Genomic DNA, 57,671 nt, shown 5'->3' on the forward strand with positions numbered 1-57,671 from the left:
AATTGCTACGCAGTCCATTGGATTTTCTGCTACAAAAACAGGCACCTTAAGCTCTGCTGCAAGCAGCTGGTCAATGCCGTGAAGAAGGGCTCCGCCACCTGTCAGGATAACGCCGCGGTCGATAATATCTGCTGATAATTCAGGCGGTGTTTTCTCCAGCACGTTTCTTGCTGCCTGAACAATTACAGAAATGGATTCACGAAGGGCTCCTTCGACTTCACCTGATGTGATTGAAATCGTGCGAGGGAGGCCGCTTACCATATCACGCCCGCGAATATCCATTTGCTCATGGCGTGAATCCGGGAATACCGTCGCAATATTTATTTTAATCGCTTCAGCTGTCCGTTCGCCGATGAGCAATTTATATTCTTTTTTTACATAGTTTAATATTTCTGCATCAAACTGATCGCCGGCCATTTTAATTGAAGAAGAAGTTACGATGTCGCCCATGGATAAAACCGCTACATCGGTTGTGCCTCCGCCAATATCAACAACCATATTGCCGCTTGGCTGGAAAATGTCCATTCCTGCCCCTATTGCTGCCACCTTCGGCTCTTCTTCGAGGAAGATTCTTTTACCGCCGCTTTTTTCTGCTGCCTCGCGAATCGCTTTTTGCTCAACGCTTGTAATATTTGTCGGACAGCAAATCAAAATGCGAGGCTTTGATAAGAACCCTTTTACATTCAACTTGTTAATAAAATGCTTCAGCATGGCTTCTGTCACATCAAAATCCGCGATAACCCCGTCTTTCAGCGGCCGGATCGCGACGATGTTGCCGGGTGTTCTCCCCACCATGTTACGCGCTTCTTCCCCCACTGCAAGAACACGGTTGGTATTTTTATCAATCGCCACTACTGATGGCTCGTTTAACACAATTCCTTTTCCTTTTACATGGATCAATAGGTTGGCAGTACCAAGGTCAATTCCAATATCTTTTGCAAACATTTCTTCTATTTGCTCCCTTCTTCTTTTCCCAGACGGCAAAACTCGATCTTATTTCCTAACTTTAATGGCTTCCGATCAGCTTCTATATGTATGTAATGCGTGACCAGATAGGGCTCACCGCATATTTTACGCACGCAAGCATAGTCCAATAAGTATATATTACCACAACAAAGACAAGAGGTCATGAACCAAACAGATGTTTGATTCATAACCTCTTATCCTTTGTATTTCTCCTTGGTTGCTTGCCCGCCCCGTAGATGTCTAATCGATTTATGATAGTCTAGAATATGTTTAACTTCGTTGGCTAATGCCGGATTAAGTTCAGGCAGTCGCTCGGTCAGATCCTTGTGCACGGTGCTCTTCGACACACCAAAGGTTTTGGCAGTGACGCGTACGGTTTGTCTCGTCTCCACAATATGCTTACCAACCAAGAGCGTTCTCTCCCTGATGTAGTCGTGCAATGCTCCGGCCTCCCACAGGGGATCACAATCCAGGGGAGTGACCCCCTCCATTTGTCCCATTATATGCAGGCAAGTACGGGGGCTATGCGAACTTTTTGAAAGAATTGTGAATTCGTTTTCTTTCCCATTTAATCCGCTGCCAAAGGCTTGAAATCCCTTCAGCAAAAAGGCTTACTTCTTTACCAGCAGCCAGACAAAATAAGGTGCCCCGATAACTGCCACTACCACACCTGCCGGAATGCCGTTTGGTTCGATACTGTTCCGTCCGATCGTGTCAGCGGTCAGCAGCAGCCAGCCGCCAATCAGCATCGCTAATGGAATAAACAGCTGATTACGCGGGCCGACAAGAGATTTCGCAATATGCGGGGCCATTAACCCAACGAATGCGATGCCGCCTGTTACGGACACAGCTGAAGCGGCAAGCGCTACAGCTGCGATCATCAGCACAATCCGTTCCCGGTTAACGCCAATTCCCACCCCGATCGCAACCGGTTCACTCAGGTTTAATATATTCAGCCTCTGCCCCTTGTATAATACAAACGGCACCAGGATCAAGAGCCATGGCAGAAGAGCATAGACAAACGGCCAGCTTGTTCCCCAGACGTTGCCTGCCAGCCACTGGGCAATGAAATCAACTTTTTCACGCTCAGCAGATGAAATCAAGACAATCATCAAGCCTGATAAAGCCATCGAGAACCCCACCCCGATCAAAATGAGGCGAATTGGCTGAAGGCCATTTCTCCGGTCATAGGCAAATAGATAAATGAGAACAGCTGTTACAAAAGCACCCGCAAAGGCAACGGCTGGAATCATATACGTAAATGCCCCCGCTTCGATTGGCAAAAATAAAAAGAAGATGGCTACTGCGGCACCGGCACCAGAGTTAATGCCAATAATCCCCGGATCCGCTAAATCATTTCTTGTAATGCTTTGCAGCACAGAACCGGATACAGCAAGCGCCATCCCGGCAAGCACGGTCACAATCATTCGAGGAAGCCTGAGTTCAAATAAAACAAACTCATCAATAAACTGGCCATTCCCCATTATAGTAGGGATAATGCGGCTATAGGACACCGAAGAAGAACCAAAGCCCAGGCTGATCACCATGGTTGCTACTGTCAGCAGAAGAAAAGCAATCAAAAGCAGCCGCTGTTTTTTAAGTAATGATGGATGAATCATGCCGACATATTCACCCCTTTCCGTACAACATATAAGAAGAATGGCAGCCCGAGAAGTGCCACAATTGCCGCAACGGGCGTTTCATACGGGGCATTAATCAGGCGTCCAGCGGTATCAGCAAACAGCATAAATGCTCCGCCGATCAGCACGCACATCGGCAGGATAAAGCGGTAGTCTGTTCCAACGATCGCACGGACGATATGAGGCACCAAAAGACCTACAAAGGCAAAATTCCCTGCGAGCGCCACAGCAGAGCCGGCTAAAATAATGACCAGCACAAAAAATACCGCTTTAACCTGTCCTGTTCGTGAGCCCAGTCCGATTGCCACCTCTTCACTTAAGCTTAAAATCGTGAGCTGTTTAGAAAATAAAATGGCCGCCACAATGCCGCCTGCAGTAATTGGAATAAGCAAATCAAGCTGACTCCACGTCGTGCCGATCAGCCCTCCCGCCGTCCACTGTGCTACATTTTGAGATAGCTTGAATGTCAGCGCAATGCCTTCAGCGATCGCAAATAAGAACGCTGACACAGCAGCACCCGCCAGCACGACCTTGATGGGTGAAAAGCCGCCGCGGCGCATGGAAGCTATGCCAAACACCATTCCTGCACCAACTGCTGCCCCGATAAAGCTCGCCAGCACAATGCCCATATAATTAATGCCGGGAATCAATGCAAAAGCAGCTGCCAGTGCTGCGTTGGCTCCTGCTGTTAATCCTAAAAGCCCCGGATCAGCAAGGGGGTTTCTTGTCATTCCCTGCATAATTGCACCTGCAACAGCGAGAGCTGCACCCACCACAACCGCTGCAACCTCCCGTGGAAAACGGATTTCAATCAGCACTAGCGAAATGGAGCTGCGATCGCCGGTAAACATGGCCCGGTACACATCTGAGAGGGTGGTATCGGCTGCCCCTAATGTCACGGCAACAGCAAACATAATGAGTAACACCAGAGCGCCTGCTGCGAATTTGATTGCTATAGCACGTTCTCGATTCATTCTTTTCACTCATTTCATACAAAAAAGGCTGCAGGGAATCTACAGCCTTTTTTGTTAGTTTCCTAAGAAATTTTCTTTAAAGAACTCCAGCTGATAATCCAGTGTTATCGGATCATTAAAATAGAATCTTTCTGCATCGGCTACGTATACATTACCATTTTTAACAGCCGGAATATTCTTGTAGGTCTCCGTTTCCATAAATGAATTATCCTGCTCTGCCGGGCGACTGATCACTAAATAGTCGCCTGCATATTCAGGAAGCACTTCTGCAGATAAAGCATAGAAGCCATCTGCCAGAGCCATTTCTTTCACCTTCTCAGGCATTGCAAGGCCCATCTCCTGATAAAGGATTTCTGTTCCCCGGGCCCAGTTGTCGCCGAACACATACAACTGCTTATCAAAGTTTTCAATGACGGTAACCGTTGCATCTTCTCCGATTTCAGCTTTAATGTCTTCTCCTGCTTCCTGTGCACGCATCTGGAAGTCTTCCACCCACTGCTTTGCTTCCTCTTCTTTATTTAAGAGCTTCCCGATTTCAACATGCTGCTCAAGATAATCAAGCGCTCCGTATGTGTAGGTTACAGTAGGAGCAATTTCCTGCAGCTGCTCAAGGTTTTCCGTATTTGATAAACCGATGATTAAGTCGGGATCAAGCTCAATTATCTTTTCAAGATTGTCCGCCGTTACTTCCTCGACTCCTTCAAGCTCGTAGTTCGGGCTTGTTTTTGACCAGGAATCAACACCCACAAGTTCTTCATCCAGGGCAAGAACATTTCCTGCAAATGAAGATAGAACGACGATGCGCTCCGGATCTGCCGGAACCTCAACGGGGCCGTTTTCAGATTCATATGTAATGGTATCTGATTCTGCAGCCGGTTCATCTGAAGAAGTGTCTGTATCTGAATTGCAGCCTGCAAGTACAAGCGCAGCAAATATGGAGAATGGGATGATAAGATTTTTTTTCATGGGGAAAATTAAGCTCCTTTGATTAAATTGTATGATAAACACATCGGTTTGTTGGTTAGAGGATCTCGTCCTATGGTTGCCTCAATCTGAAACACTTTTTTCAGAATATCAGGCAGCAAAAGCTCCTCGCAGGATCCTGCTTTTACAACTTCCCCGTCCTTTAAGGCAATGAGGTAATCAGCAAATCGTGCAGCCTGATTAAGATCATGCAGCACCATTACGATGGTCCGCCCCTCTTCCCGGTTCAGCCGCTGCAAAAGCTCAAGCACTTCCAATTGATGTGCCATATCCAGGTAGGTGGTCGGCTCATCTAAAAAGATGATGTCCGTTTCCTGCGCCAGCGCCATGGCAATCCACACTCTCTGCCGCTGACCGCCCGACAATGAATCAACAGGGCGATGTTTAAACGCAATGGTGTCTGTGACTTCTAGCGCCCAGTCAATCACTTCAATATCGCGTTTTGTCAACCTTCCCAGACCTCTTTGGTGAGGAAAGCGGCCGTAGGAAACGAGTTCCCCAGCTGTCAGCCCTGCTGCACTTTCTGGGGTTTGGGGCAAAATCGCCATCTTTTTTGCTAACTGTTTAGTGCTTTCCTCTATAATAGGTTTTCCATCCAGCACGGCAGACCCTGATTGATGGGAAATAATTCGTGTAATGGCCTTTAAAAGCGTTGACTTGCCGCATCCATTTGCCCCGATGATGGTCGTGATCTTTTGGTCGGGGATTTGTATGCTTAAATTCTTAACGATTGGCTGTTCGCCATACCCAATCGAAATGTCCTCTGTATATAGACGCACCATTGGAGAGCCTCCCTGCGTAATTTAACACTATTCATGATAATGATTATCAGTATCAGTAATTAAAACTATATCCCCATAAAATTAAATTGTCAACACAATTTAAATTGCTTTTATGCTACAATAATCGTAGATTGTAAATGAGAATGAGAATCACTATTGTCCAGTTCAACGACCATATATGTTTTAGGGTAAAAAAAATCAGGAGTGAACAACGATGCATAATGATCTATACGATGTAACGATTATTGGCGGAGGTCCTGCCGGTTTATATTCTGCTTTTTACAGCGGACTGCGCGGAATGAAAACAAAAATTCTTGAATACCAGCCTCATTTAGGCGGAAAAGTAAATGTTTATCCTGAAAAAATGATTTGGGATGCTGGTGGAATGCCCCCAGTAACCGGGGCAAAAATGGCGGAACAGATGATCGAACAGGGTCTTACCTTCAACCCATCTGTTTATTTAAATGAAAAAGTTGACTCAATCAAAAAAGACCGGGACGGGAATTTTGAAGTGGCAGCTGCAAGCGGAACAATCCATCTGTCCAAAACAGTGATTGTGGCGGTAGGAAGCGGCATTTTAAATCCGCAAAAGCTGCAAATTGAAGGGGCAGAACGCTTTGAGGTGTCAAACCTGCACTATACTGTTCAGTCGCTGAATAAATTCAAGGATAAAACTGTGCTGATTTCAGGCGGTGGCAATACCGCCATTGACTGGGCGAATGAGCTTGAACCAATCGCAAAAAAAGTATATATTACGCATCGCAGCTGCAATTTTAAAGGGCATGAAGCCCAAATCGGACAGCTGATGCAAAGTTCAGCCAGCTGCCTGCTGAACACGCAGATTAGCCGATTGTATGCTTCTCCGCTGCATGATTCCATTGAACGTGTTGAACTGACACACAGCATCACAAATGAAACGAGCTATCTGGATGTGGATGATGTCATTATTAATCACGGCTATGATATTGACGCTTCACTGATTAAAAATAGCGAGCTTGCCATCGAAATGGCAGATGATTATTTTATCAAAGCGTGTGCAGCAGGCGAATCGTCGGTGCCTGGGCTGTATGCTGCAGGCGACATCGCTAAGCACGAGGGCAAGCTGAATCTATTAATGGGCGCCTTCCACGATGCCGCAAATGCGGTGAACCAGGCCAAAAAATACATTACACCAGACGCAAATGCCGCCGCAATGGTCTCTTCGCATAACGATGTATTCAAAGAACGAAACCGGAAGCTTGTAAAAAGAATGTAGATTCTTCTTTAAGATAAGTGAACTGAAAAACCTCTAAAATGAGGCCGGTTCATTTCCGCTGCAGGCGGAGGCTTTCCGCGGGGCGTGCGGTGAGCCTCCTCGAGCTTACAGCTCTGCGGGGTCTCACCTGTCACGCTGCAACCCGCAGGAGTCCCCGCCTTCCGCTGCAATGAACCTAATCTTGCATAATTCGATGTGATATAAAAAAGAAAAATGACTCAGGAGGGTCATTTTTCTTTTTTAAAATGAGATTTAAAGCGGATAAGACTATGTTATTTACCAAATTTTATAGCTGTTTTAATTCCGGCTATTGTTAATTGATACACCGTTGATTGGAGCTGAAGGTGCGAGACTCCTGCGGGATGTAGCGGGAGAGGTGAGACCTTTGAAGCGCGAAGCGTTGAAAAGGGCTCACCCCCGCCCCGCGGAAAGCGAGTGCCTTCAGCGGAAATCAACCCCCATTCAGCCGCACAAAAAAACCGCACAATTCAGTAACTGAATTATGCGGTTCGTTTTATTGAATTATTGTTTTACGAAATCTGTCGGGTTAACGGCTACATTATCTTTGAATACTTCAAAGTGAAGGTGCGTGCCTGCATCTGTGTTAAGCTCACTTGTGCCTGCAGTTGCCATTGGCTGGCCTTGTTTAACTGCGTCGCCCACTTGAACCGTGATGTCTTTTACCGAATGGTATTTTGTCACTAAACCGTCAGCATGCTCGATTTCAATTGCATTGCCAATGAACTCATCTTCCTGAACGACTTTAACTTCTCCGCTCATCGCAGCAACAACCTCAAAAGACTCTCCATCTTGCACAATATCAATCCCCTGGTTTGGATAGTAGTTTTGATTCACTACAACCAGAGATTCCTGTTGTTCCTCGGCAGATGCATTTTGATCATAGAAGGAACGATTAATTGTAATTGCAGAAGCGTCTACTACCGGCAGTGCCATTTTTTCCGTTGACTGATTGACTTTGCTTACTTCACCAGAAGGATCTTTTGTCCAGTCTGTGCTTTGCTCCGTGGTGAAATTCTCCGTGACTGTAGCAACTTCCTTATCATCTTGCAGCACAAAAACAGTTGAAACGACGATCGCAGCACATGCCAGGTATAAAAGTGGCAGTGACCAGCGTTTTTTCATGAAACCTTTGAAATTTGATTTTAGGGTAGATTGATTTTTGTCTCCCTTGTTCATTTTCATCACCTCTGCAACCATTGTGAACGGTTAAAGGAAATTCTATACATTGTCACAAAATTTTTCTTTAACAAACATTCTGGCATGGTACAATCCCACTAGAAGAACCTGGAGAGGAACGGCTGGATGAAAAAGTGGATTAAACGGTTATGTATGATTCTGCCTTTACTATATATGATTTTAATTTGGACATTGTCGAGTATGCCGGATGATGCTGTTGTAAAACTGCCGTCAAATTCGGTCGACCGATTTTTTAAAGAGTCGATGCATTTAATTGAGTTTGGCATTCTGCATCTTCTATTTATTCTGGCTTTACTGGTTAACGGAAAGCTGACTGTCGCGACTCACGTTGTAGCAGCCGTTTTCGCTTCGTTTTACGGCTTTCTTGATGAAATACACCAGGCGTTTGTTCCGTGGCGCTCTGCGACCGTTGTAGACGCTGTAAAAGACGTGCTTGGGGTCCTTGTCGTCTATCTTCTGATTCAGCGGGTTTATTTTGTCAAAAAAGAAGGATACATTGGGCAGAAGATGCACGCTTTTGAAGCATGGATCCGGTCCGAAAAATAAGAAAACGATCAAGCTAATGTGCTTGATCGTTTTTTAAATGGGCAGCTGTCTTAAGCCCATTTGGTTAAAAAAGGGCTAACGTTGAGCAACGATTGACGGCAGAATCGAGTCCACTGAAGCAATTTCCACTCCTTTAAAGTAGTGCATGACAATATCGTTGTAGTTTTTTCCTTCCTTCGCCATCCCATTTGCCCCGTACTGGCTCATTCCAACCCCGTGGCCATACCCTTTTGTCTGGATCAGGATAGAATCGCCTTTTTGGGTCCAATGAAAGTCGGTAGAGCGCAGCCCCAGTTTTTCGCGGATGTCCCTGCCGCTAAAGGTTTGACCTGCAATACTTACCGTTTTAATTCTGTGGCCGGGGGTACGTTCCATGACCGTGCCTATTTCACCTTTACTTAGCTTAATGCCGAGTTTCTCTTCAAATTCAGCGACCGTGATCGTGGTTTCATGAATAAAATCCGGCGCTACTTCTTTGTCCCAGCCGCTTTCAACGGATTGAAGATACGGTACATCTTCCTCCCAATAATCCTTTGCGTTTTCAGTCCATCCATTGCTTGTTGAAAAAAAAGATGCTGTGATCGGCTTTCCTTTATACGTCAGCACTTCACCTTTTGTTGCTTCCACTGCTTTTTTAATTTTTGATTTTTTACTTTCATATTCATCTTTCCATAATTTTTTCAGATCATCATCACTTTTATATACCTGGTGGGCGATTGTATCGGTGATGTCTGCTTTGACAGGCAGATCTGCTGCTCCACCAGCTGCAATTAATTGGGTCACATAGGTTCTCGCTGCGAGTGCTTGTGCCTTTAATGCTTCATCTTCAAAGGTTGCCGGCATTTCGCTCGCCACCACACCCGCTACGTAGGATTCAAGTTCAAGTTCTTCCACTTCCCCCAGCTGATCCCGAAATACCGATACCGTGTAGTCGAGCGATTCCTTTTTGCTCTCTTTCGGTTCTGATTGATCAGCGTTTACGTCTTTCTGCTCAGGCTCCTTGCTTGAAAATGGGAGAAGTACGACTGTTGGTATGAGCAGCAGCAATAACATGTACGTTATAGAGATGATCAATAGCGACTTCTGTTTCTTCAAATGTCTCCCTCCTCTTTTCTCTGCATTCATGAAACTCTATGGCACCGGAAAAAGAAATAGAACAATAGCCCAATCTGCTCTCAGCTGCTCTTGTATCTCTGCATATGGCCAGCAGGGATTGGGTGAGCATTAAAAGCACAGAAAATGAGCTTTGACCTTCATGAGCAACTATATGAACCAGCCTACCCGGTTTATTCTTGTCTTTCAAACTAATAAATTATTTTTTTGCACTAAAAAGCAGTATACTCACGACTGATCGTGTGTATACTGCTTAATAAGTCTAATAGTATGAGAGTAGTTCATGCAGTAGGATAAAATAAGTTCAGATTAAACTCTTACGGCTTCTTCTTCTCTTACCTTTACCTCTTCAGTGATTCGCTCAACATCTGCGCCAAGTGCCACAAGTTTCGTATGGAAATTAACATACCCGCGGTCCAAGTGCTTAAGCTCCGTTACCTGTGTGTAGCCTTCAGACACAAGTCCGGCAAGAATCAACGCAGCTCCTGCGCGCAGGTCAGTTGCTGCAACTTCAGCGCCTTGAAGATCGCTAGGACCATTCATTATAACTGAACGTCCTTCAATTTTAACATTCGCATTCATACGGCGGAATTCCTCCACGTGCATGAAACGATTTTCAAATACAGTTTCAGTAATCACACCCGTGCCTTGAGCACGAAGCATAAGTGCCATCATTTGAGATTGCATATCTGTTGGGAATCCTGGATGCGGCATTGTTTTAATGTCCACTGAACGCAGGTTCGGCTGTCCGATTACACGCAGGCCTTCGCCTTCTTCCTCAACGGAAACACCCATTTCTTTTAATTTAGCTGTAACAGATGTTAAATGCTCAGGTACTGCATTTTCGATCAGTACATTTCCGTTTGTAATCGCAGCTGCAACCATAAATGTTCCGGCTTCAATACGGTCAGGAATAATATTATGAGTTGCACCGTGGAGGCTTTCAACTCCTTCAATACGGATCGTATCGGTACCGGCACCTTTAATCTTAGCACCCATTTTGTTCATGTAATTCGCCATGTCTACGATTTCAGGCTCTCTCGCACAGTTTTCAATGATCGTTGTGCCTTTTGCCAGCGTAGCAGCGGCCATAATGTTTTCTGTTGCTCCCACACTTGGGAAATCAAGATAAATTTTAGCGCCCTGTAAACGGCCGTCAACCTTTGCTTCAATAAATCCGTTTCCAACTGTTACTTCTGCACCCATTGCCTCGAAGCCCTTCAGGTGAAGATCGATTGGACGTGAACCGATTGCACAGCCGCCTGGAAGTGCTACACGTGCATGGCCATTTCGAGCAAGAAGCGGTCCCATAACCTGAACTGATGCACGCATTTTACGTACATATTCAAATGGCGCCTCTATTTCAAGCTTCTGCTGTGCATCCACAACCACCATATTTTCTTCAACTGTATAAGATATATCTGCATTTAGAAAACGAAGTACTTCGTTAATTGTCTTTACATCCGATAAAGCAGGCACATCTAAAAGCGTGCTCTTTCCCTCACTGGCTAACAAAGCTGCTGCAAGAATAGGAAGAACAGCGTTTTTCGCCCCTTCCACTTTAACTGTTCCGTGTAGCGCATTACCGCCACGTACGATGATTTTTTCCAAGTGATTTCCCCTCCGCGTCTTAATTCTATTACTACTATTCATATTCAACGTTAGTGACTGAAGTGAAAATTGCTTTCACTTCACCCTCATTCATTTATTATCTCAGGACTAAGTAATTGCCATCAGATGAGTTTCATAAGCCAAGTTATCTTGCTTATTAGTAAACTAAAACATCATTCATCATATCACTCTGAAACTCTTTAATACAAGAGAAAAAGGTCATGTACTGCCTTTAATTGTCGAAGACCAGATGTCGAATTCCTGCCGAGAATCAAGTCTTTTCTTTATTTACCGGCTAAAAAACCCTCTACATAATGCTTCTGACTGTTCTCTTATATACAGAGAGCTTAGAGAATTTTTGTTACACAGCTGTAATAACCCGATGGTTGATTTATTCCACTCTTAAATAAAAATAAACCATTTTGCAACTAATTGATAGCTCAAAAGCGCTAAATTTCATAATAAATTGTTATATTTTGAATGTAAGAGCTTTCATTGTTCACATATTCTTTACCATAGTAAAGGCAGCTGCTGCGACCATGTGGAATAGGATAAGAAAAAGTCTGCGACAGTCGAGCCAATAGCAATACTTAACAGGATCATCAGCACTCTTGCCTGCATAATCCGGTTTGCCCGGATCGCTTTATCTATGAGCAGTCCCTGTAATGCCCAGAATGTTACCGCAATAAATGCCAGGCTAACGAGCATGCTGAGCAATGCCTGTTGTCCAAAAGAAACCATATCAAGAGCCTCCAATTAGATAACTTTGATAGTGTACCAAAGCATTCTGTGATTTTAATGAGAATTTGTCCGTGTTTTTGACTTTTTTAATAAAATTGGTTCTTTTGTAGGATAAATAGACTTTTGAACGGTGAGTCCAATTCCCCCTCCGTTAAAGAAAAAATACCAACTTTTACTCCGGCAGCTCTTAAGCTAACCCCGGAATAAAAGCCGGTATTAGGTTTTTAATAAAAACAGCTTGCTTATCGGGTATAAAGCACCTGATTACAACTCAGTTTTTTTCAGGACCATTTTCCGCCCTGAAAATTTCTTTTTATAACTGCAGATGCTGTCCCCACCATCCATAGGATGAACTGCTTTCACCATAAAAGAATTAACGGCTGTGCTGACCTACTTCAATTCGGTTCATTGCACGTTTTAATGCTAATTCTGCTCGTTGGAAATCAATGTTGTCCTGCTGCGCTTGAAGGTTTTTTTCAGCCCGTTGCTTTGCTTCCTTCGCGCGTTCAATGTCAATTTGGCTTGCCGGCTCTGCAGCTTGCGCAAGAATGGTTACTTGCTCAGGACGAACTTCCAGGAAACCGCCTGTTACAGCTACATAATCAATGTGTCCTTCTTTTTTCAGACGAACCGCACCGATTTCAAGCGGGGCAACCATTGGGATGTGCCCTGGCAATATGCCAAGCTCTCCGCTTTGAGCTTTTGTGCTTACCATTTCCACATCAGACTCGTACACAGGGCCATCGGGAGTGACAATACTGACTTTAACGGTCTTCATTTTTTCCCCTCCTGGTCCCTAATTATACCTCTGCGCCCATTTTTTTAGCAGCTTCGATTACTTCTTCGATGCGTCCAACTAGACGGAATGCATCTTCAGGAAGGTGATCGTATTTACCGTCAAGAATTGCTCTGAATCCAGAAATTGTTTCAGCAACTGGAACATAAGAACCTTTTTGACCTGTAAATTGCTCTGCTACGTGGAAGTTTTGAGATAAGAAGAATTGAATACGACGTGCACGGGACACGATCTGTTTGTCTTCATCTTGAAGCTCATCCATTCCAAGGATCGCAATGATATCTTGAAGTTCTTTGTAGCGTTGAAGTGTTTGCTGTACTTCACGCGCGATTGCATAGTGTTCTTCTCCAACGATTTCAGGTGACAATGCACGTGAAGTCGAAGCAAGAGGATCCACCGCCGGGTAAATACCCATCTCCGAAAGCTTACGCTCAAGGTTTGTTGTCGCATCCAAATGGGCAAACGTAGTTGCCGGAGCTGGATCCGTATAGTCATCGGCTGGTACATAGATCGCTTGGATCGATGTAACAGAACCAACATTTGTTGAAGTAATACGCTCTTGCAGCTGACCCATCTCTGTTGCAAGTGTCGGCTGGTAACCAACGGCTGATGGCATACGGCCAAGAAGTGCTGATACCTCAGAACCTGCTTGCGTGAAACGGAAGATGTTATCAATGAAAAGAAGAACGTCTTGTCCTTGCTCATCACGGAAGTACTCAGCCATTGTAAGACCTGAAAGTGCTACACGCATACGTGCACCAGGCGGCTCGTTCATTTGACCGAATACCATGGCAGTCTTTTTAATAACGCCTGAATCTGTCATCTCGTGGAAAAGGTCATTTCCTTCACGAGTACGCTCTCCAACGCCGGCAAATACTGAGATACCGCCGTGCTCTTGAGCGATGTTGTTGATCAATTCCTGGATTAGTACTGTTTTACCAACACCTGCTCCTCCGAAAAGACCGATCTTTCCACCCTTGATGTAAGGAGCCAAAAGGTCAACAACCTTAATGCCTGTCTCAAGAATTTCTGTATCCGTTGAAAGCTGTTCGAATGTTGGCGCTAAACGGTGAATCGGGTCGCGACGAGTTGTCGGCGCCAATTCTTCCGCAAGGTCAATATTTTCTCCAAGTACGTTGAATACGCGGCCAAGTGTTACGTCACCAACAGGTACAGAGATTGGTGCCCCAAGGTCAATAACTTCAGCGCCACGCGTAACTCCGTCTGTAGAGGACATGGCAATCGTACGCACTGCGTCATCGCCAAGATGAAGAGCAACTTCTAACGTTAGTGTCGTATCGCCATTGACGCCGACCGGTACCGTTAAAGCGTTATAAATTTCAGGCAGCTGGCCGTTATCGAATTTAACATCGATAACCGGACCCATTACCTTTTGAACGCGTCCTTTATTCATGTTTTTCCCTCCTAGCTTGCTTTTACAAAAACGATCGTACGTAATCGTGATTGAGCTGAAAGCTTCTTTTCACGTTGGTGTGAACGATAAAATGCAGGAGATGATCGATAAGTGGTATAAAGTGATCGATAAAATTGGATGTATGTTCGATATTTTCTTCAAAAATGGTTTTTTGACCGATATATCGGTGGAAATGATCGATAAACTGTCCAATATGATCGATAAATCTCAAAACCTGATCGATATCTCTGTATTTATAGTCGATTAAAGAAGTTCAGCCTTCACTCTCAGCTTCCGCAGGTCCAAGCGTTACAGCTTGAAAGCCTGCATCTGCTTCTATTCCAGTGCTGCTACGCCGCCGACGATCTCAGTGATTTCCTGTGTGATCGCTGCCTGGCGGGCGCGGTTATATGATAGAGATAACGAATCGATAAGCTCTTTCGCATTATCAGTTGCACTTCTCATTGCTGTCATACGTGCTGCGTGCTCACTTGCTTTGCCGTCAAGCAGAGCGCCGTAGATAAGGCTTTCTGCATATTGTGGCAAAAGCACTTCAAGGATGGCTTCAGCAGATGGTTCAAACTCATATGAAGATAGCTTGTTTGACACAGAGGCTACATCAGTCAGAGGAAGAACTTTTTTCTCTGTCACTTCTTGAGAGATGGCACTGACAAAATGGTTGTAGTACATATAAAGCTCATCAAACGCTCCATCTGCATACATGCCCACTGCCTTGCTCGTAATTTCTTTAATGTCAGCAAAGGTTGGCTGATCTGGTAATCCAAGGATGCTATCGATAATGTTAATCCCTTTTTTCGCGAAAAAGTCACGGCCAACACGGCCGACAGTCAGGACAACATACTCATCTTTACTTTTGTGGCGGTTTAAGATGGCGTTATAAGCTGCGCGCAATACGTTCGCATTATATGGGCCGGCCAGTCCGCGGTCTGAAGTAATGACTAAGTAAGCTGTTTTCTTCACAGGGCGTGATACAAGCATTGGATGCGTTGCGTCTTTTGCGCCCACCGCGATGGATGCTACTACTTCCTGAATTTTGTCCATGTAAGGAACAAATGCTTTTGCATTCGACTCTGCACGGCTTAATTTAGAGGCAGATACCATTTCCATCGCTTTTGTGATTTGACTTGTTTTTTTCGTCGAAGTAATTCGGTTTTTTATATCGCGTAACGATGCCATTGGTTCTCACCACCCTTTTGGTTGAAAATTGGATCCAGCGAGTAGATCACTCACTGATCAAAATGGTTCTTTCATTGCCGTTTGTTTTAAAGCTTATTCGCTTTTTGCAAACGTCTTTTTGAATCCATCGATTGCCGCTACCATTGCCTGGTCTTCAGGAAGACCTTGAGTAGTGCGGATATGATCCAACACCTCAGTGTGGTTTGAATCCAACCAGCTTAATAATTCGTTTTCAAAACGGCGAATATCCTGTACTGGAATATCATCTAAATGTCCGCGTGTTAATGCGTAAAGAATCATAACTTGTTTTTCTACCTTAAGCGGCTTGTTCAAGTCCTGCTTCAATACTTCTACAGTACGGGCTCCACGGTTCAGCTTTCCTTGTGTTGCTTTATCAAGATCTGATCCAAACTGAGCAAATGCTTCAAGCTCACGGTATGCTGCAAGGTCAAGACGCAGTGTACCAGCTACCTTTTTCATTGCTTTGATTTGAGCGGATCCACCAACACGTGATACAGAAAGACCGGCGTTGATCGCTGGACGCACACCAGAGAAGAATAGATCTGATTGCAGGAAGATCTGTCCGTCTGTGATCGAGATAACGTTTGTAGGGATATAAGCGGAGATATCTCCTGCTTGTGTTTCAACGAATGGAAGAGCCGTAATTGAACCCGATCCAAGCGTTTCATTTAATTTCGCTGCACGCTCAAGTAAACGGCTGTGCAAGTAGAATACGTCACCAGGATATGCTTCACGACCTGGAGGACGGCGAAGGAGCAACGACAGCTCACGGTAAGCAGCCGCTTGTTTTGAAAGATCATCATATACAACAAGAACATGCTTGCCGTTAATCATGAAATCTTCACCCATTGTGATTCCTGTATAAGGAGCAAGGAAAAGCAACGGTGACGGCTGTGACGCAGATGCTGTTACAACGATTGAGTAGTCAAGTGCTCCATGCTTACGAAGCGTTTCAACTGTACCACGAACCGTTGATTCTTTTTGCCCGATCGCAACATAGATACAGATCATGTCCTGATCACGCTGGTTCAAAATTGTATCGATGGCAACAGATGTTTTACCTGTTTGACGGTCACCGATGATTAACTCACGTTGTCCGCGGCCGATTGGCACAAGTGCATCAATCGCTTTGATACCTGTTTGCAATGGTTCGTGAACGGATTTACGCGCCATAACACCAGGTGCCGGGCTTTCGATTGGACGTGCTTTTGATGTTGCGATTGGACCAAGACCATCAACTGGCTGTCCAAGTGGATTTACTACGCGTCCGATTAGCTCTGGGCCAACTGGAACTTCCATAATACGGCCTGTACGACGAACTTCATCGCCTTCTTTGATGTCGCGGTATGGTCCAAGAATAATGATACCTACGTTATTCTCTTCCAGGTTTTGCGCCATACCCATAACACCAGTAGAGAATTCAACCAGCTCTCCAGCCATGACGTTATCAAGGCCATGAGCACGAGCAATACCATCACCAATTTCGATTACGGTACCAACCTCTGTTACTTGAATGTCTGATTGATAGTTCTCAATCTGCTGTTTTATCAGCGCACTGATTTCTTCAGCTTTGATGCTCATGAATGTCACCCCTCAATTTGAAAATCTTATCGCTTCAATTCACGCTCTAAACGTTTCAGCTTGTTCTTGATGGTACCGTCAAAAATACGGTTTCCAATGCGGATGCGTAATCCTCCAAGCAGCGATGGATCTACATTATTAGTAATTTGTAAGCTTTGTTTTCCAACACGCGCAGCAAATGCTTTAGACAATGCTGCCTGGTCTGCTTCGCTTAGTCTTGTTGCAGAATATACGTGAGCTACTGCTGTTCCGCGGCTCGATAGCGCTAATTCAATATAGGCATCAGCCAAGGCTGCTACTTCAGTGTTCCGGCGGCGGTCGATTAACATCGAAAGCGTATTGAGCACGTAGATTGAAAGTCCGCTGAACGATTGCAGGATCAGCTGTTTCTTTTGCGTTTTTGTTAATTTTGGAGATTGAAGAAGCAGAGCCAGATCAGGGTTATCCCGGAAAACCTGGCGTACTACGCGCAGATCTTCTTCAACTGTATCTACTTGTCCGTTTTGTAGAGCGAGCTCATAAAGAGCCTGGGCATAACGATTTGCGACCGTTGATTTGCTCATCGCAGATCGCCTGCCTTCGCAATTGTCTCGTTGATCAGCTGCTGCTGTTCTTCAAGTGTCAATTCTTTCTCAATCACTTTCGAAGCAATCAGAACAGATAGAGTGGCAACCTGCTCGCGAAGTGCGGCAACTGCCTGGTCTTTTTCTGTCTCGATTTCACGCAATGCAGCGTCTTTCATGCGCACTGATTCTGCACGAGCGGCAGTAATAATCTCTTCGCGCTGAAGGTCGCCTTGCTTACGTGCGTTTTCGATCAATTCCTGTGCGTCCTGACGAGCTTCTTTTAAAAGCTGACGCTGCTCTTCCAATTGTTGCTTAGCTTCAACACGGCTTTTTTCAGCTGATTCGATTTCACCAGCAATATGCTCTTCACGCTGTTTCATGATGCCCATTAATGGACCCCATGCGAATTTTTTAAGTAGGAACATCAAGAGAAGGAACATTACCAGTTGGAAAAGAATATCTCCACCGTTAAAGCCATCACTTGCTCCCAAAATTAATGCATCAAGTGTGAACACGCTCGTTTCACTCCCTTCAAGAGTCGATCAAAATACGATGTATGGTTTATCTTTCTTCCTATTAAAGAAAGATTATAGTCTGGCTGGAATTTGTGTTTTTTCATGATAAAGGCGAAGAAATGATCTTCGCCCTCTGGAAAATTACTGTCCTTGTACAATAAACGCGATAACAACAGCGATGATCGGAACGGCCTCAACTAGTGCTACCCCGATAAACATTGTTGTTTGAAGCATACCGCGAGCTTCTGGTTGGCGAGCGATACCTTCTACTGTTTTTGAAACGATCATTCCGTTACCGATACCTGCACCTAGTGCTGCTAATCCTACTGCTAATGCTGCTGCTAAAAGACCAATTGAACCTGTCATTTGGGAAAATCCTCCTTGTTTTGGATAATAGTTTTTTATTAAAATGGGTTTGTTCATTTACTGAACAGGAAATATATTAATGGTCGTGACTCACTTTGTGCGCCATGTACACCATCGTTAACATTACAAAAATAAATGCCTGGATTCCGCCGATAAAGACAGAGAATGCTAACCAAGCCAGTGTTGGGACTACTGCTGCGAGCGTTCCCCATAAACCTGTTGCCAAGCCGCCTGCAAGTAATCCTAGAAGTATCTCACCTGCATAAATGTTACCGTAGAGACGCAAACCAAGTGTTAACGTGTTTGCAAATTCTTCAATGATCTTCAGCGGGAAAAGAAAACCCATTGGACGGAAAAAGTCTTTTCCATATTCATTGAAGCCTTTCATTCTGATGCCATAGTAGTGTGTTAAGACAATTACCATAACTGCAAGAGTCATAGTGATGATCGGATCTGCGGTTGGTGACTTCCACCATAGCTCGTGGTTATACGTAATCGCGAATGGCAACCCTAAAAAGTTAGAAATTGCAACATACATAATCAGCGTAATTCCGAGAATGTGAAAACTTCCACCCGTTTTCCAGTCCATGTTACTCTTGATAATATTTCGCACAAAATCCATGATCCATTCCATGAAATTTTGCATACCAGTTGGCTTCATTGCGAGTGCTCTTGTCGAAAGAACTGCGATAAGGAACACGATTGCACTTGCAACTGTCACCATCAGAACATTGGAGAGATTAAAGGTCAGCCCCAAAAATTCACGCAATGGCGCTTCATGATTCATTTATTTCACCTCTCTTCCCGCTTCATATGTAGGATAGTTTGTTGCCAAAAATAATCTATCATAATGATGAAATAAACCATCATTAATCCAATAACAGTGGAAATCAAATGAATGAATTCCGGAAATTCCAGCGCAATCAGCACTGCTGCCCCAGCCGAGGCCATACGTGAAAACGTTCCGAGTGAGCGCACTTTTTTCCCTTCATCAATTGCGCGGTCAAACCGCTCCATTCTTTTTCTAATCAGCCAAAGATTAAAAAGGCTGAGAGAAGTTCCCAGTATTAGACCAAGAAAAATGGATGGATAGGGAGTAAAGCCCCAGCCAATGACGAAGATGGATAGCAAGTATAATATGTACTTGGTATACCGTTGGAAATGCTGTTTTAGGTCAGGCATTCTACTATTCTCCTGAGTTGAAGTGATTCACTGTGTGAAGCATGGCATAGATCCCTGCTGTTAAACCGAGAAGTAAGCCAATGATCAAAAACAGCGGTTCTGTGTTCCATTTCTGATCTAACCACCTTCCGGCGAAAAGACCGACCAGCATGGAACCAGCTAGTTGTGACAGAATGGCAGAGTAAAGTGCCATCGCTTGGTACGGACGTCTTTGTTGACGCATGAGCGCATCCTCACATTCTGAGAATGGATTTGGGGTTTGTGGGCAAAAAAAAGACCATATACCGACGAAAATTTCTTTTTCATCCGAGTCTATGAAAACCTTATCATTATACCCTTTAAAAGCATACAATAGGCACTATTGTATGTCAACGAGTACTCGACAAAAAGTTCATAACATCACAAATGGAAGTCAGCGAGTTCACATTTTGGACAAAACGCTCTTTTAAGCTTGAAATTATTCACCTTCAAATTTCTTAATGAGATATCTCCAACCATTGATATTACTGACTTCTCCAAGGTCAATGACCTCAATGTCCCGTTCATCCAAATGAACGATTAGTCATTCATCCGTATTTTTAACACCACAATAAATTGGAAAAAAGCACCTCTGGTTGAGACGCTCCAGAGGTGCTTTTTTGCTAGTTTTCAACCCTGAATGGGGCCGGTCTTTCATGCAGCTGATTGAAATGAAAACGGATCGCATCTGCAATACGTTTGGACGCTTTTCCATCTCCATATGGGTTTGACGCTTTCGACATTTTTTCATGTGCAGATGCATCCACCACAAGCTCTTTTGCCATAGTATAGATCTGCTCTTCTTCTACGCCGGCAAGCTTCAGTGTGCCTGCCTCAATTCCTTCCGGACGTTCCGTGGTATCGCGTAGCACTAGTACTGGTACACCCAGTGACGGAGCTTCTTCCTGCACGCCGCCGGAATCAGTCAGGATTAAGTAGGCTTTTGATGCAAAGTTGTGAAAGTCAATGACATCAAGCGGTTCGATCAGATGGATACGCTTGTCCCCGCCCAGGATCTCCTGCGCGATCTCCCGCACAGCAGGGTTCATATGAACAGGATAAACAACCTGCACATCGTCATGCTCATTTACAATGCGTTTAATCGCTCTGAACATATTTTTCATCGGTTCACCCAGGTTTTCACGGCGATGTGCTGTTAATAGAATCAAACGGTCGTTTCCGAGGTTTGTCAGAATTTCGCTTGAATAGTTTTCCTTCACAGTTGTTGAAAGAGCATCGATCGCCGTGTTGCCCGTGACAAAAATGCTGGATTCCGGTTTGTTTTCACGAATCAGGTTCTCAGCAGACTGATCGGTTGGTGAGAAATGAAGATCTGCCATCACACCGGTGAGCTGTCGGTTCATTTCCTCCGGGAATGGCGAATACTTATTCCACGTGCGAAGGCCGGCTTCAACATGTCCTACTGCGATTTGATTGTAAAATGCAGCAAGGCTTGCCACAAACGTAGTGGTTGTGTCGCCATGTACCAATACGATATCCGGTTTTGTTTCCTTCATTACCCGGTCAAGCCCTTCAAGCCCTCTGGTTGTAACATCGATAAGCGTTTGACGGTCCTTCATGATATTCAGATCATGATCCGGCGTAATGTCAAAAATACTCATTACCTGATCAAGCATTTGGCGGTGCTGAGCCGTTACTGTTACGATTGGTTCAAAAAAATCACTTTGTTGCTTTAATTCAAGCACAAGCGGGGCCATTTTAATCGCTTCCGGTCTTGTTCCAAAAATCGTCATCACTTTTATGCGCTTCGTCATGATGTCCCTCCCCTGGCGTTCACCTGTTTATTTTGTACCAAATAGACGGTCTCCGGCGTCACCAAGACCAGGAACAATATAGCCTTTTTCATTTAATTTTTCATCAAGTGCCGCAATATAAATATCTACATCATCGTGTTCCTTTTGAATTTCTTCCACGCCTTCCGGTGCTGCTACAAGGCATAGAAATTTAATGCTTTTAGCTCCGCGTTTTTTTAGAGAATTGATCGCCTCTACTGCAGATCCTCCTGTTGCAAGCATTGGATCAACTAAAATGAAATCACGCTCTTCCACATCCGACGGAAGCTTCACGTAGTATTCGATCGGTTTCAGTGTTTCAGGATCACGATAAAGTCCAACATGTCCTACTTTAGCAGCTGGAATCAGCTTCAAAATGCCATCTACCATTCCGATTCCCGCACGCAAAATCGGCACAATCGCAAGTTTTTTACCAGAAAGAATTTTTCCTTTGGCTTTGCTTACTGGTGTGTTGATATCCGTTTCCTCCAATGGCAGGTCACGGGTAATTTCAAACGCCATCAGTGTCGCAACTTCATCAACGAGCTCGCGAAAGTCCTTCGTCCCCGTTCTCTCATCACGAATATGCGTTAACTTATGCTGAATTAACGGATGATCAAATACATACACTTTTCCCACAGCTAGCACTCCTTTTATGTAAAGCTTGATTTTTTTCCTTCTATTATTATAAAGCAAATCCTTACGAAAGTTACCATACTTCTTTGGAATTGACAAGATATCGCCTAATTTAGCGTTTATGTTAGAGAGGCTCCTTCCTGGCCTGCGGGCCGCACGAATGAAGTTCTGCAGCATAGAAGCGGGAAATTTCTACATCTCAACATGAATATTCTACCGTTTAAGAGGTAGCTTCTACATCTCATTCCAAAACTCCTACACTTCCCATCAAAAGTTATACACTTAAACTTAGACATTCTACATTTTGCTGACAGCGGGTGTTTTGATTCCCGAAACTCCCTCAAGGTGCGGGCCAAGTCCAAGCCAGAAAGCTTCTACATTTCAAAGGCGGTTCTCCAGGGATTCGATCGCCAATTTAAGCGCAGTTAGGCGGCGCTCGATTAATGTTTTTTGAGAACTGCTTTCTTTTGCTTTTGCTATTTGTTTTTCAATAGATGGAATCATCTCTTGCATAACTTCTTTTGAAGTTAATATGGTTTCTTTGTCATAGCAAAAATCTCCCCCATTCCAGGTACTTTTGAGGGTTTCTATACCAATTCCCACTGCATTTTGTCTCTTTTTTACAAGAGTTGTGTTAGAACCTTTTTCCGTCATACTTCTATAAGCATTAGAAAGTTTATTAAAAGTTGACTCCAGGGATGTAATGGACAAATTTTGAATTTCCTGGCTAACGGGCTTCATTTACGACCCCCTCTTTCTTTTTTAGTAATCACAAGAAAAAGCAGAGGGGTTTCCCTCTGCTTTTCAGGTCTGAGCATGCGATTTATTCGTAAAGAGCAAAACGGCTTGTGATTGCCTCTACACGGTCAGCTGCTTCATTAAGCTTCGCCTGATCTTCGTGGTTTTTAAGAGCGAAAGCAATGATGGATGCGATTTCTTCCATTTCTGCTTCCTTGAAGCCCCGCGTCGTAACAGCAGGCGTTCCGATACGGATGCCGCTCGTTACAAACGGGCTTTCCGGATCAAATGGAATTGTGTTTTTATTTACTGTAATACCGACATCATCCAATACTTTTTCAGCTACTTTACCTGTCAGTTCAAGAGAACGAAGGTTTACCAGCACCAGGTGGTTGTCTGTGCCGTCTGATACAATATCGACGCCTTCTTTTTTAAAGGCTTCTGCCATTGCTTTGGCATTTTTAATAATTTGTTCTGAGTATTCTTTAAAAGATGGCTCAAGTACTTCACCAAATGCAACAGCTTTTGCTGCAATAACGTGCATTAATGGTCCGCCCTGAACTCCTGGGAAGATTGATTTGTCGATCTTTTTAGCGAATTCTTCTTTACATAAAATCAAGCCGCCGCGTGGTCCGCGAAGTGTTTTATGTGTAGTGGTTGTAACAAAATGAGCGTGTGGAACAGGGCTTGGGTGAGCACCGGTTGCTACCAGACCTGCAATATGCGCCATATCAACCATCAGATAAGCGCCAACTTCATCTGCAATTTCACGGAATTTCGCGAAATCCAATGTGCGTGAGTAAGCACTTGCTCCTGCCACAATCAGCTTCGGCTTATGCTCCAATGCTTTTTGGCGAACATCCTCATAGTCTACTCGCTCATCTTTTTCTGAAACACCGTAATCAACAAAATTGTAAAGCTGTCCACTAAAGTTAACTGGACTTCCGTGCGTTAAATGACCACCGTGGGATAGGTTCATGCCTAATACCGTATCGCCCGGCTCAAGGATGGTGAAATAAACGGCCATGTTTGCCTGTGCACCTGAATGCGGCTGAACATTGGCATGCTCTGCACCAAAAATCTGTTTTGCGCGATCACGTGCCAGATTCTCTGCTACATCTACATGCTCACAACCTCCGTAGTAACGGCGGCCTGGATATCCTTCTGCGTATTTGTTTGTTAATACCGATCCTTGTGCTTCCATGACTGCTTCGCTTACAAAATTCTCAGAAGCGATCAACTCGATTTTCGTGCGTTGACGCTTCAATTCATTTTGCATCGCTTCGAACAATGCCTGATCCTGCTGTTGAATCTTACTCATTGTATGTGCTCCCCCTCATGTCTTCGGGACGGTTCCCGTCATTGGTCAAAAATCATCTTCATCTTATCACGTTTTCATAGACGGGGAAACTAGATTTATAGAAACATTCATTTTGTAAGGGTATTCATTTGATATTTTATAGTCCAGGTAAAACTCCTGAGAAAATGCTCAGCACATAAACCATTAATAGAGCAGTCAATCCTGCCAGGAATCCGCCAACTGTCCATGCCTTCAATGTTTGGGGAATGGTTAGCCTGCCAAACTTATTTACCACCCAAAAACCTGAGTCGTTCGGTAATGATAAACCAACTGCGCCTGCACAAATAGCAAGACCAAGAAGAATTGGTGCCATGCCCAGTTCACCTGCGAGCGGTCCCATAATACTTGATGTTGTTACCAGCGCAACTGTGGCAGATCCAAGTGAGGCACGGAGAATTTGGGAAAAGATGAATGCCAGCAGCAGGACAGGGATGCTCCAGTTTTGCATCGTTGTAATCAGGTGGTCCCCGATACCGCTTTCATTAATCACTGCACCAAAAGCTCCGCCCGCTCCGGTGACCAATATAATCAGTCCCGCTGAGTTTATGGCTTCTGTATATAATTCCTGTTTCGATTTATTAATGTAAGGATTAAGCACAAAAACAGCGACTATTACACTAATAAAAAGTGCTACATTTTTATCTCCAATAAAAGCTAGTGTTGTTGCAAAGACCCCTTCTGTAATAAAAAGTTTAGACACCGTATTGACCAGAATTAATAGAATTGGCAAAGCGAGCATGGCAAAAGATAAGCCTGTACTAATCTGTTTACGCGGTTTTTCTTCCAAGCCTGCAACAGCTATTTCCTCTTCCTGTTCATCCAGTGAAACACCTGACTTCACATGCTTTCCGATAAACATTCCGTACATGTACCCGCCAACGAGTGTGGCAGGAATTGCGCAAAGGATCCCATATAAGATGAAAAGACCAAGATCTGACCCTGTATTCTCTGCTACCACAAGCGGACCTGGTGTCGGCGCAATCATGCTGTGTGAAACGATCAAGCCAACTCCCAACGCCGTTACAAAAGTCACGATCGAAATACCTGTTTTCCTGGACAGGCTTTTAATCAATCCGCTTAAAATAACAAACGCGGCATCAAAGAAAACCGGAATGGATACGGCCGTTCCTGTCAGCGCTAAACCGGCCGGAGATTTTTGAACACCGAATACCTGCAGAACCGCCTGTGCAATTCGTTCAATTGCACCTGAGGCAGCGAGAAATTGCCCGAAAATAACCCCTAATCCTATTAGAATACCAACGCCTGTCAGTGTTGCCCCAAAACCGGACGTAACAATCACGGGCACGTCTGCTACAGGAATGCCGATAACCAGGGCTGTTCCAAGGGCTACTCCAATTAGTGCTAAAAATGGCTCCAGCTTAATTTTTAAAATTAAAAAGAACAGCGCCCCTAAAGATAATAAGAAGATCAAAATCAACATATTCCCTGTTAACATATCCATTCCCCCCATTTTTTCAATGTTAGTTTCCTTGTTTTTGCTCTACTAACTGCACAACATTTTTAAGTGTATCCGCCTGTCCAACGTTCCCTGGAAAAATAACATAAGGAATGTGGGGGAATGTACTGCCTTCATCCGTTTCCCACACAGGGATTCCCGGGGCTACCTGACCTTTGACCAATGCCCGTTTTACCTGCAGTCCATTCGTTCCAACATCACTAGACGTAATCCCTCCTTTGGCGATTACATAATTCGGCTGTACTTCTAATCTTCTTACAATGTCTGTAAGAGCCTTGGAAATGACCACAGATAACGCCAGCTCTTCTTCTTTCATTCCATCTCCTAAATCCAAACGTTCCCGGCGTGTATAAATAACCGCTGTAGTCCCGGAAGAAATAGCCTGTTCCGCTTCTTTTTTCACCCGGTCAACCTCTATTGCAAATCTGTTTTCATCCAGCACTAAATGGCAGTCAAATTCAATATATCGAAGTGTTGAAAGAGTCATCAGCTCTTCCAGCTGTTCGGTGGTTTTTTGAACGTGAGAACCAATCACCACCAACCCCCCGTGCTGTAAATCCTGCTGGATCAGTTCATCACGTGTCAGTAATTCGCGCGATGAGATATTGCCAATAATTTTAGTAAAGGTGGCAGCTGTCCGGTAAATGAATCGTTTGCCTTTTTTCAGCGCTCTTATTAGTGCGATGGAAAAGATCTTCACATCCTGTTCTTCAACTGCGTTTACCACAATTTTATTAAAGCCTTCAACGCCAAGAAGCTGCTTCTCTATTTTATCCAGATCAAATGCACGTATCGTATCCAGGCTGATTGTGACTACATCCTCTGCTTTGAACTGACCGCTTGTTTTTTCTTCCACCCATTGAGTTAAATCGCTTGCGTCAAATCCAAATGTCCGATCAAGAGCAAACTCTGTTTCACCGGCAGGGATCAGCTGCTCTCCCTGCTCAACATAATGAGTATTTTGAATGGTTAAACGTCCGCCCTGCTCAAAAAAGGGCAGAATGACCTCGCCGTCCGTTCCTCCAAGTTCCTGATTCATGACAGCCGTTTCTAACGGGTAATGTCCACGAAGCGTAGAATCCCCCCGGCTGATCAGCAGAAATGGCTTACCCAGTTCTTCTGATATTTCTTTAACCCGCTGTGCAATCACACGGTGAACTCTTTCAGTCTTTTGCTCACTAAATGAACGGGAATTGGTGAGGATAAAAAACAGCTGATTTTCTTCCTTAAAGCCTTTTTCAATCGTCTTTTTATCCCAATCCGTATAAACGGACACACCATGAACGGTTTGTACGCCTGTCGGATCATCATCCAGAACGACTATTTGATGATTAAATGTTTCGTAGCTTTCAGCAAATGCCAGATCAATCGCCCTAGAATCAAGTGTTGGCAGATTTTTTATATGTTCCTTCGTTTTGCTCATTATGATGTCACTCCTTTTTGCACCGTTACGCTGGCAAGCTTTTCATAATGCTGAACCAGCCCCCCATGATCATCAGCGCCTTTTCCTTCTGCTTTCATTTCTTCAAACATGGCATGCACCTGGCTTGAAAGCGGCAATGCTGCCCCGATCGCATCGCCGGTATCTAAGACATTTTTCAAATCCTTGGCATTAATGTCAATCCGCCCGCCGGCGATGAAGTTGCGTTCGAGAATCAGGGGAACCTTTGCATCCAATACCGCGCTTCCTGCCAGACCTCCGCGAATGGCCTGGTACATTTTTTCTACATCAATTCCTGCTTTTGCAGCCAGCACAAGCGCTTCTGACATAGCGGCGATGTTAACATTAACCATGATTTGGTTCGCCAATTTAGCTGTAGTGCCGGCGCCGGTCTCTCCTACTAACACGATTTGTTCTCCCATAGCCGAAAGAACCGGATATACTTTTTCAAATACATCTTTCTCACCGCCAACCATTATGGCAAGCGTACCGTCAATCGCTTTAGGCTCACCGCCGCTGACAGGAGCGTCCATAAAAAAGATGCCTCTCTGACCCAGGCTTTTAGCAAACTGTTTTGAATACACCGGTGATATTGAACTCATATCTACGATGATCGCTCCCGGCTGCGCGGTTTGAACTGCCCCTTCGTCTCCAAAAACCACACTTTCAACATGAGGATGGCTTGGCAGCATTGTGAAAATCAGCTCTTTATCGATGGATGTTTCAGCAGGCGAGCCTGCCGGTTTTGCTCCTCGTAATTCCAGCTCCCGAATGGCTTCAGTATTAAGATCATAAACCGTTACATCATAGCCTTCGGCCAGTAAATTTTTCACCATCGGTTTGCCCATTATTCCTAGTCCGATAAAACCAATCTTCATTTTTAAAACCCCTTTTCTACTTTTACGCCCATTCATAAAGCGCTTTCATTAATGAGATTGTACACGCTTTGTTTTATTTTGTATACAATTATTTTATTTTTGTATACAAAAATAATTATTCGTTCACACTAATATGCCAATCCTTTATTTCCCTCCTCACTATTTCACGCTATACTACAAGTAGGATTACGAAGGATTCAACCCCTAAAACGAAGGAGGTGCGGCTGCTGAAAGCCAAACGATTGATCCTGATCGATATACGTACAGCAGGCCCTTAAACATGACAAATCCATCAGCAACATCTGCCTATGTGATTGCATATGAAACCATTCGAGATAAAATATTAAACGGTGAGCTGGAAGGCGGAACGAAGCTGGTAGAAGAAAGACTGGCAGAGGAATTGGGCGTAAGCAGGACGCCTGTCCGTGAAGCAATCAGAAGGCTGGAGCAAGAAGGATTAATAAAGAAAAAACGGGTGGTAAAACCTACTGAGAGCGATTTACGCCACCTTTTTCAAGTCCGCATGATTTTAGAAGGACATGCAGTCAGAACGGCTGCTGCTTACATGACTGAGGAAGAACTGGAGCAATTAGCCCAGTGCGTAGAAATTGGGCGCACCGGTTCAGTGGAAGAAATTATGAAGGCCAATAAAAAATTTCATGATTTAATTGTACAGGCGAGCAAAAACCCTGTGATGATCAATATTATTGATCAAATGCAATCAATCATTTACTTATTTCGAAAAACGGTCGTCTATCATAAGCGTCCCTATTTAATTGATGAGCATCAGGATATTTATGAGGCGATCAAACAGCGTGACGGGGATAAAGCAGAGCGCTTAATGAAAGCGCATCTTCAGGCCGATCTTGATTTTTCCCTTCATGTATTATAAAAGAGCGCTGGGCCCGAATATGGGCTCAACGCTCTTATTTGTTCTTATAGTTCATATACCGCTCTTGAACCGCCGACTAATTTGGGTCTGGTACGGGCCAGTGTGATATGTGCTTCACCAAGAGAGCGGGTGGAAACGCGCACCGGAACGGCAACATGCTTCAGGTGCATGCCGATAAACGTGTCGCCAATGTCAATGCCGCCCTGCGCCTTTACATGTTCAACGATGACCGGATCCGCCATATTCCGGTACGCAAAGGATGCCATAGCGCCACCTGCTCTTCGAACCGGAATCACCGCTACTTCATCGTAGCCTCTCTTTTCTGCTGCATTGCGCTCCATAACAAGAGAACGGTTTATGTGTTCACAGCCCTGAAACGCAATATCGACTCCCGTTGATTTTGAGAACCGGGTAAATCCTTCAAATAGGGAAGCAGCTACATCATCGGTTCCGGAGGTTCCGATTCGTTTCCCAACAACTTCTGAGGTGGAGCATCCGATGACAAACAGCTGACCAGGCTTTAGCTGGGCTTGTCCCTGGTATTCATCCAGAATAGCCCTTAATTCCTCCTGCATCGAAATCCCCCCTTCCATTATTGCTGTGCTTCGTATTCTGTAATTTTGCCAATTCGGTTGTCATGGCGGCCGCCTTCATAATCAGTTGTCAGCCACAGCTTGGCAATATCGCGTGCCAGACCAGGACCGATGACGCGTTCGCCCATCGCAAGCATATTGGTATCATTATGTTCACGGGTCGCTTTCGCACTGAATGTATCGTGAACCAGCGCACAGCGGATCCCTTTCACTTTATTTGCAGCAATGCTCATGCCAATACCGGTACCGCAAATCAGTATACCGCGATCAAACTCGCCGCCAGCCACTTTTTTGGCAACAGGCAATGCATAGTCCGGATAATCAACTGAGCCTTCACAGCCGCATCCGAAATCCTCATACTCGATTCCAAGCTCCGTCAGCACGTCTCCAATTTCTTTACGCAAATTCATTCCGCCATGATCTGATGCTAATGCGACCTTCATGTTATCTTCCTCCTGAGGTTTAGTATCCCAATTTCTGCTTTTCAATATTGGCAATCAGCCCGTTCATCAGCTGGTTAAGTTCCTGATAGGTCCTTCGATACATATCCACAGAACCGCCAAATGGATCTGACACGTCAAGCCCCATTCCGCTTGCAAATTCCTTCAGCGTGAAAATACGATCCATAGCAAACGGATATTTTTCTGCAAGCATCGCCTTGTGGGCACTGGTCATGGCAAACACATAATCCGCCCAGTGAACATCATCCTGTGTTACACAGTGAGACTGGTGATTGTGCTTAATTCCATTTTCATCCAAAACCTGCTGCGTCTGTGGTGAGGCCTGCCCGCCATCCATAGCGAATATTCCAGCTGAGCGGACATCTGTATCATCAAGGTTTTTATGTCGTAAGATGGCTTCTGCCATCGGACTTCTGCATGTATTTCCCGTGCACACAAACAGGATGTTCATCTTTAAATTCCTCCCGTACGATGTCGTTTAGACTGTACATGATCTAATGCTAATCATATCATAAAACAGGAATTTTTTCGCCAAATGGAATCCCTTACAATTCTTTCGATTTTTCTTTCACTACCATTATGCTCAGATTGGTTTAAAAAGTTGCATAAAATCATGATTCAACCTTCCAGTGACTGCAGAAATAATCACACCCGCAATTATTTCCCGGAAAATAATCGAAAAGAGGCATCTTTTGACTAAAGATGCCTCTTTTATTAATGGTCTACCATTTTTCTATTGTACACAGCTACCACAAAGCTCGTTATCACGACTGTCCACCCCAAAATGATCAGGATCGCACTCCAGCTGTCTCCCCATCCTGCGCCTGTTTCAATTTGATTTGCCAATTCAATCAGCTGCAAATTCGGGAAAAAGTTCACTGCCTTTAAGATCGGATACTCATCCATAAAAGGCTTAACCAACGGAACAAATGAAAAGAAAAAGGCAACTGGCAGGATTGCGACAGAAGCTTCCATCACCGAGCGTGTTAACAGACCAATAAGTGTGCCAATGCCTATATAAAATACGATTGAAATCAGTGATGCCACCGAAATAATCAGCAGATTACCCGGCTGGTATTCCATGAAAAATGCACACATCACCAGGACGATAAGCGTGCCGAGAAAGCTCAGCATGCTTTTTCCTCCCAAAATTTCTGCCGTGGTGGCCGGGGACAGCATCAGGCCGCGCAAGGTGTTTTTTTCTTTCTCCTCAGCAATCAATGCTGACTGCACATAGGCCGCTACCATCGTGAATGTCAGGTTGAATACGAGAAAGTAAACTTCCACTGTTTCTACTCCTGTCCGCCCATATACCGCAGCTAAAATCAAGGGCATAAGAACCGTAGTTGATACATAGAGGTTTTTTGAAACATCTTTATAATCTTTCCGAAAAATAGCAAGTGAGCGTTTCAATGAAAAAGTCATGATAATTTCCTCCCTGTCACTTCTACAAATATATCTCCAAGTGTCGGTTCGTTTGAATTGGCCGACTCCACCATCCCCGCACTCATATATTCATATAATTCCTCCGCTCCATCAGGCCCACGGTCAAGATAAATCTCTCTTCCATCCATTAACTCCACTCGAATTGTTCCGTTGCTGAATTGTTTTCGCAGCCTTTTCGGCTGATCCAGCAGTTGAATCGACCCCTTATTTAAAAAAGCAACACGGTCACACAGCGTTTCTGCTTCATCCATGTCATGAGTTGTGAGAAAGATTGTTGTCCCCTCACTTTTCAGCTTCTCAAGACCTTTATAGATATGCCTGGAGTTTACCGGATCAAGTGCTGAGGTCGGTTCATCTAAAAATAAAAGTTCTGGCTTATGCAGAAATGCTCTTGCCAGCGTGACACGCTGCAGCATACCCTTTGACAATTTTGATACGATTTTCTTATGCTCATTTTGCAGCTGAACCATCGCAAGCACTTCATCAATTCGCATGGGTGGGACATCGTATAAATCACAAAAGAGTTTCAGGTTTTCGTAAATCGATAATCTGCTGTAGAGACCGCTATTATCAGTGAGTACGCCAATTTTTTTGCGATACTTGTTTTCTTTCAAACGTTCGGTTGGAACGCCAAAAACATAAGCATCCCCGGATGTTTGTCTCAGCTGAGCCGTCAAAATTTTAATAGTGGTTGTTTTTCCTGATCCACTCGGCCCTAAAAATCCAAATGTTTCACCTTTTTTCACATGAAACGAAACGTCATTCAAGGCTGTTTCGTTTCCGAATAACTTGGCTGCATTTTTCACTTCAATGATGTTTTCCATTGAGCTCCTCCTTTAATTTGCTGCTGACGATTTTCTAACCCTATCGTATAAAAAGCATGGGCAGAGTGCATTCGTTTCCCCGTGAAAGGAGGCATTCTTCAATGAGTGGAGCTAAATGAACGGTGAATGAAGCTTATTTTAACCCAATCATTTCCTTGAGTTCGGCCATTTTCGTTTTGGATAATGGAATGGAAGATTGAGAGGCATCATCGAGGACAAGACTGTAACTGTTTCGTGTCCAGGTAACAACTTCCCTTACCTTTTGAAGGTTCACGATGTAGGAACGATGGCATCTGAAGAATCCGTACGGAAGCAATCGCTGCTCCAGCTCGTTCAACGTAAAGGTGCATGGATAGATATCTCCTTTAACATTTATATTTGACTGCCCTTCATTGCTCTCAATAAAGTCAATTTCAGGAGGGTTAAACAAAACAATTTTCTCATTTACCCTGGTTGGAATTTTTTCAAAGCGGACAGGCTGAACAGATGCTGGCTCTTCCTGCCCATTTTCTTCAACGAGCTCGCCCTCCTGCTCCGGTTTTACATCAAGTGCTGTCAGCCCTGTATGATCAAGCCGATACACACTCTCTGTAGCGAGCAGTGCACTTTCCATATTAGCTGTTAAAATGACCACACTCGTTTTCTGCTGTTTCAGCATATTAACTATATTAAGAAAGACTCGTTTCGTTTCAAGGTCTACATTCTGATCCGGTTCCTCTAAAATGACCGTACTCGGCTGCTGAATAAGGATCCGTGCATATCGAATTCTCTTCTTTTCTGAATAGGATAAGAGGGATACCCTCACATTTCGTTTTTCTTCTAAATGAATGATCTGCATCAATTGTTCAAGCTTTACTGTTGAACCATAAATAGTTAGAAAAAAATCCAGATGCTCTTTAACCTTCAGCCGTTCATATAATCCATCCTCCAAAAATAAAATACCGGTTTCAGCAAAATAACGCGGATTGTTTCTATGTACCATTTCGCCATTGCTGATAATTTCCCCGCTCATCACTGGCTTTGCTCCTGTAAATAAGTCCATTAACTCAGCACGTACATTCGTGCTTGAATGGATGGCGACCACTGATCCTGGAGCAACCTCTAAACGAAAGGGAGGAAAAACCACCGCATGTTCACTATGCTTTTCGATATTGTTAATAATTAACATATGGTCACCTCTTTCATCTTCTAACCTTTATTTTACTTGTTTTTTACAATTAGTAATGTAAAAAAAGATATCACTTATTGTGATATCTCTTCTTTTCGGTTATTTTTTTGAAAAACTTTTCCACTGCTTTCCCGAATCAGCAGCTTGGTTGGAATGACGATTTTTTTGGCGATCTCCCGTTTTGATGCGATTTGATCGAACAGCAGATCCAGAGCTGCTTCACCCATGAATTCTGTATGCACCTGGACCGTTGTCAGAGATGGCTGAAGGTATTTTGACATCTCGATGTCATTAAAGCCGATAATCGATACCTGTTCCGGAACACGCACTCCCTGTTCATGAAGGGCTCTCATGGCACCGATCGCCATTGAATCGCTCCCTAAAATAAATGCTGTCGGACCATTCTCAAGCTTCAGCGCTTCCTTCATTAGTGTGTAGCCATCCTCAGCAGTAAATTTTCCTGTCCACATAAAATCCTCATTAAATAAATGATTCAGGGTCAGATATTCATAAAACGTATTTTCCCGCTCATCTTTGATTGGCTCGTTTCCCTGAACATATTCATGCCCTCCGATATAGCCAATCCGTTCGTGACCATGCTCAAAAAGATGCCGGAGCACTTCCTCCATCGCTTTCCTGAAATCCACGACGACCGAATCTACATCATCTGAAGGTGAAAAATCAACCAGCACCATTTTATCTGTCCATGTTTTAAAATTAATAATATCCTGGGAACTGAACTTGCCGACCGCAATCATTCCATCAAGGCTTTCCTGCTTGCCGGAGAAGATCTCATCACTTTTGTAGAACTTCACAAGCTCAATTCCGCGTTCCAGGCTTGCCTTTTCGACACCCAGCCGTATGGATAAATAATAAGGGTCCGCAATTTCCTGTTCTTTTGAATACCAATAAACAAGCCCAATCTTCATCGCTTTTTGTTTATTTTGAAGCGACCGTCTTTTTACGGTGCGGTACTCCAGATCTTTTGCTATTTGAATAATTCTTTCTCTCGTCTCGCTGGTCACAGATAAACTTGCATCCTCGTTTAACACCCGTGATACGGTTGCAAGTGAGACCCCTGCTTTTTTCGCAATATCCTTTAGTGTTGCCATGTTAACCACCCGCCTGTTGTTCCTGATGAATGCTTGTACCCCTTTAATCCTATCCATCAGTTTATAGTGAAGCCTTTTTCATTACCTCCACTTTACCACTTTACTTTCAAAAGGTGCTAATGTTTGATGGTCGATATGCTGAGGTTCTGCAGTATGATTCAGTAAAAAGACATACGTTTCATCATTTACTGAACGGCGTGCAATTTCCACTCCATCAGCAGTTTTTTTGTGCCAGATTTGATGATGAACAAGCATTTCTTCTGCTATCGGAACCAGCCTGTCTTCTCCAAGACCGGTGCCCAGGTAATAAACGCTGCCTTTTCCAACTTTATTTTTTGTCATGGCAGCTTTATCCTGATAAAAGCTGTCATTATAACGATACATCACTTGTGCGGTCTGAGGCGAAATCAAATCCCGCCAGACACTGCCTTCGCATATTTCATTTTGGCCTGCAGCATCTACCACAGGTACTGATTGCGACGCTGCCAGCGCCTCTGTTTCATAGATATGAATACCGGCAAGTTCTGCAATAGCACCAGGCAAGGTACGGCTTAAGTAGATATTATTATCTTTATCCTTTAATCCTGCTCTAAATGAAAACAGAATGGTGCCGCCACCTTCAGCAAAAGCCTTAAACCGTGCTGCCAGCTCATCATCAATCATTTGAAGAGCGGGAACGAGCAAAATCTTATACGAATCAAATGCCCTATTTACAGGAATGACATCTATGGATGCATTCTGCTTATAAAAGGGCGTGTACAATCTCAACAGTTCATTCGTGAAATCGAAGCCGGAACTTTGAATCTGTGATTTCCAGGACCAGATATTGTCGTAATCGTAGACCACTGCAATGTCAGAAGTGATTGGCGCATTGACGACTGATTCATGACTGGTTATATCCTGAAATACAGCCTGCACTTCCTGATACTTTCGTCCGTACCGGTTATCCTGATCCACTATTCCAAAACAGAATTGTTCTGCTCCTTTTGTCATGCCCCGCCATCTAAAATAAAGCATATTGGAGCAGCCGTGGGCAAATGCCTGGTACGACCACATTTTTGCCTGATCAGGCCTCGGCAGATAGCCGATCACATTGTGGCCTTGCGCTCCCATCAGCTCTTCAACAATCCAGTAGTTTTGATTTTTTAATCCGCGGTTAAAGTCATGAGTCATTGCAATTTCTGCAGGCGAAACGGGTTCTGTGAGCCCGCCCCAGACAGGATAATTGTCATAGGAAACAAAATCCATCGGCCGGACATTTTCTGCATGATCAAACCACTTATCGAAAAACCCTCCCGAAACATTTGTTGTTACCTGCTGATGAGCAGCATGATGGTCCCTTGCTATTTTTGTCATATCATGCGCGAATCGATTTAGAGATGCCGATCTGAACCGTGCATAATCTAATTTTAAAGACGGGTTATGAGTGGTCACGGTAGGAGTTGGCAGGGGTATTTCGGCGAAATCATTATAGGTCTGTCCCCAAAAGATGGTTCCCCAGCGTTCATTCAGCTCATTAACAGTTCCATATTTTTCTTCTAAATAAAGTTGAAATTTCGTGTGGCATTGCTCACAAAAACACAGATCACTGCCTTCATGGCCAAATTCATTATCAATTTGCCATGCCACAATGGCCGGTTCATTGGCATAATGCTTTACCAACTCTTTGGTTATCCTTGAAGCATAACGGTGGTAAATATCAGAATTGAAGCAGTACTGGCGCCTTCCACCAAAGGCTCTTGGATGACCATATTCATCTTTTGATAAAATGGATGGATCCAGTTTGGCCAGCCAGGCTGGAAAAGTTGCTGTTGGTGTTCCAAACATAACGGACAGCTGACGTTTCTTGGCTTCTTGAATCACTTTGTCAAAAAAGGAAAAATCAAATTCCCCTTCCCTCGGCTCCATTAAATGCCAGGCAAATTCACCCATGCGAATCATATTCGCTCCAAGTTCCTTTATGCCATCTAAGTCCTGCTCAAGCATTTCCTCCGGCCAATGCTCAGGATAATAATCAACACCTACATACATTCTTTTTCCTCCTTTATTGGGGTGTTTCTCTCGCTGTACTCTTCCCCGGACTTACAATTAATTAATTAATTACTTCTTCTGTAGAAAGCATATTTTATATGTACTGCACAGTTAGCCTCTGTATAGAAACCAGCAAACTTAACTCGGTGTGTAATCGTTTACATTAGTTTAAATTTTAGTAAAAATTAATAGCTTTGTCAATTAATATTTTAGTAAAAGTATATTCTCCCTTTTCTCAAAAATAAACTTCCTCTCCAGAGCTAAGCAGCAAAAACAGTACAAAAAAGAAGAGAGCATTCATTGCTCCCTTCTTCACCCCATCATCCTTCTATTCATTAAGCTGCTTCATAAACTTCGCAAAAGCCGCCTGCCCTTCTAAATCACGTTTAAATACTCCGGCATCTTCCAGAACACGGGCAAAAACCATCCCTACATGTTTTTGAATAATGCTGTGGATGTTATCCTGCGTAATATCAGGTTCTGTTGCTGCGATCTCATTTGCCCACCTGGCATGCTTTCCAGTTCTTTCGTCGACCGCCGCCCCCTCCATATCCTGCAGAACAATATATTCAGCAAGCAAGGACAGCTCCTCTTTTAAACGGCCGGGCAAAACGGCTAACCCCATTACTTCGATTAAGCCGATATTTTCTTTTTTAATATGGTGAACGTCATCATGCGGGTGGAAGATCCCAAATGGATGCTCTTCGCTTGTCCGGTTGTTGCGAAGGACAAGATCGAGCTCAAATCTTCCTTCCCTCTTTCTGGCAATAGGCGTAATGGTATTGTGGGGGATATGGTTGTCCGAATGAGAAAAAATGGCTACAGACTCATCGCTGTAATCCCTCCAGGAAGAAAGAATTTTATCTCCCAGCTCAACCAGACGGTCTTTATCATCTCCTGTTAACCGGATAACACTCATCGCCCATTTTACAATTCCAGCATCAATGTCCTCAAATCCATTGATGGTAAAGGTCTGTTCAACAGGCGCAATCGCCATCGGAAAATCATGTCTTCCTCCCTGGAAATGATCATGGCTTAAAATCGAGCCTCCAACGATCGGGAGGTCAGCATTGGAGCCGACGAAATAGTGCGGAAACTGGTCGACAAAATGAAGAAGCCGGCCAAATCCCTCTTTTTCAATTTTCATTGGACGGTGGTCTGCTGAAAACACGATGGCGTGCTCGTTATAATAGACATAAGGTGAATACTGTAAAAACCAGTTTTCATCTGACAGAGTAACCGGAATAACACGGTGGCTGGTTCTTGCCGGATGATTGATTCTTCCCGCGTAGCCAACGTTTTCTTTACATAATAAGCACAGCGGATAGCTGACTGCTTTTGCCAGCTTTTCGGCGGCAATCGTGGTCGGATCTTTTTCCGGCTTTGACAGATTGATGGTAATTTCTAAATTGCCGTATTCTGTTTCACTATACCAATGCTCATTTTTTGCGATGCGATCTGTTTTAATGTAGTTAACATTTTGAGAAAGCCGGTAAAAATAATCGGTCGCTTTCTCAGGAGAAGTAAGATACAGTCCTCGAAACGCAGCATTCAGTTCAGAAGGACGCTTGAGAAAACAGTCCATGATTGCTGCATCCAGCTGATCCCGTTCATGAATAGTGGTTATCTTGAGCTCCTCGCTGTCAGTTGCCCAATTTAGAATATTGTCGAGAATTTCAACCGGATAATCAAGCTCCTCATAAGGCGCTGCTGTCTCGGCCGGTTCATCTAAATGCAGCAGGTTCAAAAGTTTATTTCGTACATAATCAGTATCCGCCTGTTCAATCATCTGCTGCTGCAGGCCAAATTGGATGAGACGTTCTATTTCTATCGAGATTGACACAGAAACCCTCCTTTATGAACGTGATCATGTATCAGGTACGCGCTGTATATCCGTTTGGGTGGCTTTGATGCCATTGCCATGCGCTTTGAATAATCGTTTCTAAATCAGGATGCTTCGGTCTCCATCCCAGTTCTTTTCCAGCTCTTTCAGCGGAAGCAACCAGCATGGCAGGGTCACCTTCTCTGCGTTTTTCGATAGAGGCCGGAATGTCATGACCTGTAATGCGACGGGCTGTTTCAATTACTTCCATCACACTGAAGCCCTGGCCATTCCCAAGGTTATTAACAGCTGTTTGCGGGCTTTTTTCAAGCTTGTCCAGAGCAAGCAGGTGAGCATCCACCAGATCCTGCACGTGGATATAATCTCTTATGCATGTGCCATCCGGTGTAGGATAATCATTGCCAAAGATGCTGATTTTTTCTCTCTGCCCAAGGGCAACTTGCAGAACGATTGGAATTAAGTGCGTTTCAGGGTTGTGATCCTCCCCTTTTTCACCTTCCATATCGGCGCCTGCCACATTAAAGTAACGGAGTGAAATGGAGTGAATTCCATAGGCGTTCCCCGCCCATTTAAGCATCTTTTCAATCACCAGCTTGGTTTCACCGTATGGATTGGTCGGGACGGTTGGATCGTTTTCATCGATCAGTTCGGACTCAGGCTCGCCATAGGTTGCCGCCGTTGAACTGAATATGATCTTTTTAACCTCATGACGATTCATTGCCTGCAGCAGTGAAATCGCCCCGCCAACATTATTATCGTAATACTTAAGCGGGTCTGTTACGCTTTCACCCACCAGTGAATTGGCAGCAAAATGAATCACCGCATCTATGCTGTGAGCAGAAAACACACGGTCCAGAAATTCACTGTCACGAAGATCCCCCTCGTAATAAGGAGTGTCCTGATCAATTGCTCCTTGATGGCCTGTCTGCAGGCTGTCGATAATGACAACATCTTTATTTTGACGTTTTAGTGTGAGCACGGCATGGCTTCCAATGTAGCCTGCTCCTCCTGTAACAAGAATGGTCATTGCTGGTCCCTCCCTTTCGCATTCATTACTGTTTGATTTCGTTATGCCATTGTGTGTTAATTTCTCTGATCAGCTTAAGGTCGCATTTTGGTTCCCGGTCATACGACAGGATTCCGTTGATCTCCTGCTCCACATCTGTCAGCTGAGTATAGCAATAGCCATGAAGTGATTTTGAGCTGTAGACGGCATTCATAATTCTGCGGTAGTCGGCGACAAACTCTTCCTCATTTTTAACAGAGGTATAACCCCAGCCGTTGTCTCCACCAACTTCAAAACCGATTCCGCCAAACTCCGTCAGGATAATCGGCTCTCCCCGATGCTCAAAGCCGTTGGCATAAATTTTTCGTTTAGCCGGCTGTGAAGAAAGCAGCACTTCTTTTGTTTCGAGTGTTTCTTTAAATACAGCACTTTTACTTTTTTCTTCAACTGTACCGTGATTATAATTGTGAATCGCACAAATGTCGGTCACGGTCTGCTCCCAGCCATCATTTGAAATGACCGGCCGCGTGCCATCCATGGCGTGAATATGGTGGTACATCGCCTGTGAATGATGCTGCTGTTTGCTGTCAGAGCGGATCGTTTGAACGCCCCAGCTTTCATTTAACGGTACCCATGCCACGATGGATGAATGATTGTAATCACGATCAATAATCTTGGTCCATTCCTCAGTCAGACGGCTGGCTGCCCGTTCTGAATAAAATGCAGATGCGGCACATTCTCCCCAAACAAGATAGCCTAGCTTGTCCGCCCAATAAAGGAAGCGCGGATCCTCCACCTTTTGATGCTTCCGGCAGCCGTTAAAGCCCATTTCCTTTGCCAGTTCAATATCCTTTTTAAAATCCTCATCATTTGGCGCTGTGAGAAGTCCTTCTCTCCAGTACCCCTGATCCAGCACCAGCTGCTGATAATAAGGCTTATTATTAAGATAAACCATCCCATCCTCTGTATGAATCTTTCTCATGCCAAAATAAGAAGCAACTGAGTCTGCGATTGTTTGATCCTCTTTTATATCAAATGTAATATCAAATAAATTCGGGGCTTCAGGTGACCACGTCATTCCTTCGTGATGAAAGCCTGTGTGGAATATATGTTTGCCGAATACATTGATTCTTCTTTTTAAATAGGTTTCAACTAAACGGAAGGAATCATGGCTGATCAGCTCACCCTTGTATTCAATTTTAACCTCAACCAATTTTTTAACAGCTTGAGGAGAGACATCAAGCTCAATTTCAACGTCTCCCTGATCAAGGTCCGGTGTCATGCGCAGCTTTTCAATCGCAGAATCGGAAACAGGCTCGATCCACACCGGCTGCCAGATACCTGTCGTATTGGTATACCAAATCGATTCGATCTCTTCTTTCCAGAATTGCTTCCCGCGCGGGATTGTTTCGTCACGAGACGGATCCTCCGCTCTTACCACAACAGAAGCAAGGCTGTCTTTTAACACATGCGTGATATCAAAGGAAAAAGGTGTATGCCCTCCTTCGTTTTCGCCGACAAGCTGTCCGTTCACGAAAACCTTCGCATAGTAATCGACTGCTCCAAAATGCAGCATCACCCGCTTATCTTTCCAATCATCAGGCACCTCAAATTCTCTTTGGTACCAGACCACATCATGAAAAGAAGAATCATTAATGCCGCTCAGTTCTGTCTGGTAGGCAAATGGCACATTGATTTTATCCGTAAGGGCGGCAGCATTTTGATACCACTGCTCCTTCATGCCGATATTCTGATCATCAAATGTAAAATTCCATTCACCATTTAAGCTTTTCCACTCTTTTCGCTGAAATTGCGGGCGGGGATATTCCGTTCGTAACATTAAAAACACTCCTTTTACACTGGATTCATGCGCTTTTTATCTCACATGCTAACTGACTGTAAATATGTACCTAGTTTTCGCTGAATATTTTTCACCGGGCTGCAATTCAATGGATGGAAAATCCGGTTCATTTATTGCATTCGGATAGTTTTGAGTTTCAAGGCACAGCGCCATATGCTTTTGAGCCTTTGTCCCTCTGATGACTGAGCCATCATCCATTTGGTTTCCGGTATAAAGCACCACGGATTTTTGATCCGTCTCAATCGTCAGCTTTCTGCCCGAAACCGGCTCAATCAATTGAATTTCTTCATTGAAATTGTCATCCAGCGATAAAGGATGGTCAAAGCCATTTCCGCCAATTTTAATTTGCTCCTCAGCGGATCTGATTCCATCCCCAATCTTTTTTGGCTCTCTAAAATCAAAGGCGGTACCCTCAACATGAGCAAGTTTTCCTGTGGGAATCAAATCTTCCTTCAACGGGAGATAACGGCTTGATTTCAACTGAAGTTCATGGTTAACGACCGGCTCATCAAAATCACCGCGCAAATTAAAATAAGAATGGTTGGTCATATTGATAATCGTTGCCTGATCCGTCGTCCCCTCGTACTGAACTTCAAGCGTATCGTCATCCAGCAGCCGGTAGATGACTTTCACCTCTAAATTACCTGGAAATCCACCTTCCAAATGTACGCTTGTCCGGCTGAAAATCAATTCCTGTCCCTCTCCGATTGAAACGTCCCATACAAATTTATCAAACCCTTTTTCACCGCCATGAAGTGTGCTTTTGTCCTGATTTGCTTCAAGCGTATACGTTTCCCCCTGCAGCGTAAATGCTGCCTGGTCAATTCTTCCGGCCACCCGGCCAATGACAGCCCCAAAATATGGAGACTGGGTTAAATACGGTTCAAATTCATCAAAGCCAAGAACAATATTCTTGTACTCGCCATGCCGATCCTTCGCCGTCCATTTTGTAATAATGCAGCCGTAGTTTAAAACATGCACTTCCATTCCGTTGTTGTTTTTTAGTTTGTATTCGGTAATCTGATTACCTTCATGTTGTGCAATTTCGCATATTGTTATCGAGATCATCCTAACGCCTCCTTCTGGTCATACCATACCCTTAATTAAGCTTCGGCTAAGCCTTCTCTTTCATGATCTCATGGGCGCCTTCCCCCGCACTTGCAGTATAGAATTCTGCTTCAATTCCGCACTCCTTTGCATAGTGAGTGCCAACATTTTGGATAAACCGATCGATCGCCTCCGTTTTTACAATCGCGATGGCACATCCGCCAAATCCTGCCCCTGTCATACGGGCTCCGATTACACCATCCTGCTTCCATGCAAGCTCAACCAGCGTATCCAGCTCTTTGCCTGTCACTTCATAGTCGTCTCTTAAAGAGCGGTGAGATTCATTCATTAACTGACCCACAGCTGATAGATTGCCAGCTTTAAGAAAATGAAGCGCTTTTTCTGTCCGCTCATTCTCTGATATAACATGAGCTGCACGCTTAGCCAAAAGCGCATCTCCTATCATATCCTTAACTTTGGCGAATTCATCGAGCGAAACTTCACCCAGCGATTGAACAGTCAGCTTCCGCTGAATCCTTTCAAGTGCCTGCTCGCACTCTGCTCTTCTTTCATTATACTTTGAAGAAGCAAGTTCTCTTCGTTTGTTTGTATTCATAATAACAATTTGTTCCTCTTTAAGTTCAATCGGAGCGTATTCATACTCAAGTGTCTCGCAATCAAGCCAGATGGCCTGACCTTCTTTTCCCATGCCGATAGCAAACTGATCCATAATGCCGCTGTTTACGCCGATGAACTCATTTTCTACTTTTTGACACAGTTTAATGAGTTCAATTCGGTCGATTTCAATATCAAACAATCGCTGAAGCATGACACCCGTTGCCAGTTCAATCGAAGCAGAGGATGACAGTCCTGCTCCATTTGGAATGTTTCCGTAAAACAACACATCAAATCCCGTTTCAATGGCATGGCCGCTATCGATCAGAAGCTTCACCACCCCGTTCGGGTAATTAATCCAGCCTTTTTGACTTCCAAACGCTAATTCATCCAGTGACCCTTCTATTACGCCTTCTCTTTTAAAATTAAGGGATGCCATACGAATGGTGCGATCATTTCGTTTTTTTACTAACGCATATGTACCGCACGTAATTGCTAAAGGAAAAACTTTTCCCCCGTTATAATCCGTGTGCTCGCCAATTAAATTAATTCTGCCCGGAGCAAAAAAACACTGTTCATGATCCTGATTGAAAATTTCCTTAAATGAGCGTTCTAATGTATGGAGTTTCATGCTCACCCTCCTTTATATAAATAAAAAATGAATTTTAAGAAAGAAAACGATTACAATTCTATTCTAAGTTAACATTTTAGTTAAAGTCAACGATAAAATATCTTTTATTTTACTAAAATATATCTTAAAACTAGTTCTAATCTTTATTTTCATTCTTTTAATTATTTAATAAAATAACCAATAAACGCTTAAAAACAGGCTTTTTAATGTTTAAAAAACTATTAAAAATACTACTTGTCATCATTTTCAAAAGATTTGTATATTGACAACACTGTAAGGATTGGGTAAGTTTGTTTTAGTTAATACTTTCGAAAACATTAACTAAAATATTACTTGGGGGGATACGATGTTTAAAAAATCTTTACTATCGATGGCTACAGTTATTGGAATTGCAGCTGCTCTTGCAGGCTGCAGTAATTCTGACGGAGAAAATGAAAGCGCTGACAGCGGCAGTACTCAGACCGTTTCGTTCTGGGCACCCTTTTCAGGACCCGATGGACCGAAAATGAAAGAAATCGTAGATGAGTTTAATAGCTCACAAGAAGATGTTAAAGTCAATCTGCAAATTGTGCCTCAATCCGAATACTATACTACGATTGATTTGTCTTTAAACGGGCAGGAGGATTCACCCGACTTGATGATCATGCACGGAGATCAAATTGCCACTTATGCCAATCAAAACATCTTAAAGGATATGGAACCGATCCTGGGCGATACAATAAATAAAGAAGATTATCATCCAACTGCCTGGAACGGCGTTGAAGTTGATGGAGCTCTTTATGGGGTCCCACTTGATATCCACCCATTAATGTTTTATTACAATAAGGATATGTTTGAAGCTGCCGGTCTTGATCCGGAAGCACCGCCCACCAACCGTGAAGAATTTGTTGAAATGGCAAAACAGTTAACCAATGCTGAAAACGGCGAATGGGGTTATGCCGTTCCAACCTTGTGGCCGCAGCAATTTATTTTCCCTACCATCGTTTATCAAAACGGTGGAGAATTGATTTCGGACGGAAAAGTGAATTATGCATCTGATGAAGCAGTTGAAGCACTTCAATTCCAGTCAGACCTGATTTTTGAACATAAGGTATCACCTGAAAATGTTCAGCAGGACGGAGAGTTGACGCTATTCCTTCAAGGGAAAAGCGCTATGCATATGAACGGGCCTTGGATGCTTAACCAATTCGAAGAATCAAATATCAATTTCGGAGTAGCGCCAGTACCGCAGCTTGGAACCGAACAGGACGCTGTATTTGCTAATTCACATAACTTTGTAATTCCGGAAACTGTACAGGATGAAGCAAAAATTGAAGCTATAACGACCTTCTTGAATTTTGCGGGTGAAAATGGCCAGGCGTGGGCTGAATCCGGTCAAGCCCCTGTTTCAAAAGCTGTTTATGAGAGTGACGAATTTAATGAAATGACGCAGCAGCCGCAGGTAGCAAAGCAATTTGATTATGCTCAATTTGCACCAGCAGTTGAAAACTGGGGACCACTTTCTGATCCTCTATACAGTGCAGTGAATGAAGTTCTTCTGGGTTCTATGGAGCCGCAGGAAGCATTGGAGCAGGCACAAGAAGAAGCAAAAAGCAGATTACAATAGAATGATTGGGAGGTGAGAGTCTGACTCTTGCCTCTTCCTTATCTTAGCTCGAAAAAGAAAGAAGGTATTAATATGAAATCTAAATCAAAACTATCTGCTTTTACCTCATTCTTGTTTGTTTTACCCTATTTAGTGATGTTTATTTTATTTCTGGTCGCTCCACTAATCTATGGAATTTATATCAGCTTCCATGATTGGAATTTAATCTCACCTATTCGTCCTTTCGTCGGTTTCGAAAACTATACACAGATCTTCACATCGGGTACATCCGAAAATAAAATTTTTCTTAATGGCTTAACGAACACCTTACAATTTGTTGTCTATAGTGTGCCTCTATTGGTTGTCATCGGTCTACTGCTTGCGATGCTCGTCAATAGCTTACCTTCAAAAATTCGCGGTTTTTTCAGAACTGCTTACTTTCTTCCATATGCCATTTCCGTGTCGATCATCGCTGTTTTATGGCTGTGGATTTTAGATACCAACTCAGGTTTGATGAATAATGCATTACAGGCGCTTGGTCTAAACGCAATTCCGTGGTTAACGAAACTTCCGTATGCCTGGATTTCCATCGTAATTGCAACGGTTTGGTGGACCATTGGATTCAATATGATCATTTTTATTAACGCATTAAATGAAGTACCTGAAGAAATGTATGAAGCAGCTGACATTGATGGCGCTACCGGCTTCCAAAAGTTTATCCACATTACACTGCCATCTATTCGCCCGATTATGATCTTTGTAATTATCACCTCTACCATCGCTTCGTTTAATGTCTATGGTCAGCCATACTTAATGACAGGCGGCGGTCCTGGCGATTCAACAGAAGTATTATTAATGGGCATTGTGCAGCAAGCTTTCCAGCTGCGCCAAATGGGTGTGGCATCCGCTATGGCTATGCTGATGTCTTTAATTATGATCAGCATTTCTGTCGGACAGTTTCTATTAAGCAGAGGCAAAAAAGGAAGGGGGAATGAACATGCGTAAGAGAAATAAAATTTTGTTAATCGTGATCGCTTCTGTCCTTGCTGTTTTGTTTATTACTCCTCTTTTATGGATGCTGTCTACTTCTTTCAAAAGCGATTTTGAAGCAATTGGCGGAGCTTCTTTTCTGCCGCAGCAGTTTACATTCGATAATTATAAAAGCACGCTGCTAGATCAGACCGTTCCTGTTTTCCGCTGGATGTTTAATTCTTTATTCGTCGGCATCGCTGGAGTAACCATCGTATTGATTATTGACTCCATGGCGGCATATGGTCTGGCCCGACTGGATGTTCCTTTTAAGAAAGTGTTATTCCCGCTGTTTGTCAGTACCTTAATGATTCCATGGGTTATTACTTTCTTGCCTTTGTATCAGCAATTTAGCAATCTCGGGCTGCTAAATACGTACGCACCACTCATTTTGCCTTACTCGGCAAACGCATTTGGTGTATTCCTCCTGTATCAATTTTTCAGAGCCTTTCCTAAGGAGCTGGAAGAGGCAGCACGAATTGATGGGGCAAATAAATGGCAAATTTTTATTAAGGTTGTCCTTCCTTCTGCAAAGCCAATACTTGCCACTTTAGCGATCTTTACTTTTATGGGCATTTATAATGACTTCCTGTGGCCGTTAGTTGTTACGAGCACTCCTGATATGCGGACTGTGACAACAGGAATTGCGATTATGCAGCAGGGAAGCTTCGTATCCTCTTATGGAAAATTGATGGCACTTACAACAATTGCCACCATCCCTATTCTGATTGTTTTCCTGATCGGACAAAAGTCGTTTATCAAAGGAATTACACAGTCCGGCATTAAGTAATTACATTTAGGCTTCATCGATTATATTGCCAGTCCCGTCCTTGCATTTTTGGCACCGCGGACTGGCATTTCACATTTAAAAGGAGGATGAATACGTGAAACGCAAGTCGATCTTTGTAACAGGAGCGCTTCTTTTAGTCATTGCAATTGGCGGAGCTGTCTATGCTTTTACCAGTGGTTCTTCCCCTCAAAAACAAACAGACTTTTATAATCCCATTTTGCCTGATGGTGCGGACCCGTGGATGGTCAAACATGAAGACTATTATATTTACACTCAAACGACCGGCTTTAATGTGACCATTTGGAAGACGGATAATCCCGCTTCCCTTGCCAACGCTGAATCCAAAGTGATCTGGCAGCCAGAATACGGGACGCCGAACAGTCAAAATGTCTGGGCACCGGAAATTCATTTTATCAATGGAAAGTGGTATGTCTACTACGCGGCAAGCGGAGTCGGAACGGAACACCGCATGTTCGTACTGGAATCTGAAACAGACGATCCGTTCTCGGATTATACCGATCTTGGTCAAATTACTGATTCTACTGATAAATGGGGCATTGACGGTACAGTCATTCAACAGCAGGATGAACTGTATTATGTATGGTCCGGCTGGGAGGGCGATGAAAATGTCAGTCAGTACATATACATCGCAGGCATGTCTGATCCAGCTACCATCAACAGTGAACGCGTTGAGCTTTCAAGACCGGAATATGATTGGGAAACAGGCGGGGGCTCTCCTTCTATTAATGAAGGTCCGCAGATCCTACAGCACGAGGATAAAATTCACATTGTTTATTCCGGCAGTGGAAGCTGGAGTGATTTTTATAATCTTGGGGTTTTGACCGCTGCTGAAGGAGATGATCTGCTTGATCCGTCTTCCTGGGCGAAAAAGGATACACCTGTTTTTAAAAGCGGTAACGGGGTTTTTGGTCCCGGGCATGCATCCTTTACAAAATCACCTGACGGGAAAGAAGATTGGATTGTCTATCATGCCGCCAAAGCGGAAGGGTCGGGCTGGACAAGAAACGTACGCATGCAGCCATTTACCTTCGATGCTCAAGGCTTCCCGGAATTCGGAGAGCCGGCAGCTTTAGAAGAACCCATTCCTTTGCCGTCCGGAGATTCAACTGCCATTTATCGAATCAATGCAGAAGAAATGGAGTCAGAATCAGCTGTGGAAAAAGACAATTTGCTTCGGCTTGAAAAAGGAGATTCCGTACAGTTTGATTTTTCTGCCCCAAGCGATGGGACCTACACCTTTTATTTGTACGGGAAAAATAACCAAGAAGTTAATGTAAACGGTACTACCAATAAGGACGATTCATTTAAGGTTTATCTTGGGAAAAATGACGGATCCACTGAAACTCTTTCAGTCAGCACGTACACCCTTGAGCTGGAAAAAGGGTCCACGAGCTTCGATTTAGAAGTGCAAAATGGAGAAGTGCTGCTGCGCCATGTGGAATTCAGAGAATAACTGATTAAGAGCACCGCGTAACGCCGGTGCTCTTTTTTCGATTAATTGATTTTTTCTCGTCATCAACATAAGTGCCGGTATCTTTACATCTTTCTACCATTTAAAAAGGACCTTTGCTTTCAAGGTCCAGTGAGCCATTTTCTATGTAATGGTCAGCCCACAATCATCCGTATCGCAATTCCAATCAGAATACTTCCGCCTATCACTTCACTGTATCTGCCTACTGTATGCTTGAGCACTTGTCCTATTTGAAGACCAACTCTGGTCATAATGGTCGCAAAAATTCCAAACAACGCAACAGCTATCCAGGTGTTTGTATGTGTAACTCCAAGGGTAACACCTACCGACAGGCTGTCTACACTGACACCAATCGCAAAAACGAACCATCTTGTCCATGTCATCATAACAACAGGGAGACTTCTTCCGATCATACCCGAGCGAATCATTTGCAGTCCAACAGCAACTAATAATGCAACTCCCACCCAGCTGACTGTTTGAGAGAGAATGCCTCCTATTAAAATTCCGATAACTGGCATGACAACATGAAAAATGCCTACTAATATGCTGCCGCTCCATTTTTCGGACTCCTTAATCCCCTGAGCACCAATCGCAATACTGGCTGAAAAAGCATCCATTCCCAGCCCCACCGCAAGCCATACAATGAGGTCCACCAAATCCCCCTCTCCCCTGCTCCTACATTGACTTTATGCTCTTTGGAGGAAATGAAGAACTTGATCACCCTCAATTTACGGATGTTTTTCATTATTATGTAAAAAACGCCTCTATAGATAAAAGAGACGTTTTCATCTTATTCATTTTCCGTCAGCCACTTATGCCCTGCTGCTTTAACCAGACGATTCATTATGGCAGCGCCTATACCGGTTGGTTCAACGCTCTGGGCCAAAATGATATCCACAGCTTCATTGTCGAAAGCGCGAATGCTGTCATACAGGGAATGCGCGGTTGTTGATAAGTCTTCCTCACTTCCACAAGCCACTAAAAAGTCCGCATGAAGATGACTGATGGTTTCCACTGTCGCCATTACGCCAACTTTTTTTCCAGTCTGCTGAAAGGAGATGATGGTTTCCTGCAGCCATTTATCTGAGCCCTTGGTTACAAAAAGCGGGGCGGTCGGAGCATAATGAGTATATTTCATACCTGGAGATCTCGGCTTTTCTATTTGTTCTTCAACAGACGGATCAATCACAGCATATCCAATGCATTCCACAATCTCTTCGTAAGAAACCCCGCCAGGTCTTAAAATAGCCGGAGGCGTCACTGTGCAATCCAGCACTGTGGATTCTACTCCTACCCCCGTCTCTCCGCCATCCACAATTCCTGCAATCCGGCCGTGTAAATCATGATACACATGGTCAGCTGAGGTAGGGCTTGGTTTCCCGCTTCTGTTGGCACTTGGTGCGGCAATCGGTTTTCCGGCTGCTTCAATGATCGAAAGCGCGACAGGATGATCCGGCATACGTATTCCTACTGTGTCCAGACCTGCTGTCACCAAATCAGAAAACACTCCTTCTTTCTTTTTGAAAATGAGTGTAAGAGGTCCTGGCCAAAACTGCTCAATTAGTTTCCCGGCCTGGTTATCCACATGTTCAACAATATCATGGAGTTGTTTTTTTGAGGAGATATGGACAATTAGAGGGTTATCGGAGGGTCTTCCCTTTGCTTCGAAAATCCCTTGCACAGCCTGGTCGCTTGTAGCATCTGCCCCAAGGCCATAGACTGTCTCTGTTGGAAAGGCAACTGTTTTTCCTTCGCGTAATAATTGCGCTGCCTGTTCTATCTGTGGATATTTCAAAATTTTATCCACATTTTTATCCACACTCCACTGCGTGGTATTCATGTGAATCATCTCCCAAATTATTTTTACTTTTAATCGATTTATTAATTTAGTATAGGATTTTTCTTAATTTATCAGGACATCTCTCAAATTATTAGTATATTATACTCTTTTTAATCAACAGATAATTGGAGGTTGTCCACAAACTGTGTATAACTTTGTTCATTTTGTGCACAACTCTGTGAATAATTGAACGGTTATCCTCATTTCACTTTAATTTGTTATCCAATCCCATCCTTTGTGAAACCAGTTAACAATATAGGATTCCACTTCCACATCTTCACTGGATAAATCTTTTTCTGGGGATAAGTCGGTTTCGCACTCACTGTCGTCTTTTTTGTCAGCTGCTTTTGCTTTTTTTATTAGCACTTCTCCACAAAGATCCGGAAAAATAGAACACCACCAGTTTTTCCCCTGACCTTCTCCCAATGTCACAATAACTGTATCAAAAAGTCCTTCCTCATACACCTGCTCGTCTGTTTTCTTCTGTGGAAACAAGTGTTTTTCAAAGCGCACAGTTGCTGAGTAAGAGATGCCCTCTTCTGCTAATTTCCGCTGGACAAGCTGTTCCCAGTCACCCACATGTTTCTCCATTTGCTGAATCAGATCTTCTCTATCCCATTGTTCCCCTGCAAGCGTTTGAAGAATTTGTTCCTGAACGAGTGTATAGACCGTTTGTTTTATTGCTTGATCCTGTTCCTCATCGCTATGGGCCAGTACCCGAAAACGAATGTCCTGATGTTCATTCGCCTCTGCCTGCTGGACCGGCAATAATAATGAGCTTGATAGAATTGTTGCGATCAGCCACTTTGTTTTCATCGTCGTTCCCCCACATGCTTTGATACACGTCATTGTGGACGAACTATTGCTTTTTTAAACATCAGGTAAAAGACGACAAAAAACCATGCGGTCTTTTCCATTAATGTCGAATACGATGTCTACCTCATCTTTTGGGAAAGATGCTTTTAATAAACCGGCAACCTGTTCGCCCTGCCCAGCTCCGACCTCAAACCCAATCATCCCCGGCCGATTCATGAATTCAGGAAGCTGCTCACACATTCTTCTGTACAAAATCAGCCCTTCTTCTTCTGCAAAAAGTGCCTGATGCGGTTCATGATCCACCACAATATCAGACATGCCCTCCAGGTCCCCGTGTGGAATGTATGGCGGATTGGAAAGCACCAGATCGAATGTCATTGAGGCATCCAAATCAGCTAATAAATCGCCTTGAGCAAACTGGACTTCAGCTTTCAGCTTCTTTGCATTTTCTTTTGCAACCGCCAGCGCCTCGGATGAAATGTCAACAGCCGTGACCTGCCAGGATGGGCGCTCAAGCTTCAACGTAATCGCAATGGCACCGCTGCCTGTTCCGATATCTGCGCAATGTAATGACTGACCTTTAGCAAAAATGCCCGCACTTCGTTCTAGTCCATAATAAATCAGTTCTTCCGTTTCAGGACGGGGAATTAACACATGGGAATTGACAATGTAATCACGTCCATAAAATGATTCAGAACCAATAATATGCTGCACCGGCGTGCCAGCAGCATGTTCTTCGATCATCTTTTTAAACTGATAGACATCACTTTCTTTCATCTCTTCACGGATATTCGTGTAAAAAGCCGTATAATCCAATTGAAGTACATGGCGCAGCAATAATTCCGCCCCATGCTTTTCACGATTAAAGTCTTCTAAATAAGAAGAAGCCCAATTAAGGGCCTCAAAAATTTTAAAATTCGCCATTATTCATGGACTCCATTTTAGCTGATTGCTCTTCCATAATCAGCGCTTCGATAACCTCATCCATTTTACCCTGCAAAATCTGATCGAGCTTCTGAATCGTCAGACCAATTCGGTGGTCTGTCACCCGATTTTGAGGGAAATTATACGTACGAATCCGTTCAGAACGATCACCGGAGCCAACAGCAGATTTTCTGACTGCATCATATTCTGCCTGCGCTTCCTGCTGAAACTTGTCATAAACACGAGCACGCAATAATTTCATGGCTTTTTCTTTATTTTTGATTTGGGATTTTTCATCTTGAATAGATGCAACGATCCCCGTAGGAACATGTGTAAGACGGACGGCTGACATCGTGGTATTAACCGATTGTCCGCCCGGTCCGCTTGAAGCAAAGGTATCCACGCGGATATCTTTGTCATGAATTTCGATTTCCACTTCTTCTGTCTCAGGCAAACAGGCTACTGTTGCCGTTGATGTATGAATACGTCCGCCTGATTCCGTTTCAGGAACACGTTGGACACGGTGAGCACCATTCTCGTATTTCATATGGGAATAAGCACCGTTTCCGTTGATTATGAAAATGATCTCTTTATATCCGCCCACACCTGTTGTGCTGGCTTCAATCACTTCAATTTTCCAGCCGCGCGATTCTGCATATCGGCTGTACATGCGATAAAGATCGCCCGCAAACAAAGCAGCTTCATCTCCGCCAGCCGCGCCGCGAATTTCCATGATAACGTTTTTATCGTCGTTTGGATCTTTTGGAATTAGTAAAATATGAAGTTTGTCTTCAAGTCCTTCAATTTCTTTTGCTAATTCACTAACCTCTTCTTTAACCATCTCGCGCATATCAGCATCCAGCTTTTCGTTGAGCATTTCTCTGGCTTCTTTATGCTGCTGATATACTTCTTTATATTGGCGGTACGTCTCCACAGTTTCAGTCATATCAGACTGTTCCTTTGAGTACTCGCGCAGTTTATTCGTGTCGTTCACGATTTCCGGGTCACTAAGCATTTCATTTAATTTATCATAACGGTCTTCTACCGCCTGCAATCGATCGAACATTTCTCTTCACCTCTCTAGATAGTATATCCGATGGCCGGTAGGTAGACAATGATTTTAGTGGAAATGGGCGGGCGAGTATATAGAAGTCCTCAACTTTACCCCCCAGGAAAAATCCAGCAGGGTCGAAACGTATATACTGGCAAAGTAACGGATGAACTTATTGTCGCATTCTTTCCACCTTTTTATGCGTCCTGCACTGCATTCATTCAACTTAACAGCATTTTATACTAGTATTTTATATTTTTATAAACAAAAAAAGCACCCGTATCTGCTGAGCGCTTTTTTCCATTAATCATAATTTTATTTCCTGGACATTTCCCCTGAAACCGTTACGCCGGTTGGCACTTCATGGTGATGTCTGCAGCGGGGTTCATATGCTTCTGATGCACCAACTAAAATGATAGGATCGTCATATCCGGCCGGTTTGCCCTCTATCAGACGCTGAGTACGGCTGGCTGGTGATCCGCAGACTGCACAAACTGCCTGAAGCTTGGTTACCTGCTCAGCCAATGCCATTAAATGGGGAACGGGACCGAATGGTTCACCTTTAAAATCCTGATCAAGTCCGGCGGTTACGACACGGTATCCCTGATCTGCCAGCTGAGTTACTACATCAATGATGCCGTTATCGAAAAACTGGACCTCATCAATTGCAATCAGATCAGCTTTTGTTGTCACCAGGTCCAGGATTTCTGAAGAGCTTTCAACAGGAACAGCAATAACGGAAGCACCGTTATGCGATACAATCGCCTCTTCACTATACCGGTCATCAAGCTTCGGTTTAAATACTAATATATGCTGACGCGCAAACTGCGCCCTTCTTACCCGCCGGATCAGCTCCTCCGACTTTCCTGAAAACATACTGCCGCAAATGACTTCAACCCAACCCGTCTGTTTCATTACATACACCAGAAATACAGCTCCTTCCTTGCAGTTGCTTTTGTACAATGTGAGGATCTAAATCCATTCATAAAAAAGCACTAAATCACTCTATATCAACGCTCTATGTATAAAAAAGAAAAGAATGATCTCCATTGATACTAGTTATGCACAGGAGTCATTCATCGATTTTACCATTGATCTTTTTTTCATTTTACGTTTTTCGTTTAGCGGGAACAAGGGGGAATATTGACCTAATTCGTCAATTTCCCTCTTTATTTTTCCCATTTTTGCCGTAAAAAAACAGGCAAGACAATTTCTCTTGCCTGTTTTGATATTACTGTTCTTTAAGACCGTATTTTTTGTTGAAGCGATCAACACGGCCATCAGCTGCTGCGAATTTTTGACGTCCTGTGTAGAATGGGTGACACTCAGCACAAACCTCAACACGAATGTCTTCTTTCACAGAACCAGTTTCAAATTCATTACCGCAAGTACAAGAAACCTTTGCGATTTTGTAATTTGGATGAATTCCTGCTCTCATCTCTTTCATCTCCTTCCGCCCTGAACCATCTGGAACAGAGTAAGTACTTACTATATTAGCATGCACCTGATTACTTTTCAAGCACACAGCTTACATTATATCAGCCTGTTTACTGTTAGGCAATACACGTTTTATTTGTTTCTGGATGATCCATTGGACTGATGGGTTTTCATTTCCTCTGTCAATGTGACAAAAAATTCATCATTGGTTTTTGACTGACGCAGTTTACGAAGGAAACGCTCCGCGAAGTCATGGGAATCAGAAAGCCCGCGGCGTATCGCCCAAAGTTTATCCAAATGTCCTGCCGGTACAAGAAGCTCTTCTTTACGCGTTCCGCTTCGCTTAATATCGATCGCAGGGAAAATGCGTCGTTCTGCAAGGTTGCGGTCGAGGTGAAGTTCCATGTTGCCCGTTCCTTTAAATTCTTCATAGATCACTTCGTCCATCCGTGAACCGGTATCCACAAGTGCTGTGGCCAGGATTGTCAGGCTTCCACCCTCTTCAATATTCCGTGCAGCACCAAAGAAACGCTTAGGACGGTGGAACGCAGCAGGGTCAATCCCTCCTGACAGTGTACGGCCGCTCGGCGGTATAACCAGGTTATATGCGCGTGCCAGACGAGTAATACTGTCCATTAAGATAATTACATCACGCTTATGCTCCACCAGACGCATCGCGCGCTCAAGGACAAGCTCTGCTACTTTAATATGATTTTCTGGCACTTCATCGAAAGTTGAGCTGACAACGTCTGCCTGCACTGAACGTTCGATATCGGTCACTTCCTCCGGACGTTCATCAATCAGCAGTACAATAAGCTCCGCTTCTGGATGATTCGTTGTAACGGAGTTGGCAATTTCCTTCAACAGCATCGTCTTTCCTGCTTTAGGCGGCGCAACGATCAGTCCGCGCTGTCCAAATCCCACCGGCGAAACAAGGTCCATAATACGCGTCGAAAGAGACTTCGGCTCTGTTTCCAGTTTAATTTGACGGTCTGGATATAAAGGCGTCAGTGCCGGGAAATGAACTCGTTCTTTTGAAGTTTCAGGGTCCTCTCCATTTACCGCTTCTACGTGCAGCAGGCCAAAGTAGCGTTCGTTTTCTTTAGGCGGACGCACTTTTCCTGATACCTTATCTCCATTACGAAGATCAAAACGGCGGATTTGAGATGCGGATATGTAAATATCCTCTGAACTAGGCGAATAATTAATCGGGCGCAGGAAGCCAAATCCTTCAGATTGAATGATTTCAAGGACGCCTTCCATAAAGAAAAAGCCTTCTTGTTCTGCACGGGATTTTAATATAGCGAAAATTAATTCTTTTTTTGTCAGTTTGCTATAGTAGGAAACACGATATTCCTTGGCTAATTCGTATAATTCCTTAAGCTTCATATTATCAAGCGACGACATTTTTAACTCTTCCATAAGGACACCACACTTTTTATATTTTCTGTTCTCTAGCCATACGTTCTATTGGTTGATTATTCGAAATGGATAAGGGCATGTTGCTAGAAGAAAAGAGGTTGAATGATTTTGAAACGTTGAAGAAACATGAAGATCTTATAAACCATCATCATTTTACCTGTTATTGTGTCGACAAGCAATGAATTAATTAGAAAAAAGCCTCGAATGTATATATTTACAAATCGAAGCTTTTAAGCTGGGTGGCTTTAGTAACGATCACGTTCAAAGTACGAGGGACTTTCGATCCTACTGTTAAAAGACGGTTTACTAAATAGGTAAAAATAACCTTTTGAGGTCGGGGCTGAACGAGCGCCTACCGCTTTTACTTTATCCAGCTCCAGGCGCTAGCCCCTCGAGGTCATAAGTCACGCTGGCCAAGTGGATAAAGAGCATCCACCCGGCCACCGCGTCTTATGCTTGTCGGGGCTGAACGAGCGCCTTACGCTTTTACTTTATCCAGCTCCAACAGGCAGCTCCTCGGATCGTAAGTCACTCTGCCATTCAGGCAAAAAGCGCCTGCTTGGCAGATCGCCTTACGTCTGTCGGAGCTAAACGCCTGTTTCCGCTTTTACTCTATCCAGCTCCAGCGGGCAGGGGCTCGAGGTCACAAGTCAAGTACGATCGGACGGCAAAGAGCGGCCTTCCGTTCGTACTCGCCTTGTGCTTGTCGCCCCTAAACGCCAGCTTCCGCTTTTAGTTATTTCATAACCAGGTTCGGTTTTTTGTTTAGGCTGTGGTTTCCTTCGACGAAGCGGACGGTGCCGGATTTTGCCCGCATGACGAGTGAGTGGGTGGCTCCGTATGTAGCTTTGAATTGTACGCCTTTCAGGAGCTCTCCATCTGTAATGCCTGTTGCTGCAAAGATTGCGTCATCTCCGCGCACTAAATCTTCCATAAGAAGAATTTTGTTTACGTCCAGATTCATTGCTTTGCATCGATCGGCTTCTGCATCGTTTTGAGGAAGCAGTTTTCCCTGGATTTCTCCGCCCAGGCTTTTTAGGCCGACCGCTGCAATAACGCCTTCGGGTGCGCCGCCTGAACCAAATTAAATGTCCACACCGGTTGCATCAAATGCTGTATTGATGGCACCAGCAATGTCGCCGTCCCCGATAAGCTTGATTTTTGCTCCTGCGTCACGCAGTTCCTGGATGATTTTCGCATGGCGTTCACGGTTCAATACAGTTGCCACCACGTCTTCAATATCTTTATTTTTAGCTCGTGCAACAGCTTTTAAGTTGTCCAGAACTGATGCATTAATGTCTATTTGTCCTATTGCTTCAGGGCCTACCGCAATTTTGTCCATATACATGTCAGGTGCATTTAACAGGTTTCCATGATCAGCAACTGCCAGAACGGCAATCGCGTTCCATCCGCCTGATGCAACAATATTCGTACCTTCAACAGGATCCACAGCGACGTCAACCCGGGGGCCGTAGCCTGTTCCAAGTTTTTCACCAATATAGAGCATCGGTGCCTCGTCCATCTCTCCCTCTCCAATTACAACTGTCCCCTTCATTGGAATGGTGTCGAATACGTCTCTCATCGCAGTAGTTGCTGCGTCATCTGCTTCGTTTTTCAGTCCTCTCCCCATCCATCTGGCTGAGGCGAGAGCTGCTGCTTCTGTTACACGTACAAGCTCCATTGATAAACTGCGTTCCATGTTACCCATCCCCTTAACAATGTATTATCGGGAATAAGTATAACACATTGAACCCTTAATGTGACATACTAATTTACGTATTATTCACCTGTTCAAGTTCTTCTTCTGTCATTTTTTCGCGCCATATGACAGCGCCCAAGCCTGTTAACTTATCAATTAGATCGCTATAGCCCCGGTCAATATGCTCAAGACCCGTCACTTCGGTGATTCCCTCTGCCATGACGCCGGCAATGATCAGGGCTGCACC

At 44.0% G+C, this 57,671-nt stretch carries 57 protein-coding genes and 1 pseudogene (2 of these 58 only partly in view); 8 read left to right on the top strand and 50 right to left on the bottom strand.

Annotation, left to right across the window (positions count from 1 at the left end):
• The 6 genes from mreB to E2R51_RS09590 form a co-directional block, all read right to left on the bottom strand.
• On the bottom strand, nt 1-945 hold the 5' portion of the coding sequence (gene mreB / locus E2R51_RS09565; protein WP_133376818.1) for a rod shape-determining protein. It extends 57 nt beyond the left edge of the window; only the first 945 of its 1,002 coding nucleotides appear in the window; it begins with the start codon at nt 943-945; its stop codon lies beyond the left edge, outside the window.
• A 215-nt stretch (nt 946-1,160) separates the two neighbouring features.
• Complete coding sequence (spoIIID, locus tag E2R51_RS09570) at nt 1,161-1,406, bottom strand: sporulation transcriptional regulator SpoIIID (protein ID WP_133376819.1); 246 nt, start codon at nt 1,404-1,406, stop codon at nt 1,161-1,163.
• A 171-nt stretch (nt 1,407-1,577) separates the two neighbouring features.
• The gene (locus E2R51_RS09575) at nt 1,578-2,585 is read right to left on the bottom strand and encodes a FecCD family ABC transporter permease (protein ID WP_133376820.1); all 1,008 of its coding nucleotides are present in this window, start codon (nt 2,583-2,585) and stop codon (nt 1,578-1,580) included.
• The gene (locus E2R51_RS09580; protein ID WP_133376821.1) at nt 2,582-3,580 is read right to left on the bottom strand and encodes a FecCD family ABC transporter permease; all 999 of its coding nucleotides are present in this window, start codon (nt 3,578-3,580) and stop codon (nt 2,582-2,584) included. Before E2R51_RS09580 ends, E2R51_RS09575 begins: the two co-directional genes overlap by 4 nt.
• 54 nt (nt 3,581-3,634) lie before the next feature.
• On the bottom strand, nt 3,635-4,546 hold the full coding sequence (locus tag E2R51_RS09585; RefSeq protein ID WP_133376822.1) for an iron-hydroxamate ABC transporter substrate-binding protein: 912 nt from the start codon (nt 4,544-4,546) through the stop codon (nt 3,635-3,637).
• A gap of 8 nt (nt 4,547-4,554) precedes the next feature.
• Complete coding sequence (locus E2R51_RS09590) at nt 4,555-5,346, bottom strand: ABC transporter ATP-binding protein (protein ID WP_133376823.1); 792 nt, start codon at nt 5,344-5,346, stop codon at nt 4,555-4,557.
• 214 nt (nt 5,347-5,560) lie between these two features.
• On the opposite strand from E2R51_RS09590, the gene E2R51_RS09595 reads away from it, so the two are divergent.
• Nucleotides 5,561-6,601, top strand: coding sequence for an NAD(P)/FAD-dependent oxidoreductase (locus E2R51_RS09595; protein ID WP_133376824.1), 1,041 nt, complete (start codon nt 5,561-5,563; stop codon nt 6,599-6,601).
• A 522-nt stretch (nt 6,602-7,123) separates the two neighbouring features.
• Here the strand turns inward: E2R51_RS09595 and E2R51_RS09605 are convergent.
• Nucleotides 7,124-7,798 (bottom strand): M23 family metallopeptidase, encoded by a 675-nt coding sequence (locus E2R51_RS09605; protein ID WP_165967191.1) that lies wholly within the window; start codon nt 7,796-7,798, stop codon nt 7,124-7,126.
• 126 nt (nt 7,799-7,924) lie between these two features.
• Here E2R51_RS09605 and E2R51_RS09610 point away from each other — a divergent pair, with 126 nt between their 5' ends.
• Nucleotides 7,925-8,365, top strand: a complete 441-nt coding sequence (locus tag E2R51_RS09610; RefSeq protein ID WP_133376827.1) for a VanZ family protein — start codon at nt 7,925-7,927, stop codon at nt 8,363-8,365.
• A 75-nt stretch (nt 8,366-8,440) separates the two neighbouring features.
• Here the strand turns inward: E2R51_RS09610 and spoIID are convergent, their stop codons facing one another.
• The 5 genes from spoIID to atpD form a co-directional block, all read right to left on the bottom strand.
• Nucleotides 8,441-9,460 carry a stage II sporulation protein D gene (gene spoIID / locus E2R51_RS09615; RefSeq protein WP_240733028.1) on the bottom strand — a complete coding sequence of 340 codons (1,020 nt, stop codon included), beginning with the start codon at nt 9,458-9,460 and terminating at the stop codon, nt 8,441-8,443.
• A 327-nt stretch (nt 9,461-9,787) separates the two neighbouring features.
• The gene (gene murA, locus E2R51_RS09620) at nt 9,788-11,089 is read right to left on the bottom strand and encodes a UDP-N-acetylglucosamine 1-carboxyvinyltransferase (protein WP_133376829.1); all 1,302 of its coding nucleotides are present in this window, start codon (nt 11,087-11,089) and stop codon (nt 9,788-9,790) included.
• Nucleotides 11,090-11,599: 510 nt separating this feature from the next.
• Nucleotides 11,600-11,830, bottom strand: coding sequence for a DUF1146 family protein (locus tag E2R51_RS09625; RefSeq protein ID WP_133376830.1), 231 nt, complete (start codon nt 11,828-11,830; stop codon nt 11,600-11,602).
• 373 nt (nt 11,831-12,203) lie between these two features.
• On the bottom strand, nt 12,204-12,608 hold the full coding sequence (locus E2R51_RS09630) for a F0F1 ATP synthase subunit epsilon (protein ID WP_133376831.1): 405 nt from the start codon (nt 12,606-12,608) through the stop codon (nt 12,204-12,206).
• 22 nt (nt 12,609-12,630) lie between these two features.
• The gene (gene atpD / locus E2R51_RS09635; RefSeq protein WP_133376832.1) at nt 12,631-14,040 is read right to left on the bottom strand and encodes a F0F1 ATP synthase subunit beta; all 1,410 of its coding nucleotides are present in this window, start codon (nt 14,038-14,040) and stop codon (nt 12,631-12,633) included.
• Nucleotides 14,041-14,086: 46 nt separating this feature from the next.
• Between atpD and E2R51_RS09640 the strand changes: the two genes are divergently transcribed.
• The gene (locus E2R51_RS09640) at nt 14,087-14,308 is read left to right on the top strand and encodes a hypothetical protein (RefSeq protein WP_133376833.1); all 222 of its coding nucleotides are present in this window, start codon (nt 14,087-14,089) and stop codon (nt 14,306-14,308) included.
• 68 nt (nt 14,309-14,376) lie between these two features.
• Here the strand turns inward: E2R51_RS09640 and atpG are convergent, their stop codons facing one another.
• From atpG to garR, 15 genes are all read right to left on the bottom strand, one after another.
• Nucleotides 14,377-15,237, bottom strand: a complete 861-nt coding sequence (gene atpG, locus E2R51_RS09645) for an ATP synthase F1 subunit gamma (protein WP_133376834.1) — start codon at nt 15,235-15,237, stop codon at nt 14,377-14,379.
• A 93-nt stretch (nt 15,238-15,330) separates the two neighbouring features.
• Nucleotides 15,331-16,839 (bottom strand): F0F1 ATP synthase subunit alpha, encoded by a 1,509-nt coding sequence (gene atpA, locus E2R51_RS09650; protein WP_133376835.1) that lies wholly within the window; start codon nt 16,837-16,839, stop codon nt 15,331-15,333.
• A 26-nt stretch (nt 16,840-16,865) separates the two neighbouring features.
• Nucleotides 16,866-17,402 carry a F0F1 ATP synthase subunit delta gene (locus E2R51_RS09655; RefSeq protein ID WP_133376836.1) on the bottom strand — a complete coding sequence of 179 codons (537 nt, stop codon included), beginning with the start codon at nt 17,400-17,402 and terminating at the stop codon, nt 16,866-16,868.
• Nucleotides 17,399-17,920 carry a F0F1 ATP synthase subunit B gene (gene atpF / locus E2R51_RS09660; RefSeq protein WP_133376837.1) on the bottom strand — a complete coding sequence of 174 codons (522 nt, stop codon included), beginning with the start codon at nt 17,918-17,920 and terminating at the stop codon, nt 17,399-17,401. The genes E2R51_RS09655 and atpF overlap by 4 nt, the downstream gene beginning before the upstream one ends.
• Before the next feature lie 141 nt (nt 17,921-18,061).
• A complete protein-coding gene (atpE, locus tag E2R51_RS09665; RefSeq protein ID WP_039813889.1) occupies nt 18,062-18,274 on the bottom strand; it encodes a F0F1 ATP synthase subunit C in 213 nt (70 codons plus the stop codon).
• 88 nt (nt 18,275-18,362) lie between these two features.
• Nucleotides 18,363-19,073 carry a F0F1 ATP synthase subunit A gene (atpB, locus tag E2R51_RS09670; RefSeq protein WP_133376838.1) on the bottom strand — a complete coding sequence of 237 codons (711 nt, stop codon included), beginning with the start codon at nt 19,071-19,073 and terminating at the stop codon, nt 18,363-18,365.
• 5 nt (nt 19,074-19,078) lie between these two features.
• Nucleotides 19,079-19,468: an ATP synthase subunit I gene (locus tag E2R51_RS09675; RefSeq protein WP_133376839.1), complete on the bottom strand. Its 390-nt coding sequence runs from the start codon at nt 19,466-19,468 to the stop codon at nt 19,079-19,081.
• Nucleotides 19,469-19,472: 4 nt separating this feature from the next.
• Nucleotides 19,473-19,691: an AtpZ/AtpI family protein gene (locus E2R51_RS09680; RefSeq protein WP_133376840.1), complete on the bottom strand. Its 219-nt coding sequence runs from the start codon at nt 19,689-19,691 to the stop codon at nt 19,473-19,475.
• A 418-nt stretch (nt 19,692-20,109) separates the two neighbouring features.
• Entirely contained in the window at nt 20,110-21,261 is a 1,152-nt protein-coding gene (gene wecB, locus E2R51_RS09685; protein WP_133376841.1) for a non-hydrolyzing UDP-N-acetylglucosamine 2-epimerase, read from the bottom strand.
• A gap of 27 nt (nt 21,262-21,288) precedes the next feature.
• On the bottom strand, nt 21,289-21,918 hold the full coding sequence (gene upp, locus E2R51_RS09690; RefSeq protein ID WP_133376842.1) for a uracil phosphoribosyltransferase: 630 nt from the start codon (nt 21,916-21,918) through the stop codon (nt 21,289-21,291).
• 378 nt (nt 21,919-22,296) lie between these two features.
• Nucleotides 22,297-22,656, bottom strand: coding sequence for a hypothetical protein (locus tag E2R51_RS09695; RefSeq protein WP_133376843.1), 360 nt, complete (start codon nt 22,654-22,656; stop codon nt 22,297-22,299).
• A gap of 82 nt (nt 22,657-22,738) precedes the next feature.
• On the bottom strand, nt 22,739-23,974 hold the full coding sequence (gene glyA / locus E2R51_RS09700) for a serine hydroxymethyltransferase (protein ID WP_133376844.1): 1,236 nt from the start codon (nt 23,972-23,974) through the stop codon (nt 22,739-22,741).
• Nucleotides 23,975-24,110: 136 nt separating this feature from the next.
• Nucleotides 24,111-25,469 (bottom strand): GntP family permease, encoded by a 1,359-nt coding sequence (locus tag E2R51_RS09705; protein WP_133376845.1) that lies wholly within the window; start codon nt 25,467-25,469, stop codon nt 24,111-24,113.
• A 25-nt stretch (nt 25,470-25,494) separates the two neighbouring features.
• Entirely contained in the window at nt 25,495-26,913 is a 1,419-nt protein-coding gene (locus E2R51_RS09710; RefSeq protein ID WP_133376846.1) for a four-carbon acid sugar kinase family protein, read from the bottom strand.
• Nucleotides 26,913-27,809, bottom strand: coding sequence for a 2-hydroxy-3-oxopropionate reductase (gene garR, locus E2R51_RS09715; RefSeq protein ID WP_133376847.1), 897 nt, complete (start codon nt 27,807-27,809; stop codon nt 26,913-26,915). Before garR ends, E2R51_RS09710 begins: the two co-directional genes overlap by 1 nt.
• A gap of 280 nt (nt 27,810-28,089) precedes the next feature.
• On the opposite strand from garR, the gene E2R51_RS09720 reads away from it, so the two are divergent.
• Nucleotides 28,090-28,701 carry a GntR family transcriptional regulator gene (locus tag E2R51_RS09720; RefSeq protein ID WP_133376848.1) on the top strand — a complete coding sequence of 204 codons (612 nt, stop codon included), beginning with the start codon at nt 28,090-28,092 and terminating at the stop codon, nt 28,699-28,701.
• Between the two features lie 44 nt (nt 28,702-28,745).
• Here E2R51_RS09720 and E2R51_RS09725 read toward each other — a convergent pair whose 3' ends face one another.
• The 13 genes from E2R51_RS09725 to E2R51_RS09785 all read right to left on the bottom strand — a co-directional run bounded on the left by E2R51_RS09725 (nt 28,746) and on the right by E2R51_RS09785 (nt 43,339).
• Nucleotides 28,746-29,276 (bottom strand): TIGR01440 family protein, encoded by a 531-nt coding sequence (locus E2R51_RS09725; RefSeq protein WP_240733029.1) that lies wholly within the window; start codon nt 29,274-29,276, stop codon nt 28,746-28,748.
• Nucleotides 29,277-29,293: 17 nt separating this feature from the next.
• The gene (gene rpiB, locus E2R51_RS09730) at nt 29,294-29,737 is read right to left on the bottom strand and encodes a ribose 5-phosphate isomerase B (protein ID WP_133376850.1); all 444 of its coding nucleotides are present in this window, start codon (nt 29,735-29,737) and stop codon (nt 29,294-29,296) included.
• A gap of 19 nt (nt 29,738-29,756) precedes the next feature.
• Nucleotides 29,757-30,206, bottom strand: coding sequence for a low molecular weight protein arginine phosphatase (locus tag E2R51_RS09735; protein ID WP_133376851.1), 450 nt, complete (start codon nt 30,204-30,206; stop codon nt 29,757-29,759).
• A gap of 263 nt (nt 30,207-30,469) precedes the next feature.
• Nucleotides 30,470-31,180 (bottom strand): ABC transporter permease, encoded by a 711-nt coding sequence (locus tag E2R51_RS09740; RefSeq protein WP_133376852.1) that lies wholly within the window; start codon nt 31,178-31,180, stop codon nt 30,470-30,472.
• On the bottom strand, nt 31,177-32,025 hold the full coding sequence (locus E2R51_RS09745) for an ABC transporter ATP-binding protein (protein ID WP_133376853.1): 849 nt from the start codon (nt 32,023-32,025) through the stop codon (nt 31,177-31,179). Before E2R51_RS09745 ends, E2R51_RS09740 begins: the two co-directional genes overlap by 4 nt.
• Nucleotides 32,026-32,158: 133 nt before the next feature.
• Nucleotides 32,159-33,193, bottom strand: a complete 1,035-nt coding sequence (locus E2R51_RS09750; protein ID WP_133376854.1) for a LytTR family transcriptional regulator DNA-binding domain-containing protein — start codon at nt 33,191-33,193, stop codon at nt 32,159-32,161.
• A gap of 74 nt (nt 33,194-33,267) precedes the next feature.
• Nucleotides 33,268-34,305 (bottom strand): LacI family DNA-binding transcriptional regulator, encoded by a 1,038-nt coding sequence (locus E2R51_RS09755; protein ID WP_133376855.1) that lies wholly within the window; start codon nt 34,303-34,305, stop codon nt 33,268-33,270.
• Nucleotides 34,306-34,386: 81 nt separating this feature from the next.
• Nucleotides 34,387-36,336 (bottom strand): beta-galactosidase, encoded by a 1,950-nt coding sequence (locus tag E2R51_RS09760; RefSeq protein ID WP_133376856.1) that lies wholly within the window; start codon nt 36,334-36,336, stop codon nt 34,387-34,389.
• A 328-nt stretch (nt 36,337-36,664) separates the two neighbouring features.
• Complete coding sequence (gene galT / locus E2R51_RS09765) at nt 36,665-38,179, bottom strand: UDP-glucose--hexose-1-phosphate uridylyltransferase (RefSeq protein WP_133376857.1); 1,515 nt, start codon at nt 38,177-38,179, stop codon at nt 36,665-36,667.
• A gap of 31 nt (nt 38,180-38,210) precedes the next feature.
• Nucleotides 38,211-39,206: a UDP-glucose 4-epimerase GalE gene (gene galE, locus E2R51_RS09770; protein ID WP_133376858.1), complete on the bottom strand. Its 996-nt coding sequence runs from the start codon at nt 39,204-39,206 to the stop codon at nt 38,211-38,213.
• 25 nt (nt 39,207-39,231) lie between these two features.
• Nucleotides 39,232-41,025, bottom strand: coding sequence for a glycoside hydrolase family 2 protein (locus tag E2R51_RS09775; protein WP_133376859.1), 1,794 nt, complete (start codon nt 41,023-41,025; stop codon nt 39,232-39,234).
• A 48-nt stretch (nt 41,026-41,073) separates the two neighbouring features.
• The gene (locus E2R51_RS09780) at nt 41,074-42,114 is read right to left on the bottom strand and encodes an aldose epimerase family protein (protein WP_133376860.1); all 1,041 of its coding nucleotides are present in this window, start codon (nt 42,112-42,114) and stop codon (nt 41,074-41,076) included.
• 46 nt (nt 42,115-42,160) lie between these two features.
• Nucleotides 42,161-43,339 (bottom strand): galactokinase, encoded by a 1,179-nt coding sequence (locus tag E2R51_RS09785; protein ID WP_133376861.1) that lies wholly within the window; start codon nt 43,337-43,339, stop codon nt 42,161-42,163.
• A gap of 346 nt (nt 43,340-43,685) precedes the next feature.
• Between E2R51_RS09785 and E2R51_RS09790 the strand changes: the two genes are divergently transcribed.
• The 4 genes from E2R51_RS09790 (at nt 43,686) to E2R51_RS09805 (ending at nt 48,217) form a co-directional block, all read left to right on the top strand.
• Nucleotides 43,686-44,945 (top strand): ABC transporter substrate-binding protein, encoded by a 1,260-nt coding sequence (locus E2R51_RS09790; protein ID WP_133376862.1) that lies wholly within the window; start codon nt 43,686-43,688, stop codon nt 44,943-44,945.
• Nucleotides 44,946-45,017: 72 nt separating this feature from the next.
• The gene (locus tag E2R51_RS09795) at nt 45,018-45,929 is read left to right on the top strand and encodes a carbohydrate ABC transporter permease (protein ID WP_133376863.1); all 912 of its coding nucleotides are present in this window, start codon (nt 45,018-45,020) and stop codon (nt 45,927-45,929) included.
• Nucleotides 45,922-46,743: a carbohydrate ABC transporter permease gene (locus tag E2R51_RS09800; protein WP_240733030.1), complete on the top strand. Its 822-nt coding sequence runs from the start codon at nt 45,922-45,924 to the stop codon at nt 46,741-46,743. Before E2R51_RS09795 ends, E2R51_RS09800 begins: the two co-directional genes overlap by 8 nt.
• A gap of 94 nt (nt 46,744-46,837) precedes the next feature.
• Nucleotides 46,838-48,217, top strand: a complete 1,380-nt coding sequence (locus E2R51_RS09805; RefSeq protein ID WP_205703319.1) for a family 43 glycosylhydrolase — start codon at nt 46,838-46,840, stop codon at nt 48,215-48,217.
• Between the two features lie 152 nt (nt 48,218-48,369).
• Here the strand turns inward: E2R51_RS09805 and E2R51_RS09810 are convergent, their stop codons facing one another.
• From E2R51_RS09810 to E2R51_RS09855, 10 genes and pseudogenes are all read right to left on the bottom strand, one after another.
• Nucleotides 48,370-48,888: a manganese efflux pump MntP gene (locus E2R51_RS09810; RefSeq protein ID WP_133376865.1), complete on the bottom strand. Its 519-nt coding sequence runs from the start codon at nt 48,886-48,888 to the stop codon at nt 48,370-48,372.
• Between the two features lie 137 nt (nt 48,889-49,025).
• Nucleotides 49,026-50,075, bottom strand: a complete 1,050-nt coding sequence (locus E2R51_RS09815) for an L-threonylcarbamoyladenylate synthase (RefSeq protein WP_205703320.1) — start codon at nt 50,073-50,075, stop codon at nt 49,026-49,028.
• 210 nt (nt 50,076-50,285) lie between these two features.
• On the bottom strand, nt 50,286-50,891 hold the full coding sequence (locus tag E2R51_RS09820) for a stage II sporulation protein R (RefSeq protein WP_165967192.1): 606 nt from the start codon (nt 50,889-50,891) through the stop codon (nt 50,286-50,288).
• A gap of 54 nt (nt 50,892-50,945) precedes the next feature.
• On the bottom strand, nt 50,946-51,815 hold the full coding sequence (gene prmC / locus E2R51_RS09825) for a peptide chain release factor N(5)-glutamine methyltransferase (RefSeq protein ID WP_133376868.1): 870 nt from the start codon (nt 51,813-51,815) through the stop codon (nt 50,946-50,948).
• Nucleotides 51,802-52,881, bottom strand: a complete 1,080-nt coding sequence (gene prfA, locus E2R51_RS09830) for a peptide chain release factor 1 (protein ID WP_133376869.1) — start codon at nt 52,879-52,881, stop codon at nt 51,802-51,804. Before prfA ends, prmC begins: the two co-directional genes overlap by 14 nt.
• A gap of 300 nt (nt 52,882-53,181) precedes the next feature.
• Nucleotides 53,182-53,790 carry a thymidine kinase gene (locus E2R51_RS09835; protein WP_133376870.1) on the bottom strand — a complete coding sequence of 203 codons (609 nt, stop codon included), beginning with the start codon at nt 53,788-53,790 and terminating at the stop codon, nt 53,182-53,184.
• A gap of 307 nt (nt 53,791-54,097) precedes the next feature.
• A complete protein-coding gene (gene rpmE, locus E2R51_RS09840) occupies nt 54,098-54,304 on the bottom strand; it encodes a 50S ribosomal protein L31 (protein ID WP_133376871.1) in 207 nt (68 codons plus the stop codon).
• 131 nt (nt 54,305-54,435) lie between these two features.
• Nucleotides 54,436-55,725 (bottom strand): transcription termination factor Rho, encoded by a 1,290-nt coding sequence (rho, locus tag E2R51_RS09845; protein ID WP_133376872.1) that lies wholly within the window; start codon nt 55,723-55,725, stop codon nt 54,436-54,438.
• Between the two features lie 736 nt (nt 55,726-56,461).
• Nucleotides 56,462-57,424: pseudogene (glpX, locus tag E2R51_RS09850) on the bottom strand (class II fructose-bisphosphatase).
• Nucleotides 57,425-57,497: 73 nt separating this feature from the next.
• Nucleotides 57,498-57,671, bottom strand: partial view of a UDP-N-acetylglucosamine 1-carboxyvinyltransferase gene (locus E2R51_RS09855; RefSeq protein WP_133376873.1) — the 3' end only. 1,113 nt of this gene lie beyond the right edge of the window; 174 of the gene's 1,287 nt are visible here — the last part of the coding sequence; its start codon lies beyond the right edge, outside the window — the gene reads right to left on this strand; it ends in the stop codon at nt 57,498-57,500.

Origin of the sequence: Jeotgalibacillus sp. S-D1, assembly GCF_004358665.1 — a bacterium.
In the GTDB taxonomy this organism is placed as follows: Bacteria; Bacillota; Bacilli; order Bacillales; family Jeotgalibacillaceae; genus Jeotgalibacillus.

Excerpts from the sequence above, each read along its gene's own strand:
- wecB (WP_133376841.1), bottom strand. The coding sequence starts at position 21,261 with ATGACGAAGCGCATAAAAGTGATGACGATTTTTGGAACAAGACCGGAA.
- E2R51_RS09820 (WP_165967192.1), bottom strand. The coding sequence starts at position 50,891 with ATGAAAACAAAGTGGCTGATCGCAACAATTCTATCAAGCTCATTATTA.
- E2R51_RS09695 (WP_133376843.1), bottom strand. The coding sequence starts at position 22,656 with ATGAAGCCCGTTAGCCAGGAAATTCAAAATTTGTCCATTACATCCCTG.
- prmC (WP_133376868.1), bottom strand. The coding sequence starts at position 51,815 with ATGGCGAATTTTAAAATTTTTGAGGCCCTTAATTGGGCTTCTTCTTAT.
- atpG (WP_133376834.1), bottom strand. The coding sequence starts at position 15,237 with ATGGCATCGTTACGCGATATAAAAAACCGAATTACTTCGACGAAAAAA.
- atpD (WP_133376832.1), bottom strand. The coding sequence starts at position 14,040 with ATGAATAAAGGACGCGTTCAAAAGGTAATGGGTCCGGTTATCGATGTT.
- E2R51_RS09750 (WP_133376854.1), bottom strand. The coding sequence starts at position 33,193 with ATGTTAATTATTAACAATATCGAAAAGCATAGTGAACATGCGGTGGTT.
- E2R51_RS09785 (WP_133376861.1), bottom strand. The coding sequence starts at position 43,339 with ATGAAACTCCATACATTAGAACGCTCATTTAAGGAAATTTTCAATCAG.
- E2R51_RS09815 (WP_205703320.1), bottom strand. The coding sequence starts at position 50,075 with ATGAATACCACGCAGTGGAGTGTGGATAAAAATGTGGATAAAATTTTG.
- E2R51_RS09760 (WP_133376856.1), bottom strand. The coding sequence starts at position 36,336 with ATGTATGTAGGTGTTGATTATTATCCTGAGCATTGGCCGGAGGAAATG.
- E2R51_RS09595 (WP_133376824.1), top strand. The coding sequence starts at position 5,561 with ATGCATAATGATCTATACGATGTAACGATTATTGGCGGAGGTCCTGCC.
- E2R51_RS09605 (WP_165967191.1), bottom strand. The coding sequence starts at position 7,798 with ATGAACAAGGGAGACAAAAATCAATCTACCCTAAAATCAAATTTCAAA.
- E2R51_RS09680 (WP_133376840.1), bottom strand. The coding sequence starts at position 19,691 with ATGCGTCAACAAAGACGTCCGTACCAAGCGATGGCACTTTACTCTGCC.
- E2R51_RS09625 (WP_133376830.1), bottom strand. The coding sequence starts at position 11,830 with ATGGTTTCTTTTGGACAACAGGCATTGCTCAGCATGCTCGTTAGCCTG.
- E2R51_RS09725 (WP_240733029.1), bottom strand. The coding sequence starts at position 29,276 with ATGCAGGAGGAATTAAGGGCTATTCTGGATGAATACCAGGGACAAGCC.
- E2R51_RS09590 (WP_133376823.1), bottom strand. The coding sequence starts at position 5,346 with ATGGTGCGTCTATATACAGAGGACATTTCGATTGGGTATGGCGAACAG.
- E2R51_RS09735 (WP_133376851.1), bottom strand. The coding sequence starts at position 30,206 with ATGAACATCCTGTTTGTGTGCACGGGAAATACATGCAGAAGTCCGATG.
- E2R51_RS09780 (WP_133376860.1), bottom strand. The coding sequence starts at position 42,114 with ATGATCTCGATAACAATATGCGAAATTGCACAACATGAAGGTAATCAG.
- E2R51_RS09575 (WP_133376820.1), bottom strand. The coding sequence starts at position 2,585 with ATGATTCATCCATCATTACTTAAAAAACAGCGGCTGCTTTTGATTGCT.
- atpB (WP_133376838.1), bottom strand. The coding sequence starts at position 19,073 with ATGAATCATGAAGCGCCATTGCGTGAATTTTTGGGGCTGACCTTTAAT.
- E2R51_RS09710 (WP_133376846.1), bottom strand. The coding sequence starts at position 26,913 with ATGAGCAAAACGAAGGAACATATAAAAAATCTGCCAACACTTGATTCT.
- E2R51_RS09720 (WP_133376848.1), top strand. The coding sequence starts at position 28,090 with ATGACAAATCCATCAGCAACATCTGCCTATGTGATTGCATATGAAACC.
- rho (WP_133376872.1), bottom strand. The coding sequence starts at position 55,725 with ATGGAAGAGTTAAAAATGTCGTCGCTTGATAATATGAAGCTTAAGGAA.
- galE (WP_133376858.1), bottom strand. The coding sequence starts at position 39,206 with ATGACCATTCTTGTTACAGGAGGAGCAGGCTACATTGGAAGCCATGCC.
- E2R51_RS09755 (WP_133376855.1), bottom strand. The coding sequence starts at position 34,305 with ATGGCAACACTAAAGGATATTGCGAAAAAAGCAGGGGTCTCACTTGCA.
- prfA (WP_133376869.1), bottom strand. The coding sequence starts at position 52,881 with ATGTTCGATCGATTGCAGGCGGTAGAAGACCGTTATGATAAATTAAAT.
- glyA (WP_133376844.1), bottom strand. The coding sequence starts at position 23,974 with ATGAGTAAGATTCAACAGCAGGATCAGGCATTGTTCGAAGCGATGCAA.
- E2R51_RS09585 (WP_133376822.1), bottom strand. The coding sequence starts at position 4,546 with ATGAAAAAAAATCTTATCATCCCATTCTCCATATTTGCTGCGCTTGTA.
- E2R51_RS09630 (WP_133376831.1), bottom strand. The coding sequence starts at position 12,608 with ATGAAGACCGTTAAAGTCAGTATTGTCACTCCCGATGGCCCTGTGTAC.
- garR (WP_133376847.1), bottom strand. The coding sequence starts at position 27,809 with ATGAAGATTGGTTTTATCGGACTAGGAATAATGGGCAAACCGATGGTG.
- rpmE (WP_133376871.1), bottom strand. The coding sequence starts at position 54,304 with ATGAGAGCAGGAATTCATCCAAATTACAAAATCGCAAAGGTTTCTTGT.
- E2R51_RS09790 (WP_133376862.1), top strand. The coding sequence starts at position 43,686 with ATGTTTAAAAAATCTTTACTATCGATGGCTACAGTTATTGGAATTGCA.
- E2R51_RS09775 (WP_133376859.1), bottom strand. The coding sequence starts at position 41,025 with ATGTTACGAACGGAATATCCCCGCCCGCAATTTCAGCGAAAAGAGTGG.
- E2R51_RS09655 (WP_133376836.1), bottom strand. The coding sequence starts at position 17,402 with ATGAGCAAATCAACGGTCGCAAATCGTTATGCCCAGGCTCTTTATGAG.
- E2R51_RS09745 (WP_133376853.1), bottom strand. The coding sequence starts at position 32,025 with ATGGAAAACATCATTGAAGTGAAAAATGCAGCCAAGTTATTCGGAAAC.
- E2R51_RS09580 (WP_133376821.1), bottom strand. The coding sequence starts at position 3,580 with ATGAATCGAGAACGTGCTATAGCAATCAAATTCGCAGCAGGCGCTCTG.
- E2R51_RS09800 (WP_240733030.1), top strand. The coding sequence starts at position 45,922 with ATGCGTAAGAGAAATAAAATTTTGTTAATCGTGATCGCTTCTGTCCTT.
- E2R51_RS09705 (WP_133376845.1), bottom strand. The coding sequence starts at position 25,469 with ATGTTAACAGGGAATATGTTGATTTTGATCTTCTTATTATCTTTAGGG.
- E2R51_RS09675 (WP_133376839.1), bottom strand. The coding sequence starts at position 19,468 with ATGCCTGACCTAAAACAGCATTTCCAACGGTATACCAAGTACATATTA.
- atpA (WP_133376835.1), bottom strand. The coding sequence starts at position 16,839 with ATGAGCATCAAAGCTGAAGAAATCAGTGCGCTGATAAAACAGCAGATT.
- E2R51_RS09740 (WP_133376852.1), bottom strand. The coding sequence starts at position 31,180 with ATGACTTTTTCATTGAAACGCTCACTTGCTATTTTTCGGAAAGATTAT.
- rpiB (WP_133376850.1), bottom strand. The coding sequence starts at position 29,737 with ATGAAGGTCGCATTAGCATCAGATCATGGCGGAATGAATTTGCGTAAA.
- E2R51_RS09610 (WP_133376827.1), top strand. The coding sequence starts at position 7,925 with ATGAAAAAGTGGATTAAACGGTTATGTATGATTCTGCCTTTACTATAT.
- E2R51_RS09795 (WP_133376863.1), top strand. The coding sequence starts at position 45,018 with ATGAAATCTAAATCAAAACTATCTGCTTTTACCTCATTCTTGTTTGTT.